Genomic DNA, 57,671 nt, shown 5'->3' on the forward strand with positions numbered 1-57,671 from the left:
CGGCAGCCCGCGCAGCACCGCCTCGGCCTCGGCGGGCACCGCGACCACGACGAGCAGCCCGGCCTGCGAGGGGCCGGGCTGCTCGTCGGTGCCGCGCACGCTCATCGCGGGACCGGTCAGTCCTTGGTGTTCAGGGTGAAGTACCAGACGCCGTAGATGTCGTTGGTCTTCTGGTCGGCCTCGACCACGGTGACCGTGGTGGTGCCGGTGGTGCTCAGCAGGGTGGAGGCGAGCACCGACCCGGAGAAGGTCGAACCCTTGACCTCCTGCGCGATCGGGGCCTGGCCCTGCTGGCCGCCGTCGGTGAAGGCGAACCAGCCGCGGTCGGCGGTGTCGGTGTCGACGCCGACGCCGATCCGGTCGCTGGCGCGCACGTCCGAGGAGGTCAGCTTCTTGTCCTGGCCGGCCTTCCGGCCGTCCGCCTGGCACTTCTCGATCTGGTCCTGGTCCAGCGGCTTGCCGTTGTTGTAGCAGAGCGGGGCGCTGCGGACCGAGGAGGTGCCGACCACGAGGGTCGCCTCGCGCTTCGGGGGCTTGCCCTCGCTGTTGGCGTACGCGATGGACCCGCCGACCGTGCCGGCGCCGATCACGACGACGGCGCCGACGGCGGCGATGACACGGGTGCTGAGGCTCATGGGCAAGAGGCTACCGGGCTTTCGCGATCACGGTGCGCCCGGGTGCCCGAGTCGCGGCGCCCGCCCCACGGGCGGCCGATCCGCACCCGCCGCGCACCCGGCTCAGGCCACCCGCGGGCGGGCCGCGGGCCCGCGCAGGCCGACCCTGGTCAGCGACCAGATGGTCAGCACCAGCGCCAGACAGGTCACCCCCGCGGCCAGCGACAGCCCGAGCACCGCGTTCAGCGGCAGCGAGATGCCGATCACCCCGCCCAGCACCCAGGACAGCTGCAGCAGCGTCTCCGAGCGGGCGAACGCCGAGGTCCGCACCGCCTCCGGGACGTCCCGCTGGATCAGCGCGTCCAGCGCCAGCTTCCCCAGCGAGGCCGACATGCCTGCCGTCGCCGCCACCAGCGCCATGGTCAGCAGCCCGTACCAGAGCGCCGCGCAGGTGGTGGCCGCCGTCGCCAGCAGCAGCACCCCGGTGATGATCACCTCGGAGCCGCGGGTGCGCAGCCAGGACCCGAACACCGAACCCAGCGCGTTGCCCACCCCGGCCGCTGCCGCCACCACGCCCAGGGTCGCGGTCTCCGGCAGCCCGCCCGGCGGGTCGTTGCGGATCAGGAACGCCAGGAACATCACCAGGAAACCCACCAGCCAGCGCAGCGCCGACACCCCGCGCAGCGCCAGGATCACCGACGGCCCGACCGCCCGCAGCACACCCTTGGCCGGCGCTGGACCGTGCTCCTCGGAGTGCAGCACCGCCCGCTGCTCGCCCTTGGCGGAGTCCACCTTGTGCGGCAGGTGGAAGGCCATCAGGGTGCCGATCACGAACACCAGGAACGCCCCGCGCAGCGGCCACCCCGGCCCGATCAGGTGCAGCGCCCCGCCGACCCCGGCCGCCACCATGGTCGCCAGCAGCCCCGCCAGCGTCACCCGCGAGTTCGCCTTCACCAGCGACAACTGCGGCGGCAGCAGCCGCGGCACCACCACGCTGCGCACCACGCCGTACGCCTTCGAGGCGACCAGCACCCCCAGTGCCTCCGGGTACAGCGCCAGCCCGCCGGTGCTGATCGTGCCGGCCATCGTCCAGGCCAGCACCGCCCGCGCCAGCATCGACATCGCCATCGCGGAGCGGCGGCCGTGCGGCAGCCGGTCCAGCAGCGGGCCGATCACCGGCGCCAGCAAGGCGAACGGCGCCATCGTGATCAGCAGGTAGAGCGCGACCCGCCCGCGCGCCTCACCGGTCGGCACCGAGAAGAAGATGGTGGACGCCAGCGCGATGGTGATCAGCATGTCGCCGAACGAGTTCAGCGCGTGCAGCTCGATCAGCTTGGCCAGCCCCGACTCGCCCGCGCCCTCCGCGGACGTCGCCCGGCGGATCCGCCGACCGGTGCCGTGCACCACCCGGCCGGTCCTGGCACCCGCCGCCGACGCGCCCCGGGTCAGGGCGTTCCCGCCGCGCGCGGGCTGCGCCGACCCGTCCTCCGGCCCGGGCGGCGGCTGCGCCGCGCCGGCCGGCGGGACCGTCGGCTGCCGCGGCATGGTGTCCGCCTCCGCGTGGTCCTCGCCCTGCGGGGAGTGCGGCCCGTGCTGCGACGGGGTCTCGTCCGTCACACCGTCATCCTGCCCGAGAACGGCCCGGCCTACGAGTGATTGGGCCTTGCGTACGGATGGCGAGTCGCCGACCGGACGGTGTCCGGTGCCCCGCCCGGGCCGCGCCGGTGCCCCGGGCTGTGCTCCGCGGCCGACCGACGGGTAGCCTGCACTACGGCGCGTGCCGGGCCGTGAGCAGGGGAGGGCCAGGGCGGCGCGGCCCGTCCCGGCGGTCTACCCGGTTCGAGCAGAATGGACACCGTGATCCGGCGGACCGATGCCCGCCGGCAGCACTGCGGGCACCGCTCGGGCGGGGCGGTGAGCCGGATATCGACCGCAGGAACGACAGGACTGGGAGAGAATCGACGCCGTGAGCGCTGCGATGCGAAGCCGTACCCCGGACCGGCTCTGTGCCGAGGCCGTCGAAATCGCCCGTCAGGCCGCCGAGGAGGCGGTCGGCCCCGAGAGCGTGGGCGCCCACCTCGGGGTGCAGGCGGACGGCGACCGTGTCGTCACCCACACCTTCGAGTGCCTGGACGCCGCCTACCGCGGCTGGCACTGGGCCGTGACCGTGGCGCGGGCGCCACGGGCCAAGAACGTCACCCTCGACGAGACCGTCCTGCTGCCCGGCCAGGACGCCGTGCTGGCCCCCGAGTGGGTGCCGTGGAGCGAGCGGCTGCGCCCCGGCGACCTCGGCCCCGGCGACCTGCTGCCGACCGGCGCCGACGACCTGCGCCTGGAGCCCGGCTGGACCGGCGAGGACGAGCCCGCCCCCAACTCCGTGGTGGCCCTGGCCGCCGAGGAGGACGTGGTGGTGGCCGACGCCGACGTCCAGCCCGCCCCCGCCCGGGCCCGGATCGGCGCCATCGCCGAGGAGCTGGGCCTGGCCCGCCCCCGGGTGCTGTCCCGGCTCGGCCTGCACCTGGCCGCCGACCGCTGGGAGTCCGCGTTCGGCCCGCAGACGCCGATGGCCCAGGCGGCCCCGGCGTCCTGCACCAGCTGCGGCTTCCTGGTCCCGATCGGCGGCTCGCTCGGCCAGGCGTTCGGCGTCTGCGGCAACGAGTTCGGCCCGGCCGACGGCCAGGTCGTCTCCCTCGGGTACGGCTGCGGAGCGCACTCCGAGGCCGCCGTGCTGCCCGCCCCGCCGGTCCCCTCCGAGCTGATCCTGGACGAGACCGTCGTCGAGCCGCTGCAGCTGCGCCCGGACCGCACCGGCGGCTCGGTCGAGCCCGACGCCCCCGCCGAGGAGCTCGGCCACTCCTGAGCGCAGGACCGGCCCCCGGGGCCGGCCGGTCGGCCGAACAGGCCCCGCTCCGGCGGGGTCTGCCGGTGGACCGGCTCGGGTGCCGGCCGGGCGCACCCCGCTCCACCACCGGTTCCGCCACGGTCCCGCCCGGCCCGCCCCACGGCCCGCCCCACCCCGGCGACCGTCCGCCGCGGCACGACCACCCGTGGTCCGCGGTGACGGTCCGGCAGGGAAGAATGCGTCCGTACGCACGGCAGCTCGGCGGAAGGCGGCAGGTCGCGGTGGAGTCTCGGATCATCGGCAGTGGTACGGACGGACAGGCGGCGGACGTGTTCGACACGGCCGGACTGCGACGGCGGGTCCTGGACGCCTGGGCGGCCGCGCCCGCCCGGTTCCGCGAGGACGCCAACGCGGAGGAGGAACTGGCCCTCGGCGGCTACCGCGACCGGCTGGTCGTCGAACTCGCCCAGAACGCCGCCGACGCCGCCGCCCGCGCCGGCCACGGCCCCGGCCGCTTCCGGCTGACCCTGCACGAGGGCGTGCTCGCCGCCGCCAACACCGGCGCCCCGCTGGACGCCACCGCCGTCGAGTCGCTGTCCACCCTGCGCGCCTCCGCCAAGCGCGCCGACGGCCAGGACGCGGTCGGACGGTTCGGCGTCGGCTTCTCCGCCGTCCTCGCCGTCAGCGACGAACCCGCCGTGCTCGGCGCCCACGGCGGTGTCCGCTGGTCGCTCACCGAGGCGCACGCGCTCGCCGACGCCCGCCCCGAACTGGCCGGGGAACTGCGCCGCCGCGAGGGCCACGTCCCGCTGCTGCGCCTGCCGCTGCCCGCCGAGGGCGCCGCCCCCGACGGCTACGACACCGTGGTGGTGCTGCCGCTGCGCGACGCCGCCGCCGAGGACCTCACCCGCCGGCTGCTCGCCGAGATCGACGACGCCCTGCTGCTCACCCTGCCCGGCCTCGCCGAGATCGTGGTCGAGACCCCGGACGGCGTGCGCACCCTGACCCGCTCCGCCGCCACCGCACGGCCGGACGGCCTGACCGAGGTCACCATCACCGACGGCGACCGGCAGGCCCGCTGGCAGCTGGTCGCCCGCTCCGGCGGCCTCGACCCCGCGCTGCTCGCCGACCGCACCACCGAGGAGCGCGCCCGCCCGTACTGGTCGGTGACCTGGGCCGTGCCGGTCACCGCCGACGGCACCCCGCAGCCGCCCCGCACCACCCCCGTGGTGCACGCCCCGACCCCCAGCGACGAGCCGCTCGGCGTCCCCGCGCTGCTGATCGCCGGGTACCCGCTGGACTCCACCCGCCGCCACGTCGCCCCCGGGCCGCTCACCGACTTCCTCACCGAACGCGCCGCCGACGCCTACGCCGACCTGCTGCGCGGCCGCGGCGCCGACCTCGGCTCGCTCGGCCTGGTCCCCGGCCCGCTCGGCCAGGGCGCCCTGGACAACGCGCTGCGCACCGCGATCCTGCAGCGGCTGCCCGCCACCCCGTTCCTGCCGCACCCCGGCGCCGTCGAGGAGGGCACCGCGGCGCTGCGCCCGCGCGACGCCACCCTGCTGGAGGGTGCCGACCACCTGGTGGTCGAGGCGCTCGCCCCGATCTTCCCCGGCCTGCTGCCGGCCGGGCTGGAGCGCCGCAGCGAGCTGCGCGCCCTCGCCGTGCGCCGGGTGCCGCTGGCCGAGGTGGTCGACCAGCTCGGCGGCCTGGACCGCGAGCCCGCCTGGTGGCGCAACCTGTACGCGGCGCTCGGCGGCGCCGACCCGGAGTCGCTCGGCGCGCTCCCCGTCCCGCTGGCCGACGGCCGGACCGTCACCGGTCCGCGCCGGGTGCTGCTGCCCTCCGACCCCGCCGAGTGGGCCGGGTACGAGGGCTACCCCGAGGCGCTCGCCGAGGCGCTGGAACTGCTCGACCTCCGCCTCGCCCACCCGGACGCGGCCCACCCGCTGCTGGCCAGGCTCGGCGCCGCCACCGCCACCCCCGCGGGCGTCCTGGACACCCCCGAGGTCCGGGCCGCGGTGGCCCGCTCGATGGAGGTCGGCGAGGACGACTTCGACGCCGCGGTCGACCTCGCCGACGCCGTGCTCGCCCTGGTCAAGGCCGCCGACACGACCCCCGGCGGCCACCCCTGGCTGGCCCGGCTCGCGCTGCCCGACGACGAGGGCGAGCTGACCCGGGCCGGCGAGCTGATCCTCCCCGACAGCCCGCTCGCCGCCCTCGCCCGCGAGGACGACGCCGGCTACGTGGACGACGACCTGCTGGAGCGCTGGGGCCCCGAGGTGCTGGCCGCCGCCGGGGTGCTCGCCACCTTCGCGCTGGTGCGCGCCGAGGACGTCGTGCTCGACCCCGACGACCTGGAGCGCCTGGACCCGACCGCCCCCGCCGGCCACGCCGCCGGCGGCCGCCCGACCGGTCTGCTGGACGAGGCCCCGGACGGGCTCGCCGAGTGGTGCGAGGACGTGCTGGAGGCCCTGCACTCCGACGACGCCGGTCTCGGTGTGCCACCGGTCGCCGCCGAGCTGCTCGCCGTCCGCGACCTCGACCTGGTCGACGACGCCGCCTGGCCCGAGGCGCTCGCCCTGCTGGCCCGCCCGCCCTACCGCGAGGCCGTGGTCAACCCGGTCCGCACCCTGCTGCCCGACGGCAGCTACACCGACCTGCCGCCGTACACCGCCTGGTGGCTGCGCGACCACCCGGTACTGGACGGCCGCGAGCCGGCCGGCCTGCGCGCGGCCGGCGCCGACCCGCTGCTGCGCGGCCTGTACGACGAGGCGCGCACCACCCTGGACGAGCAGTTCCTGCACGCCCTCGGGGTGCGCACCACGCTGGCCGCGCTGCTCGCCGAGCCGCACGGCCCGGACGAGCTGCTCGACCGCCTCACCGACCCCGCCTCCCAGGTCACCCACCGCCAGCTGCACGGCATCTACACCGCGCTGGCCCAGCTGCCGGCCGAGCAGGTGGAGGCGCTGGACGTGGTCCGGGCGCTCACCGCGCTGGACGAGGAGACCGGCCGGCGCGGGGACGCCACGGTGATCGTGGACGCCGCCGATGCGGTCGTCGGCGACGCCCCCGACCTGGTCGAACTCCTGCACGGCCACCCGGTCCTGCCGGTCGACCCCGCGTATGCCGCCGACCTCGCCGAGCGGCTGCACGTCTCGCTGGCCAGCGAGGTGGCCGGCGGCCGGGTGCTCTCCGAGGGCACCCTGCACCGGGTGCCCGCGGTCGTCCGCGAGCTGCTGCCCGGCTGCCCCGCCGGGTACGAGGAGCACGAGGAGCTGCTGGTGGTCGGCCCGGACGGCGAGGAGGCCGCCGTGCACTGGCGCTGGGACACCGCGGCCCCGGCGCCCGAGCTGCCCTACGACCCCGAGGACGCCGAAGCGGCCGACGAGGACGACGAGTTCGACGTGCCGCCGGTCCCCGGGCTGCTGCATGCCGCCACCCCCGAGGGCCTGGCGGCGGGCCTCGCCTGGTCGGTCGGCCAGTGGCACCGCCGGTTCGAGGTCCTCGCCGCGCTCACCGAGCCCGACCGGGCCTACGAGCTGCTGGCCGCCCGCGACTTCGAATCCTGACGCTCCTTCAACTGCCGTAGCGAGGACAGGTCCCTGGCCTGCCTCGCGGCCTCCGGGGCCCGCAGTGCGCGGTACACCAGTACCGCGCACCCGGCCCCGGCGGCCGACAGCACGAGCAGCACCCCGCGGTGCGGCAGGCCGGCCAGCCGGGCCGCGCCGCGCAGGGCGAGCCAGAGCGCCAGTGCGGCCGTCCCGCCCGCCCCGAAGGCGATGAACGCCTCCAACTCCCCGCCCCTGCGTGCCACCCCGGCCCCCGTTCAGGCGTCCGTCCGGCGGACCACCACCCGCCAGACCACTTCCAGCAGCAGGCCCGCCACCACCGCGATACCTACCCCGATCCAGGCGTCACGCGTCCCTTCCAGGGACAGCTGGAAGAAGTCCGAGAGCCACGGCACCACCATTACGAGGGCGAACGCCCCGCCCATCACCCCGATCAGCAGCAACCGCCACCAGGTGTACGGGCGCGCCACGATCGCCAGCACCCACATCGCCACCAGGAACAGCGTCAGCGTCGCCACACTGGTGTCCGCCTTCAGATCACTCGTGTGGTCGGCCCGCGCCAGCATGTACGCCGTGAAGGTCGCGGTACCCGCGATCACCCCGCCCGGCACCGCCAGGCGCAGCACCCGCCGCACGAAGCCGGTCCTGGCCCGCTCGTTGTTCGGCGCCAGCGCCAGGAAGAACGCGGGCACCCCGATGGTCAGCGTGGAGAGCACCGTCGAGTGCCGCGGCAGGAACGGGTACGGCACGTTGGTGAACACCACCAGCAGCGCCAGCAGCACCGAGTACACCGTCTTGACCAGGAACAGGGTGGCCACCCGCTCGATGTTGCCGATCACCCGGCGGCCCTCCGCCACCACCGACGGCAGCGTGGCGAACCGGTCGTCCAGCAGCACGATCTGCGCCACCGCCCGGGTCGCGTCGGAGCCGGTGCCCATCGCCACCCCGATGTCGGCGTCCTTCAGCGCCAGCACGTCGTTGACACCGTCACCGGTCATCGCCACGGTGTGGCCGCGCGACTGCATCGCCCCGACCAGCTCCCGCTTCTGCTGCGGTGTCACCCGCCCGAACACCGAGGTCCGCTCGGCGACCTCGGCCAGCTCCTCCTGCCCCGCGGGCAGGGTCCGGGCGTCCACCGGGTGCTCGGCGCCGGGCAGGCTCAGGTGCGCGGCCACCGCGCCCACCGAGACGGCGCTGTCACCGGAGATCACCTTCGCCCGCACCTGCTGGCCCTCGAAGTAGCGCAGGGTGTCCGCCGCGTCGTCGCGCAGCCGCTGCTGCAGCACCAGCAGCGCCAGCGGTTCCAGGGCGGCCGCCGGATCCGGTCCGTCCAGCGCGGACGGGGTGCGGCCCAGCAGCAGCACCCGCAGGCCCTTGGCGCCCAGCTCGTCCACCTCGGCCAGCACCGGGTCCCCGGCCGGCAGCAGGACGTCCGGCGCGCCCAGCAGCCAGCTCGCCTCGGTCCCCTGCGGTTCCAGCAGCTGCACCCCGCTCCACTTGCGGGCCGAGGAGAACGGCATCGCCTCCAGCACCCGCCAGCCGCCGTCCCCGGGCGGGCCGTACGCGTCGATCACCGCCTGCATGCTGGGGTTCGGCCGGGAGTCGGCCCCGCCCATCGCGCCCAGCGCCTGCTGCAGCACCGCCGGCTCCTCGCCCGGCTCCCCGTCCGCCCGGCGCAGCGCCCGCAGCTCGATCACGTCCATCCCGCCCTCGGTCAGCGTGCCGGTCTTGTCCAGGCAGACCGTGTCCACCCGGGCCAGCCCCTCGATCGCCGGCAGCTCCTGGACCAGGCACTGCCGGCGGCCGAGCCGGATCACCCCGATCGCGAACGCCACCGAGGTCAGCAGCACCAGCCCTTCCGGCACCATCGGGACGATCCCCGCCACCATCCGGCGCACCGCCTCCCGCCAGTCGTTGCCCTCCACCGCCAGCTGGCTGACGACCAGCCCGATCGCGGTCGGGATCAGCAGGTAGGTGATGAACCGCAGGATGTCGTTGATCCCGCTGCGCAGCTCGGAGCGGACCAGCGTGAACCGGCTGGCCTCCTCGGCCAGCTGCGCCGCGTACGCCTCGCGCCCGACCTTGGTGGCGGTGAACGCGCCCGCGCCGGCCACCACGAAGCTGCCGGACATCACCTCGTCGCCGGGGTGCTTGAGCACCGGGTCGGGCTCGCCGGTGAGCAGCGACTCGTCGATCTCCAGACCGTCCGCCTCGGCCACCCGGCCGTCCACCACCACCTTGTCGCCGATGCCGAGCAGCACGGTGTCGTCGATCACGATCCCGGAGGTCGGCACCGTCCGGGCGGCGCCGTCGCGCCGGACCTGCGGCTTGGCCTCGCCGATCAGCGCCAGGCTGTCCAGGGTCTTCTTGGCGCGCAGCTCCTGGACGATGCCGATCGCCGTGTTGGCGACGATGACCAGGCCGAACAGGCCGTCCTGGATCGGTCCGACCACCAGGATGATCCCGAACATCACGCCGATGATCGCGTTGAACCGGGTGAAGATATTGGCCCGGACGATCTCCCGGGTGGAGCGGCTGGAGCGGACCGGGACGTCGTTCACCTGGCCGCGGGCCACCCGCTCGGCGACCTCGGCCTCCGTCAGCCCCGGGGCCCGGGCCGGCCGCGGCCCGGTCGCGTGCGCGCCGGGCAGCTGCGGACCGGACGCCTGCGGACCGGACGCCGGGGAGTCCGGCAGGCCGGGGCCGTCGGGGTCGGGCAGGTCCGCGCCGGGCGTGGCCATCGCGGCCGACCGGGCGGCCGGTGAGGCGCTCCCGGCAGCGGACCCGGGGTCGGACCCGGCATCGGAGTGGTCTTCCCCGGGGTGCGTCATGGCACCGACTCTAGGGGGGTGATTTGCCCGTTGCGCCCCACTGTGGGGCGATTCGGGCCAACCGGGTGGCGGCCCGGCTCAGCCGTGGTTGTCCCCGGGGGCGGCCGCGCTCGTCCCGGCCGGGCCGGCCCCTTCCGTCCCCTCGGCCGCCGCGCGGCTGCGCCGGATGGCGTTGCGCCGCGAGATGCAGTACCAGAGGCCGATCAGGCCCAGCAGGCCGCCGGACAGGCAGATCCAGGGCCACGAGCCGTGGCCGTGGTCGGAGAGCGTGCCCTGGAACGGCAGCAGCACCACGAAGCCGAGGAACCACAACACCGTGCCGCCGCCGACGATCGCGACGTCGTTGGCCTCCAGCGGCGGAGGGGAGGGGTGCAGCGGGGTCTTCGGCATGCGCCCTAGCGTACGGGTGAGGCGTGGGGGCACGGCAGAGGCGGGGGGTGCCGTGGCGACCGGGTGCGACCGTAAGGGGTCTCTTCTACGCGCGAAGATGGCGCGTGCACGATCCGGGAACTCATACTTGGGACTCCGGGTCGGCTCCCGGCGGGTCGCCTTCCAGGCGCGAGCGCCAAGGCCCCCGGCCCACCCGGCCGACGTCGCTCGGGTGCCCCCTCCTCCTCCGCCCCCACCCGACGAGGACACCCGAATGCCTCCGCTGGCCGACTCGACCGAAGCGTCGGACGCCACGCCCGCCCCGAAGGCGCCGCACCACCAGACCGGCCCCCTCGACCGTTTCTTCAAGATCTCCGACCGTGGCTCCAGCCTGTCGCGCGAGATCCGCGGCGGCGTCGCCACCTTCTTCACCATGGCCTACATCCTGGTGCTGAACCCGATCATCCTGGCCAACGCCGTGGACATGAACGGGACCCACCTGGACAGCGCCCAGCTGGTCACCGCGACCGCGCTCACCGCCGGACTCACCACCCTGCTGATGGGCGTGATCGGCAACGTCCCGATCGGCCTGGCCGCCGGCCTCGGCGTCAACACCATCGTGGCGCTGCAGCTCGCCCCCCGGATGACCTGGCCCGACGCCATGGGCATGGTCGTCCTGGCCGGCTTCGCGATCATGATCCTGGTCGCCACCGGGCTGCGCGAACGGGTCATGAACGCCGTACCGCTCGGGCTGCGCAAGGCCATCGCCATCGGCATCGGCCTGTTCATCTGCCTGGTCGGCCTGGTCGACTCCGGCTTCGTCAGCCGCATCCCGGACGCCGCCCACACCACCGTCCCGCTGCAGCTCGGCAGCAACGGCCACCTGCTGGGCTGGCCGGTCCTGGTCTTCGTGCTCGGGCTGCTGCTCACCCTCGTCCTGCTGATCCGCAAGGTGCCCGGCGCGATCCTGATCAGCATCGTCGTGATGACCGGCGTCGCGGTGGTCATCCAGCAGCTCGCCGACCTGCCCGGCGCCGCCTGGGGCCTCACCGTCCCGGCCTGGCCCGGCAACCCGGTGGCCGCGCCCGACTTCGGCCTGGTCGGCCAGGTCAGCCTGCTCGGCGGCTTCTCCCACGTCGGTGCGCTGACCGGGGTGCTGTTCGTCTTCACCGTGCTGATGTCGTGCTTCTTCGACGCGATGGGCACCATCCTCGGCGTCGCCGACGAGGCCCACCTGCTGGACGAGAAGGGCGACCTGCCCGGCATCAACCGGATCCTGATGGTCGACGGTATCGCCACCGCGGCCGGCGGCGTCACCTCCTCCTCCGCCAACACCTGCTTCGTCGAGTCCACGGCCGGCGTCGGCGAGGGCGCCCGCACCGGCTTCGCCTCGATCGTCACGGGCGCGCTCTTCCTGGTCGCGCTCTTCCTCACCCCGCTCGCCACCATGGTCCCCGCCCAGGCGGCCACCCCGGCGCTGGTCACGGTCGGCTTCCTGATCCTGGCCAACTCCATCACGGAGATCGACTGGACGGACTACACGATCGCCGTCCCGGCCTTCCTGACCATGGTGATGATGCCCTTCTCGTACTCCATCACCAACGGAATCGGCATCGGCTTCATCACCTTCTGCATCCTGCGGGCCGCCGCCGGCCGCTGGCGCAGCGTCCCGGTCGCGATGTACGTGGTCGCGGCGGTCTTCGCCTTCTACTACATGCTCCCGGCCCTCGGCCTGGACTGACCGCCCGGCCGCCCGGCCGCACGGTACGGGCCCGCCCCCGCCTGCCGGGGGCGGGCCCGCCGCGTCGCGGGCCCGCCGGTCAGGCCGGTCGGCCCGGGGCCAGCAGCTCGGCGGCCGTGGCGCGGTTGCCGGAGCCGGCGGCGCGGGACATGGCGGTGGCGGCCAGCAGCGGGTCGGTGTCCGGGGGGACGACCAGCAGGACGAACTGGTCCTGCAGCCCGCGGGTGAGGCTCATGGTGTCGCCGCTGGCGGAGAAACGGGCGATCCGGACCTCCAGGCCGTGGACCTGGACCGAGCGGGGGACGGTGTCCCAGGCCGAGGTGTCCAGACCGACCCTCAGGATGTGGCCGTAGTGCGCGGACAGGGCCGTGATCAGGTCCGGCAGTTCGTCCTCGATGTGCAGGGTGCGGGGCCACCAGGCGCCGTCGAACATGCCGTCCCGGGAGAGCGTGGTCTCCAGGGCCAGGCGGGGGAGGAGCATCGGGAACGTCGGGGGCTGCTTCGGCAACACGGGTGCCGCCCGTCCCGGCCCGCGCGCGGGCCGACTGTCCGACCAGGGTGACACCGGCGTGGTCGCCGGAGGGGATACGTCCTTGGTAGCTCCCAACGGTACTCCGCGTGCGTGCACCCGCGGAGTACCGTTGACGGTGTCCAGGGCACTTCGCCATCCGGTCACCCATCTCCGGGGCGTTCTGGGTGAGTGACAACGCCGGGCAGGTGTACGGCCGGCCCGGGGGCAGGTTCGGTGCCTCATGACCACCCTGACCACCCTGACCGCTCCGCCGGTACCCGGCAGCCCGGCTGCCACCGTCCGCGACGCGATGACCGACCCCGAGTTCCAGATCGCCGACGACACGGCCGTCGACCGGGTCGGCGAGATCCTGCGCGGGGCGCACGTCCCGTACCTGGTGCTGCGTGACCACGACGGCCGCTGCTCGGGCGTGGTGACCAGGGCCCAGCTCGCGCCCTTCCTCGCGGTCGCCCGGTCCGCGCGGACCGTCCCGGTCCGGGAGGTCGCCCATGACATCGGGCCGTACGCCTGGCCGGAGTTGGGGATCGGGCTGGCCGCCGTGGCGATGGAGGTGAGGTCGCTGCAGGTGTGGCCGGTGGTCGACGACGACGGGTACCTGCTCGGGGTGCTCACCCCGGACGGGCTCCGGCGCGGTCCGTACCCGCGGTAGCCGCCGGGACGGAATCTGGACAGGGCCAGGTCGGCGCGCCGACAATCTGTCCATGACCTCTCTCGAGTTCCGCACCCAGGTGGCCCGGCCGTCGCAGGCCGACCGCGACCGGGCGCTGGACGTGCTGCGGGAGGGGGTCGGCAGCGGGCAGCTCTCCCACGACACCTTCATCCGCCGGATGGAGCTGGTGCTCACCGCCAAGAGCCGGGCCGAACTGGCCACCGTGGTGGCCGATCTGCGAACCTACGGCCGGGTGTCCAGGGCGCTGCTGCGCGCGGTCGCCGGGGTGTCGGCGTTCAAGGTCCGGCTGCGGCGCAGCTGGGAGACCGAGCAGCTGCCGGGGCTGTGCCTGCCGGGACCGGGCGCCGGTGTGCTGCGGATCGGCCGGCAGACCGGCTCCGACCTGCGGCTCGGGGACGCCTCGGTGTCCCGGGTCCACGCCGAACTTCGGCTGGAGCCGCAGGGCTGGGTGCTGCAGGACCTGGGGTCCAGCAACGGCACGTACGTCAACGGCCTGCGGGTGGCCGGCGCGGTGCTCGTCCGGGCGGGGGACCAGGTGAGGTTCGGGCGGCTCGCCTTCCAGTTGATCGGCCAGTGACGCGCTACGGTCCTGTTCCGGCCACCCCGGGCCGGAGTTCGTGACGACCCGTCACGGCCGGGTACCTCCGGCGGGGTCCGGTCCGCTCCGGCGCCGGGCGCGCCCGGTCCGGCCGCCGTGCCGCCGGAGGGCGCCGTGCGCATCCTGCTCCTCGCCAGCGCGTTCAACAGCCTGACCCAGCGCATCCACTGCGACCTGCGCGAGCGGGGCCACACCGTCGCCGTGGAGCTGATGCCCGGCGGGGAACCGCCGTCGGCGGCCGTCGAGCGCTTCGCCCCCGACCTGCTGGTGGCGCCGATGCTGACCTGCGCGGTGCCCGAGGACGTCTGGCGCCGCCACCCGGTGCTGATCGTCCACCCCGGGCCGCCCGGCGACCGCGGGCCCTCCTCGCTGGACTGGGCGATCGCCGACGGCGCCGCCGAGTGGGGCGTCACCGTGCTCCGGGCCACCGCCGAGCTGGACGGCGGCCCGGTCTGGGCCACCGTCCCGTTCACCGTACGGCCGTGCGGCAAGAGCGAGTTGTACCGCACCGAGGTCGCCGACGCGGCGTCCGGGGCCGTCGCGCTGGCGGTCGAACGCTGGGCCGGCGGCAGCTTCGTCCCCGCTCCGGGCGCGAGGGGGCCGATGCGTCCGTACCACGCGCAGGAGTTCCGGCGGATCGACTGGGCGGTGGACGGCACCGACGCGGTGCTGCGCAGGCTGCGCGCCGCGGACTCGCAACCCGGCGTGCTGGACACCCTGTTCGGCCGCGAGTACTACCTGCACGGCGGCCACCGGGAGGACCGGCTGCGCGGCGAGCCGGGCGCAGTCCTGGCGACCAGGGACGGCGCGGTGTGCCGGGCCACCGCCGACGGCGCGGTGTGGATCCCGCAGCTGCGCCCGCGGCGGGCACCGGGCGGCCCGGTGACGTACAAGCTGCCCGCGGCCCTGGTGCTGGGCGAAGCGCTGGCGGGGGTGCCCGAGGTGCCGGTGACCCCGGCCGCGGCGGCCTGCCGGGACACCTGGTCCGAGCTGCGCTACCGGGAGAAGGACGACGTCGGGTACCTCGAATTCGCCTTCCCCGGCGGGGCGATGAGCACCGGGCAGTGCGAGCGGCTGCTGGCGGCCCACCGGGCGGCCTGCGAGCGGCCGACCGCCGTCCTGGTGCTCGGACCGGTCCGGGACTTCTTCTCCAACGGCATCCACCTGAACGTGATCGAGGCCGCCGCGGATCCCGGTGAGGAGTCCTGGCGGAACATCAACGCGATGGACGACCTGGTCGAGGCGGTGCTGACCACCGAGAAGCCGACCGTCTCGGTGCTGGCCGGCAACGCGGCGGCCGGCGGCCTGATGCTCGCCATCGCCGCCGACGAGGTGTGGTGCCGGGCCTCGGCGGTGCTCAATCCGCACTACCGGCTGATGGGCCTGTACGGCTCCGAGTACTGGACCTGCACGCTGCCCCGCCGGGTCGGCGAGGAGCAGGCCCGGCGGCTGACCGGGGACGCGCTGCCGCTCGGCGCACCCGAGGCGGCCCGGCTGGGGCTGGTCGACCGGGTGCGGGACGACACCACCGCGGGGTTCCGGGCCTGGGTCGAACGCGAGGCGGCGGCGCTCGCCGCCTCGCCGGAGCTCACCGAGCGGCTGCTGGCGAAGAAGCAGCGGCGGGCGGCGCAGGAGCGGGAGCGTCCGCTGGCGGCGTACCGGGCGCACGAGCTGGACCGGATGCGGCGAGCCTTCTTCGAGCCGGGCGAGCCGTACCACGCGCTGCGGCGGGCGTTCGTGCACCGCACCCGCGGGGCCGGGACGCCGGAGCACCTGCGCGGACCGGTGCCCCGGGCGGGCGGGGCACCGGGGACCGGCGCGGCGGGGCTCAGCGGCGGCAGAGGCAGAACGGATGGCCGGCCGGGTCCAGCATGACGGTCCAGCTCTCGCTCGGCTGGTGGTCCGGCCGGACGGCGCCGAGTTCCTGGGCGCGGGCGACGGCCTGCTCCACGTCGTCGACGTAGAAGTCCAGGTGGAACTGCTTGCTGCCGTCCGGGTCCGGCCACGCGGCCGGGCGGTGGCCGTCGACCCGGCCGAAGCCGATCGGGGCGCCGCCCCGGGCCGGGTTGGCGAGCATCGTGTACTCGGGCTGGCTGTGGGCGAGCTCCCAGCCGAGCAGGGCGCCGTAGAACTCGGCGAGTTCGACCGGGTCGGCGCAGTCGATGTTGACCATGGCGAGGTCGGCGAATCCGGGCATGGCGCGTTCTCCCTAGCTGATCGATCAGGTGTTCGATAATCATGCCGCATCCGGGCCGTTCCGGGGGAGGGATGGGCGATGCCGCGGCGCGGGCGTGCCGACCGGCCGGCGCGCCGGCTGGGGCGGGTGGGAAACGGATTTTCCTTAGCGAGGGTAATGACATAGTCTAAGGACATGCCCGAGATGTCCGAGGACGACCTGGCGGCGATCAGCCAGCTGCGTTCGTCCGCGATGCGCCTTGCCCGCCGGCTGAGAAACCAGCGGGTCGAGGAGTCGTTGAGTCCCACCGAGATCGGGGTGCTGGGCACCCTCGGCCGGTGCGGCAGCGCCACCCCTGGCGAGCTCGCCAGGAAGGAGCACGTCCAGCCGCCGTCCATGACCAGGATCATCGCGATGCTGGAGGAGAAGGGACTGGTGCGGCGCGAACCGCACCCGGACGACCGCCGCCAGGTGGTCGTCAGCAGTACCGAGGAGGCCGAGGCGATGCTCGCCGAGAGCCGTCGGCGGCGCAACGCCTGGCTGGCCGAACTGGCCGGCGGGCTGACCGAGGAGGAGTGGGCGCAGCTGCGTGCGGCGGCGCCCGTGCTCTACAAGCTCGCCCACCTCTGAGCTGCCCGCTCCGGGCCCGCGGGCCCGGGACGGCACCGGACGACATCAGGCACGGCAACACGAAGGAGTACCGCATCACCGCAGGACCGATCAGGAAGACCAGTAGCGCGGCGGCGCACCTGCCCGCCGCCGCGCACCGAGGGGAGCACCACGTGACACCGCCGGCCGCAGCCAGCGCCGCCAGTCGTACCCACCACCGAGCCACCGACCCCGTGACGGCCACCGCCGCCACCGCCGAGAGCCAGGCGCCCGCCCCCGTGGGCCTGCCGGGCACCGGCGACGACGACCCCTGCGAACGCACCGCGGCGGCCTCCACCGCCGCGTCCGCCCCCGCGGGGGACAGCACCACCCGTACCACCGACGGCCCCACGGGGGCCCGCTTCACCCGGCCCGGCGGGATGTTCTCCTCGCTGCGGGTCCGTAACTACCGCTACTTCTTCGCCGGCCAGATCGTCTCCAACTCGGGGACCTGGATGCAGCGGATCGCCCAGGACTGGCTGGTGCTGAGCCTCACCGGCAGCCCGTTCGCGGTCGGTGTGACCACCGCGATGCAGTTCCTCCCGATGCTGCTGCTGGGCCTGTGGGGCGGCGTGCTCGCCGACCGGCTGCCCAAGCGGCGGCTGCTGATCCTGACCCAGGGCGTGATGGGCCTGCTGGCCGCCGGCCTCGCGGTGATGACCGTCACCGGCGCCGTGACCGAGTACTGGGTCTACCTGTTCGCGCTGCTGCTCGGCCTGGTCACCGTGGTCGACAACCCGACCCGGCAGGCCTTCGTCAGCGAGATGGTCGGACCCCGGGACCTGGCCAACGCGGTCAGCCTGAACGCCGCCAACTTCCAGTGCGCGCGCCTGGTCGGCCCGGCCGTCGCCGGTCTGCTGATCGCCGCCGTGGGCAGCGGCTGGGCGTTCGCGGTCAACGCGCTGTCCTTCGCCGCCGTGATCGGCGGACTGCTCGCGATGCGCACGGCCGAACTGCGGCCGACCGCGCCGATCGCCCGTGAGAAGGGCCAGCTGCGCGAGGGGCTGCGCTACGTGCGCGAGCGGCCCGAGCTGCTCTGGCCGATGGTGCTGGCCGGGTTCATCGGGACCTTCGGGTTCAACTTCCCGACCCTGCTGTCCGGCTTCGCCTACGGCACCTTCAAGGTCGGCCCCGGCGAGTACGGGCTGCTGAACACCGCGATGGCGGTCGGTTCGCTGGTCGGCGCGCTGCTGGCGGCCCGCCGCGGCTCGCCGCGGCTGCGCAGGCTGGTGGCGGCCGCGCTGGCGTTCGGCGTGCTGGAGGTGGCTGCCGCGTTCGCGCCCGGGTACTGGACCTTCGCCGCCCTGCTGACCCTGATCGGCGTGTTCGGGCTGACCTTCAACACCGCGGTCAACTCGGCCCTGCAGCTGGCCACCGACCCCGCGATGCGCGGCCGGGTGATGGGCCTGCTGGTGCTGGTCTTCACCGGCGGCACCCCGATCGGCGCACCGCTGGTCGGCTGGGTCACCTCCGCCTACGGGCCGCGGCTCGGCCTGCTCGCCTGCGGCGCGGTCTCCGCGCTGGCGGCGGCCGTGGTCGGCCTGGTGCTGGCCCGGGCCGCGGACCTGAAGGTGCGGGTCGACCTGCACCGGGGCAGCCGGGTGGTGGCCTTCGTGCCCCGCTCGGTGTCCAGGGACCAGCTGGCCACCGCGAGTTGAGCTCCGGCCGGGCCCCCGTCCGACCGGCGGGGGCCCGGCCGTCTCCCGGCCGTCAGACCCTGATCTCCAGGATCTGGCCCGGCCACGGCCCGCTGCTCTGCTCGACCTCGAAGGCGTCCGTGGCGGTGAAGCCGAGCCGCTCGTACTGGGCGACCAGCCGGCGGTCGTCCCCGGCGTAGCAGTCCACCCGCAGCAGGCCGAGGCCGCGGCGCCGGGTCTCCTCGACCGCGTCGGCGATCAGCGCGGCGCCGACGCCGGTGCCCTTGCGGCTCCGGTCGGTCACCAGCAGCCGGACGTACAGCTCGGGTCGGTCCACCGGGGTGGCGTACGAGGGGATCTCCTCGGCCAGCACGCAGACCCCGACCGTCCGGCCCTCGGTGTCCTCGGCGACCCGCAGCAGGTAGTCGCGCGCGTACCGCTCGGTGCGTTCGACGGCGGTCGGATGGCTGGTCCACGGCTGCTCGCCCCACTGGCCGGTGCGGCCGAGCGAGACCAGCCAGGCGACGGCGGAGTCGAGCAGGGCGAGGGTGTCGGCGGTGTCCTCGGGTCCTCCGGTTCTGATGTTCATGGGACAGTTCTAACCGCCACGGCCGGCCGCGCGCCGGGAAATCGGCAGGAGAGCGCCGTGCCCGGACGGCAGGATGGCGCCATGAGACTCTTCGTGGCGGTCAACCCGCCGGCGGCGGCGCTCCAGGAACTGGTGGACGCGGCCGCACCGTTGCACGAGCTGCCGGGCGCCGACCGGCTGCGCTGGAGCGAGGTGGCCGGCTGGCACCTCACGCTCGCCTTCCTGGGCGAGGTGCCGGCCGCCGAGGTGCCCCGGCTGGAGCCGCTGCTCGCCCGGGTCGCCGAGGAGCACGGCGCGCACCGGCTCCGGCTGGCCGGCGGCGGCACCTTCGGCGACCGGGTGCTGTGGGCCGGGGTGGCGGGCGAGGTGTGGGCGCTGCGGCGGCTGGCCGAGGGCGTGCGCGCCGTGCTGCCCGAGCTCGGGATCGAGTCGGACCAGCACGGCTTCCACCCGCACCTCACGCTGGCCCGGGCCGGCTCCTCGCACGGGCAGCGGCGGGCCGAACGGCGCTCGGCGGTGGGCGACCTGCACGCGATGGCCGGCGCGCTGGAGGAGTTCCGGGGCGCCGAGTGGGAGGCCGCCGAGCTGCACCTGATGCTCAGCGAGACCGGCTTCGGGCCCTCCCGCTACCGGAGCCTGTCCAGCTGGCCGCTGGCCCGCTGGGAGGCCGGCTGAGCGGCGCCGCGGCGCTCCCCCGGGGTGTCACCCCAGCTCGGGCGCCGTGCGCAGCTCCACCGCCGCCGGGGCGGCGTCGCCGAGCTCCAGCACCACCAGCTCGTTGGCGCCCTCGCGCAGCAGCGGCTGCGGACAGAAGAGCGTGACCTGCGGGCCGCCCGCGTCGTACCGGCCGAGCAGGAAGCCGTTCACCCACAGGTACCCGTGCAGGCCGCCGGGGACGGCGAGGAAGGCGTCCCCGGTGGTCTCCAGGGTCAGGGCGCCCCGGGCGAGCACCTCCGAGCCGGGCTCGCCGGGGCCGAACTCCGCCGCCGGCAGCGGCTCCAGGGCCAGCGGCTCGGCCCGGCAGCCGTGCAGGTACTGCCGCTCGAAGCGGACCCCGCCCGTGATGCCCTTGGTCTCGCCCAGCTGCGGGCCGTAGTTGACCCGGCCCAGCGACTCCACCAGCAGCTCCACCTCGCTGCCGCCCGCCACCTGCACCGGCTCCGCCGCGACGCCCCGGTACAGCTCCGCCACCCGCTTGCCGTCCACCCGCAGCGTCGCCCGGTCCCGCAGCCCCTCGACGCGCAGCCCGGCGGCCGACCCCGCGTCCGGTACCCGGAAGGTGTAGCGGACCAGGCCCTGCTCCAGGCCCAGCTCCTCCAGGGTCGGCGGCACCGGGTCCGGCACGGCCGGTCCGAACGGCAGCGCGGCGAACCCGGTCAGCGGCACCCGGCCCGGTGCCAGCACCGGCGGGAGCTCGGGGAAGGCGGGCGTCCGGTCGTCCAGGAAGCGTGCCTGGTCCGGGTGCTCGGCGGCGAACTCGGCCAGTACCGCCTGGAACAGCCGGTACTTCTCGGTCGGCGCACCCCGCTCGTCCAGCGGCGCGTCGTAGTCGTAGGAGGTGGTCACCGGCTGGAACGGCGAGCGGGTCCACTCGGTCGAGTTGAACGGCGCGTCCTGGTGGTTGGCCCCGGCGGTGGTGCCGAAGTTGGTCCCGCCGTGCGCCATGTAGAGGTTGACCGAGCCGCCGGCCGCCAGGATCCGGCGCAGCGTGTCGGCCGCGTCGGCGGCGTCCCGGGTGTGGTGCGGCTTGTCCCAGTGGTCGAACCAGCCGTTCCAGTACTCCATGCAGAACAGCGGGTCCTCGGGCCGGTGACGGCGCAGCGCCTCGAAACCGGCCTCCGGCTCGGAGCCGAAGTTGACGGTGGCCAGCACTCCGGGGAGCGTCCCGGCGGCCAGCATGTGGTCCTCCGGTCCGTCCGAGGTGAACAGCGGCACCGTGACGCCCCGGCGCAGCAGCCCGTCCGCCAGGTGCCGCAGGTAGCCGCGGTCGCTGCCGAAGGAGCCGTACTCGTTCTCCACCTGGACCAGCAGCACGTTGCCGCCCCGGTCCGCCTGGCGCTCCACCACGGCCGGCAGCAGCACGTCGAAGAAGGCGTCGACGGCGGCCAGGTAGCCCGGGTCGGCGGTCCTGGCCCGGCGGCCCACCCGGGCCGTCAGCCAGGCCGGCAGCCCGCCGTTGTCCCACTCCGCGCAGATGTACGGACCGGGCCGGACGATCGCCCACAGCCCCTGCCGGGCCGCCTCGTCCAGGAAGGCGGCCAGCTCCGGCAGCCGCTCGAAGCGGCCCTCGGCCGGCTCGTGCAGGTTCCACGGGACGTAGGTCTCGACGGTGTTCAGACCCATCGCGCGCAGCGCGGCCAGCCGGGCGGGCCACTGCTCGGGCCGGGTGCGGAAGTAGTGCACCGCCCCGGAGAGGATCCGCAGCGGGCGCCCGTCGAGGAGGAAGCCGGTGGAGTCGTAGGTGAGCATGCCCCCAGCCTGCGGCAACGACCCGGCCGGGACCATGGACAAAGCCCGGCGGCGTGTTGGATTGTCGGACGCACCCGGGCACTCCGGTGAGGGAGGGACGACAGGTGGAACGCTGGTGGCAGTACCTCACCCCGGGCCCGGCCCAGCTGCGCACCGGGCTGGCCTGCCTGGGCGTCGGCATGCAGCGCGGCCGGCTGCCCACGGTCGGGCCCCGCACCCTGGACCACTGGGTGGCGGTGGTGGTGACCCGCGGCCGCGGCTGGTTCGAGGAGCCGGACGGCACCCGCCGGCCGGTGACCGGGCCCGCGGTGCTGTGGCTGCGCCCCGGCGTCGCGCACCACTACGCGCCGGACGAGAGCGGCTGGTCCGAGTCGTTCGTGGACTTCACCGGGCCGGCCACCGCGGCCTACGCCGAGCTGGGTCTGCTGCCCGACGCCGCGGTGGTGCAGCTGGACGCCGCCGAGCCCGCCCAGCGGGTGCTGGCCAAGATCGCCGCGGCCTGCCGCCGCGACGGCCCGCCGGCCGGGGCGGAGGCCGCCGCCGGGGTGCACGAGCTGCTGGTGGAGCTGCACCGGCACCGGGCCGGCCTGGACCCGCAGGGCGCGCCGGTCCTGGAGGCGCTGCGCCGGGACGCCTGCCTGCCGCTGTCGGTGGCCGACCACGCCCGCCGGGCCCGGATGACGGTGGCGGAGCTGCGCCGGGCGGTGCGGGCGGTCGGCGCGGCCGGGCCGAAGGAGTACCTGCTGACCGTCCGGCTGAACCAGGCCAAGGAGCTGCTGGCGGCCGGCGGGCTGCCGGTGGCGGCGGTGGCCCGCCGGGTCGGCTACGCGGACCCGGCGTACTTCACCCGGCTGTTCACCCGGCGGGTGGGGGTGGCGCCGTCCGTCTTCCGGGCCCAGCAGTACCGCGGGGAGGAGCAGCTGCGGCCGGTCCCCGCGCAGGACCCGCAGCCCCGGCCAGCCGGTCCGTACGGCCCGGAGCGGGGTCGGGCCCGGGCGGCGCGGGCCACCGGGTAACCTCGATGACCGTGGACCCCAAGACTCGTATGCGGATCGTGACCGGCGCCCTGGTACTGCTGCTGGCCGTCGTGCTGGTCAGCTCGCTGGCCGGACGCTAGCCGCCGCACCCCCGACGCGGCGAGGGCCGCCACCCGTGTTCCGGGTGGCGGCCCTCGCGCTGTCCGGCCGGGGCCGGAGGTGGGTCAGAGCTGCCCGACCACGTGGTCGATGCAGGCGGTGAGGGCCTGGACGTCCGCCGGGTCGACGGCCGGGAACATCGCGATCCGCAGCTGGTTGCGGCCGAGCTTGCGGTAAGGCTCGGTGTCCACGATGCCGTTGGCGCGCAGCACCTTGGCGACGGCGGCCGCGTCGACGGAGTCGTCGAAGTCGATGGTGCCGACCACCTGCGAGCGCTCCTCGGCCTTGGCCACGAACGGCTGCGCGAAGGAGGACTTCTCGGCCCAGGTGTAGAGGATCGAGGAGGACTCCGCGGTGCGCGCCACCGCCCAGTCCAGGCCGCCGTTGCCGTTCAGCCACTCCAGCTGCTCGGCGAGCAGGAAGAGGGTGGAGATCGACGGGGTGTTGTACGTCTGGTCCTTCGAGGAGTTGTCGATCGCGGTCGGCAGGTCGAAGAACGGCGGGATGTACCGGCCGGAGGCGGCGATCTCGGCGGCGCGCTCCAGGGCGGCCGGGGAGAAGGTCGCCAGCCACAGGCCGCCCTCGGAGGCGAAGGACTTCTGCGGGGCGAAGTAGTAGACGTCGGTCTCGGTGAGGTCGACGGGCAGGCCGCCGGCGCCGGAGGTGGCGTCGACCAGGACCAGGGAGCCCTCGTCGGCGCCGGCCGGGCGGCGGATCGGCATCGCCACACCGGTCGAGGTCTCGTTGTGGGTGAGCGCGTAGACGTCCACCCCGGCCTCGGCGACCGGCAGCGGGTGGGTGCCCGGCTCGGACTTGATCACCGAGGGGTCGCCCAGCCAGGGGGCGGCCTTCACCGAGGAGGCGAACTTGGAGGAGAACTCGCCGAAGTTGAGGTGCTGGGACTTCTCGCGCACGAGCCCGAAGGCCGCGATGTCCCAGAACGCGGTGGAGCCGCCGTTGCCCAGTACCACCTGGTAGCCCTCGGGCAGCGAGAACAGGTCGGCGACGCCCTCACGGACGCGCTTGACCACGTTCTTGACCGGGGCCTGCCGGTGCGAGGTGCCCAGCAGAGAGGTACCGGTGGCCGCGAGGGCGCTCAGCGCCTCCGGGCGGACCTTGGAGGGGCCACAGCCGAAACGGCCGTCGGCGGGCTTGATGTCAGCGGGGATCTGGATCTGAGCCACAGCGGCAGCCTACTGCTCCGCGCAACGCCTGTGTGGCCTTCGTCCGCACGCTGAGATGTCGTCCTGCGTGTTCGAGCGGGCCCGGAGGGTGATTCCAGGCCCGCTCGATCGGGTGACGAGGCTTCAGCGGGTCGACGGCCCGGTGGGCCGCGGACTCAGGACGTCAGCGCGTCCCAGCCCTCGACCTCCTGCGGGCCGCGCGAGGCGGGGCCGATGTAGCGGGCGGCCGGGCGCACCAGGCGGCCGGTGCGCTTCTGCTCCAGGATGTGGGCGGACCAGCCGGCCGTCCGGGCGCAGGTGAACATCGAGGTGAACATGTGCGCCGGGACCTCGGCGAAGTCCAGCATGATCGCGGCCCAGAACTCCACGTTGGTGGCGAGCACGCGGTCGGGGCGGCGGTTGTGCAGCTCCTCCAGCGCGGCCTTCTCCAGCGCCTCGGCGATCTCGTAGCGCGGGGCGCCGAGCTCCTTGGCGGTGCGGCGAAGCACCCGGGCGCGGGGGTCCTCGGCGCGGTAGACGCGGTGGCCGAAGCCCATCAGGCGCTCGCCCTTGTCGAGGGCCTTCTTCACGTAGCCGGCCGCGTCGCCGGTGCGCTCGATCTCCTCGATCATGCCGAGCACCCGGGACGGGGCGCCGCCGTGCAGCGGGCCCGACATCGCGCCGACCGCGCCGGAGAGCGCGGCCGCCACGTCGGCGCCGGTGGAGGCGATGACGCGGGCGGTGAAGGTGGAGGCGTTCATGCCGTGCTCGGCGGCCGAGGTCCAGTACGCGTCGACGGCCTTGACGTGCTTGGGGTCGGGCTCGCCCCGCCAGCGGATCATGAACCGCTCGACGATGGTCTCGGCCTTGTCGATCTCGCTCTGCGGGACCATCGGCCGGCCCTGGCCGCGGGCCGACTGGGCCACGTACGACAGCGCCATCACGGCGGCCCGGGCGAGGTCGTCGCGGGCCTGCTCGGCGGAGATGTCGAGCAGCGGCTTGAGGCCCCAGACCGGGGCGAGCATCGCGAGGGCGGACTGCACGTCCACCCGGATGTCGCCGGAGTGGACCGGGATCGGGAACGGCTCGGCGGCCGGCAGACCGGGAGCGAACTTCCCGTCGACCAGCAGACCCCACACGTGCCCGAAGGAGACGTGACCCACGAGGTCCTCGATGTCCACACCGCGGTAGCGCAGGGCGCCGCCTTCACGGTCGGGTTCGGCGATCTCGCTCTCGAAGGCGACTACCCCTTCGAGCCCGGGTACGAAATCGGACATCAGACGGCTCCTTCAGTGATCCGATACGGCGCGTCGCCATGGTGGTGCGGCGCGCCGGTGACCGATGGTGGTTGGCACTCGGTGTCAGACTGTCAGGCACCCAGTGCATTGCGCCATACACCACCACGGTGATGTTTCCCCCACGGGCCGCGCCGACCCGGTCTCGCGGGTCCGACGTCATCGGCGGACAATCCGGGGATCGCCGGACATTCCCGGACAATCATCCCGTGCGGCGGGCGGTGGAGCGGTGGCGAGACACCTTATCTCCCACCCGGGTTTGCACAGACGTAGCGGTACCCGACGCTTGTCGTACGGGATGATGTTGGGGTGCCTACCGCGGAACGCCACCCGACAGCCCTGACCAAGTGCACCGAGACCCGGTCCGGTCCGGACCTGGCCGCGATGCGCCGGCAGTACCAGCACGACGGCCTGCTCGAGGACCGGATCGCCGCCGACCCGCTCACCCAGTTCACCGACTGGTTCCACGACGCGGCCGACGCCGGGGTGGACGAGCCCAACGCGATGGTGCTGTCCACCGCCGACGCCGCCGGGCGCCCCGGCTCGCGCACCGTCCTGCTCAAGGGCTTCGACCGGCGCGGCTTCGTCTTCTACACCAACTACGGCTCGCGCAAGGGCACGGACCTCGCCGCCAACCCGTACGCCTCGCTGCTCTTCCCGTGGATCACGCTGGCCCGCCAGGTGATCGTCGGCGGCCGGGTGGAGAAGGTCGGCCGGGACGAGACCGCCGCCTACTTCCGGACCCGGCCGCACGGCTCCCAGCTCGGCGCCTGGGCCAGCGAGCAGTCCAGCCCGGTGGCCGGCCGGGAGGTCCTGGAGCGCCGGTACGCCGATCTGGAGGCCCGCTACCCGGAGGGCGAGGGCGTGCCGGTGCCGCCGTTCTGGGGCGGCTACCGGGTGGTCCCGGAGACGGTGGAGTTCTGGCAGGGCCGGGAGAACCGGCTGCACGACCGGCTGCGCTACGTCGCCGACGGCGGCGGCTGGCGGGTGGAGCGCCTCTGCCCCTGAGGGGCCGGGGCCCTTGACCGGGGCCCTGTGAGGGGGCGGGCCGGCCCGTTCCGGGATCGCGGAGAGGCCGCCGAGGGGCCGCGGAGGGGCTGTCGGGGGGTCGCCGGGGGCGCTGTTCCTCCGGACGGGTGATTGTGTCCGCGGGCGGGAACCGGGGCGTTGCGGGTGGCGGTCCATGGCGGGGGCCTGGCGTTCTGACGCTGCGTCAATCCATGGTGACGCGAAGGCCGTCGGGGCGTCGGCCCGGGGTGGCGATCGGGGCCGGTCAGGGCGCCTGCCGGCCGGCCCGGCGGGCGCGCTTCGGCTGAACGAGTGGTCGCCGCGGGCTCCCCGGGAGATCCGGCGGGTGCGTTGACCTCTGGGCGCGCTCGCAGCGGCGGCGGTGTCCTAGCATGGTCTTCTTGGACTCGTGTCGCAGTGGCCCGCCACCGTCGACGGCCTCCGTCATCGGCATCTGAGTGCAAGTCACCTAACTGGTCTCCATCGCGCAAGCCTAAAAGAGGGGCATCGCCATGACCATCACACTTGCCGCCAAGCCCGCCGAGAACCTGACGGACGATCATTTCGACGCGACCCGGCTCTCCCTGGCCGACCTCGCCGCCCTGGGTGTCGAGGAGCTCGCCGCCCAGCTCTCCCGGGCGCTCCCGGGCGGGGCCCGCGGCCAGGTCCCGGTCGCCGCCTTCCAGTCCTCCATCTGAGAGGGAAGAATCGGTTCCCCGGACTCCTGTGCGTCCCTGACGACGGCCCCCCACCTCGATGACCCTCACCCCGGTCCCCTTCAGGCAGTTCGTGCTGAAGGTGCACAGTCGCTGTGACCTTGCCTGCGACCACTGCTATGTCTACGAACATGCGGACACCAGTTGGCGCGGGCGCCCCAGGCACGCGAGTGACGAGGTGCTGGCCAAGGCCGCCGAGCGGATCGGGGAGCACGCCCGTGCGCACCGGTTGCCGGCCGTCCACGTGGTCCTGCACGGCGGGGAACCCCTGCTGGCCGGCCCGGCGCGACTGCGTCGGGCCGCCGAACTCCTGCGCGCCGCCCTGCCCGTGGGATGCACCCTGGACCTGCGGATCCACACCAACGGGGTGCTGCTCGACCGCGAGTTCTGCCGCCTCTTCGACCAGGTCGGGATCAAGGTCGGCATCTCGCTGGACGGCGACCGCGCCGCCAACGACCGGCACCGCCGGTTCGCCGACGGCCGCAGCAGCCACGCCAAGGTGCTGGCGGCGGTCGCACTGCTGCGCGAGAGCGAGTTCCGGCACCTGTACGCCGGACTGCTGTGCACCATCGACGTCGAGAACGACCCGGCCGCCGTGCTGGATGCGCTGATCGAGCTCGAGCCGCCCCGGATCGACTTCCTGCTGCCCCACGCGACCTGGGACACTCCGCCGAAACGCCCCCCCGGGATGGGCCGAACGCCCTACGCGGACTGGCTGATCGCCGTCTACGACCGCTGGACGGCGGCCGGCCGCCCGGTACCGGTCCGGATCTTCGAGTCGGTCCACCGCACGCTGCGCGGAAGGACCAGCCTGACCGAGTCCCTGGGCCTCGACCCGGCCGATCTGGTGGTGATCGAGACCGACGGCGAACTCGAGCAGGCCGACAGCCTGAAGACGGCGTACGACGGCGCACCCGCGACCGGTTTCGACATCTTCGCCCACTCCCTGGATGAAGTCGCGCGCCACCCGGGCATGATGGAGCGGCAGTCCGGTCTCGCCGGGCTGAGCACCGACTGCCGTGCCTGCCCCGTCGTCCGCTCCTGCGGAGGTGGCCTGTATGCGCACCGCTACCGGGGCGACGGCAGTGGCTTCGCCAATCCGTCCGTCTTCTGCGGGGACCTCATGAAGCTGATCACCACGATTCGCGACCTGGCCCCCGGCCCGGCGGGCATCCCGGAGCAGAGCGTCCCCGTCGAACCGGTGCTCACCGAGGCCCAGTTGGACGAACTGGCGCACGGCTACGGCAGCGCACCGACCGTCACCGCCCTCGCCGCCGCCCAACTCGGCCTGACCCGGCGGCTGCTGGCGGCCGTCGCGGCCGGCCGGGCGGAGACCGCCGAGGCCTGGGAACTGCTGACCGCGCTGGACGCGAAGGCCCCCCGGGCGCTGGACGCGGCGCTCGCCCACCCGTACGTCCGCGCCTGGGCGGTGCGCTGCCTGAACGGTGAGCCGGGCGCGGACCTCGGCGCGCTCGCCGGGACCGCCGCGGTGGCCGCGCTGCGGGCCGGGGTGGACTTCGAGCTGGAGCTGCCGGTCCACGAGGGCGCGCTCCGGCTGCCCGGCCTCGGCCGGGTCCTGCTGGACCGGGCCGGCGCCACCGCGCGGGTGACCGGTGACGCCGGGGGCTTCACCGTCCGCACGGCCGCCGCGCCGCTGCGGATCGACTGGGACACCCCGAACACCCCGAACACCCCGGACACCGCGGAGGGCGGCCCCTGGCAGCCGGTGCGCCGGCTCGTCCTGGCGGGCGGCTGGACGGTCGCCCTGGAGGACACCGACCCGCAGCGCGACAGCCACCAGTGGCCGGTCGCCGGGCGGCTGACCGGGGCCGAGGTGCTCGACTGGGCCGGCCCGCTGCAGGAGGCCTGGGAGCTGATCCGCCGGGACCTGCCCGGCTACGCGCCGGGCATCCGGGCCGGGCTCGGCACCGTCACCCCGCTCACCGCAGGCCCGGAAGGGCGCGACATCAGCGCCGCCTCCCGGCAGGCGTTCGGCGCGGTCGGGATCGCCCGGCCGGCCACCGCGCCGATCCTCGCGCTGCTGGTCGCGCACGAGTTCCAGCACGTCAAGCTGGGCGCGGTACTGGACTTCCACGACCTGTACGACCCGGCCGACGACCGGCTGTTCCACGCCCCCTGGCGGCCGGACCCGCGCCCGCTGGAGGGCCTGCTCCAGGGCACCTACGCACACCTCGCGGTGACCGAGTTCTGGGCCACCCGGGTCCGGGCGTACGACGGCCTGCGCAGTGACGCCGCCGACGCCGCCCGGCTGCAGCTGGCCACCTGGCGGGCGCACACGGTGGACTCGGTGGCGGTGCTGGCCGGCTCCGGCTCGCTGACCGCGCTCGGTGAGCGGTTCGCGGCCGGGATGCGGGCGACCGCGGAGCCCTGGCTGGCCGTGCCGGTCGGGGAGCAGGCCGAGCGGCGGGCCCGCGAGGCGGCGGCCGAGAACCTGGCGCGGTGGCGGGCCCGCAGCGGACGGACGGCCCCGGCCGGTACCTGACCGGACCCCGGCGCCCCCTCGCCCCTCCCCGGCCCCCGGCCTGCCCCGGCCGGACCGCGGCGGGGGCCCGCGCCCGGGCCGCGGCCCGCCACGCGGTCCACCGCGGTACGACCGCGGCCCACCACGATCCACCGACCGACCATGACGGCTGCCGGGGAGGCCCCGTTGTACTCCGTAGAGACGCTGGCCGCCGATCTGCGCACGCTGGGCGTCCGGGCCGGCGAGACCCTGCTGGTGCAGTCCTCCACCCGGGCGATCGGCGCGGTCCGCGGCGGCTCGGCGGCGGTGGTCGCGGCGCTGCGGGAGGTGCTCGGCCCGCAGGGCACCCTGGTGGTGTACACCGCGACGCCGGAGAACTCCGACACCTCACCGCTGGACGCCGCCCGGACCGGCGGTCTGGACCCGGAGCGGCTGCGGGCGTTCCGGGCCGCGATGCCGCCGTTCGACCGGGACACCACGCCCGCCTCGCCGAGCATGGGCCGGATCGCGGAGGAGGTCCGCACCACGCCGGGCGCGGTGCGCAGCGCCCATCCGCAGACCTCGTTCACGGCGCTGGGGCCCAAGGCCGGGCTGCTGACGGCCGGGCACGAGCTGCGCTGCCACCTCGGCGAGGACTCGCCGACCCACCGGCTGTACCAGGACGGCGCCCGGGCCCTGCTGGTGGGCGTGCCGCTGTGGTGCTGCACGCCGTTCCACCTCGCCGAGTACTGGCAGCCCGAGCAGGTGACGCAGCGCTACGGCTGCGTGGTCAGGGACGAGCGGCAGCGGCGGCAGTGGGTGCACTTCGACGCGCTGCGCCTGGAGGTGCGGCACTTCGAGGCGCTCGGCGAGGTCCTGGCCGAGGAGCTGCCGGGGGTGGTGCGGGGCCGGTTCGGCGACGCGGCGAGTTTTCTGCTGCCGATCCCCGATGCGGTCGACCACGTGAACAAATGGCTGCGTAACCGCTGGAGTTGACCCTCAGTCACGGATTGTGCGGCGCGGCCCTATTCCATTCGGGAACCTGACCTTCCTACACTGAAGTCCCTTTGTGGGGTGGCGAAGCAGCCCGGGGGCTACTGGGAGCGGGGGTGGGGCGGGGCGGCCGGCCGAGTACGCCGGTACGGTCGCGGATGCGGCCGGGCAGTCAACAGGCCGGAAGTCTCGGGGGAGGCGCGTCTTGAACAGCCAGGGGGACGGCGGCAGGGACCAGCGACCCTATTTTTTTCTCAGCTACGCGCACATTCCGCGGGCCGGGAACAGGAGTTCGGGCGACCCGAACATCTGGGTGGCCCAGCTCTACAACGACCTCTGCGAAGCCATCTTCCAGCTCACCGACGCGCCCTCCGGGCACCCGGTGGGCTTCATGGACCGCTCGATGCACCAGGGGCAGAAGTGGGCCGAGCGGCTCTCCGCCGAACTGGCCAACTGCCGGGTGTTCGTCCCGCTCTACTCGCCGCGCTACTTCGCCAGCCAGGCCTGCGGCAAGGAGTGGCAGCTGTTCAGCCAGCGCCCGGTGTACCAGCGCCGGGCCGGCGGCGAGCGGCACACCGGGATCGTCCCGGTGCTCTGGGTCGCGATGAACCACTACCCGCTGCCCCGGGTCGCCAGCGAGCTCCAGTTCAGCCACGAGAGCTTCGGCGGCGACTACGCGGCCGAGGGCCTGTACGCGCTGATGAAGATCGCCTCGTACCGGGCCCAGTACCAGAACGCGGTGTACCGGCTGGCCGAGCGGATCGTCCACGTCGCCCGGCACACCGTGATCCCGCTCGGCGAGCAGGCCGACTTCGAGTCCCAGCCCAGCGCCTTCGAGCCGCCGACGCCCACCGACCGGGTGCGGATCTCGGTCTACTCGCTGCGCCGCCGGGAACTGCCCGCCGGGCGCAGCGCCGACTGCTACGGCGCCCGCCGGCTCGACTGGCAGCCGTACCAGCCGCACTCCGCCCGTCCGCTGGCCGAGGACGCGGCCGAGGTGGCGCGCCGGATGGGCTTCGACCCGACGGTGGCCGAGTTCGAGGACGACGCGGAGCGGCTGCTGGCCGAGGAGCCGACCGGCCCGAGCGTGCTACTGGTCGACCGCTGGGCCCTGACGGATCGTCAACGAATCGGTAAGATCCGTCAGTTGGACCGCAAGAACCTGCCCTGGGTGAGCGTGCTGGAGCCGTGGAACCCGGAGGACCCGGAGTGCCGAAGAGACGAGGAGATGCTCAACGGACTGAGCGAGGAAGTGCTGCGGCTCAGCCGCGGCGCCCACCGGCCGACGCTGCGCAGCCCGGCCGGCGGCACACCCGGCAGCCTGGAGGAGTTCCGCGGCGAACTCGAACGGGCGGTCATGCAGGCCACCAACGGCTTCGAACAGCGCGGCGAGACGCGGACCCCCGGGACCGGGCCGCGCAGGCCCAGCCTCCGGCTGGGGATCCACGGCGGTGAGCCGCCGACCGGGCCGGACACCGAGGGACACGGCAGCGATGAGGACGGCGGCCTCGGGCGGGCTGCCCGTGGGGGAGGAGAGCCATGACCGAGACACCGGCCAGGGGCCTGCGGGCCACCGGTCACCGCACCGAGCGGGACTTCGACGCCAGGACAGATGACGACCGGCACGGCCGGATCGTCACCTTCTACTCGTACAAGGGCGGCACCGGGCGCACCATGGCGCTCGCCAACACGGCCTGGATCCTGGCCTCCAACGGCCACCGGGTGCTCACCGTCGACTGGGACCTCGAAGCCCCCGGCCTCGACCAGTTCTTCCGGCCGTTCCTCGACCCGGACGTGGTGGCCGGCACCACCGGCATCATGGACCTGTTCGCCGACTACCTGGAGGAGGCCCGCCGCCCGCTCGACCGAGACCCGAACTGGCACGAGGACTTCGCCCGGATCCACCCGCACGCCGTCTCGCTGGCCTGGCCGCACTTCCCCGGCGACGGCGGCCTGGACTTCGTCCCGGCCGGCCAGCTCAACCGGGACTACTCCGGCACCGGCAACCGGATCGACTGGGACCTGCTCTACGAGGCCCACAACGGCTCGGCCTTCATCGAGGCGCTGCGCCGCGACATGAAGCGCCGCTACGACTACGTCCTGATCGACAGCCGAACCGGCCTCACCGACACCGCCGACATCTGCACCGTCGAGATGCCCGACGACCTGGTGGTCTGCTTCACCCTCAGCGACCAGTCGATCGACGGCGCCTCCCGGGTCGCCCACACCATCGACAGCCTCTACGAGGCCCGCGGGATCCGGATCTTCCCGGTGCCGATGCGGATCGACGAGGGGGAGAAGGAGAAGGCGGACGCCGGCCGGGCGCTCGCCAGGATCAAGTTCGGCGGCCTGCCGGCCGGCCTCGGCCAGTCCGAACTGCTGCGCTACTGGGCCTCGGTGGAGATCCCGTACCGGCCGTTCTACGCCTACGAGGAGATCCTCGCCCCGTTCGGCGACCTGCCGCAGCAGCCCGCCTCGATCCTCGCCGCCTGCGAGCGGCTGACCGCCGAACTCACCTCCGGACAGGTCACCGGGCTGCCGCCGATGGACGAGGACCTGCGGCTGCGCAACCTCGCCGCCTTCGTCCGCCGCCGGCCGACCGCCCCCGCCGACCTCTACCTCAGCTACGTCCCGCAGGACCGGGCCTGGGCCGACTGGATCTCCGAGGTGCTCACCCGGGCCGGCTTCCGGGTGCTGTCGATGGACCTCGGCGTCGGCGCCAACCCGCGGGCCGCCGCCGAACGCGGCATCGACTCCGCCTACCGCACCGTCGCACTGCTCTCCTCCGCCTACCTCTCCTCCCCGCAGGCCCAGGCGCTGTGGGGCCGGACCGTCAACGCCGACCCGGCCGGCGCCCGCCGCCAGATGATCCCGGTCCGGGTCGGGGACGTGCGCATCACCGCGCCGTACAACAACCGCAACCCGGTCGACCTGGTCGGCCGCGACGAGGGCGAGGCCGTGCTGGCGCTGCTGCGCGCCCTCGGCCGGGCCGAGGCCGACCTCGGCGAACGCGGCAGCGACGCCCCCCGCTTCCCCGGCGCCAAGCCCGCCTACTGGTCGGTGCCGCAGCGCAACCACTCCTTCACCGGCCGCACCAAGGTGCTGGACGACCTGCGCGAACAGCTGGTCGGCGGCCCGACCGCGGTCCTGCCCACCCCGCAGACGCTCTACGGCCTCGGCGGCATCGGCAAGACCCAGGTCGCGCTGGAGTACGCGCACCGCTACATGTCGCACTACGACCTGGTCTGGTGGATCAACGCCGAGCAGACCGAGTCCGCCGCCCAGTCCTTCGCCGAACTCGCCGGCCGGCTCGGCCTGCGCACCGGCGAGAGCGTCACCGAGGCCGCCGACACCGCCCGCGACGCGCTGCGCCGCGGCTCGCCCACCTCCCGCTGGCTGCTGGTCTTCGACAACGCGGACGAGCCGGCCCGGATCCGCCCCTACTTCCCGGACGGGCCCGGCCACATCCTGGTCACCTCCCGCAACCAGGGCTGGTCCGGGCAGGCCGGGGTGCTCGGCGTCGACGTCTTCACCCGGGCCGAGAGCGTCGACCACATCACCCGGCGGGTGCGCGGCCTGACCCGGCAGGAGGCCGACCGGGTCGCCGAGGCGCTCGGCGACCTGCCGCTCGCGGTGGAGGTCGCCGCCGCCTGGCTGGAGACCACCCGCACCCCGGTCGACACCTACGTCGCCCAGCTCCAGGCCGAGGCGACCAAGGTGCTGGCGGCCGGCGAGACCCCCGCCGACTACCCGACCCCGGTCGGCCTGACCTGGAACGTCTCGATCGCCCGGCTGCGCGAGCAGTCCCCGGCCGCGGTCCGGCTGCTGGAGCTGTCCGCGTTCTTCGCACCCGAACCGATCTCGCTCAAGCACTTCTTCTACAGCGAGCGGATGCGCCGGGCCCTGGAACCCTTCGACCCCGAGCTCACCGACAGCTTCATGCTCGGCAAGGTGATCCGCGCGGTCAGCCGCTACGCCCTCGCCAAGACCGACGCCGGCAGCTTCCAGGTCCACCGGCTGGTCCAGGCGGTGGTCCGCAGCGGCATGTCGCAGGCCGAGCAGAACAGCGCCATGCACGAGGTGCACCGCATCCTGGCCGCCGCCCGCCCGCAGCTCGGCGACACCGACAACCCGGAGAACTGGCCCACCCTGGAGAAGATCTGGCCGCACCTCGGCCCCTCCCGGGCCCAGGACTGCGACGAGCGCGAGGTCCGCGAGCTGCTCATCGACCGCGTCCGCTACCTGTGGAAGACCGTCGACCTCGACCAGGCCCTGCAGCTCGCCCGCCAGCTCGACCAGGCCTGGGCCGAACGCTACGAGGACGAGGCCGACCCCGGCGAGCGCCGCTTCCTGCTCCGCCAGATCCTCAGCCTGCGCTTCAACCTGGCCAACGTGCTGCGCTCCAAGGGCTCGTACAACGCCGCCCTGGAACTCGACCAGGCCACCCTGGAGGGGCAGCGCGAACTGCTCGGCGAGCACAACGCGTTCACCCTGATGACCGCCAACTCGATGGGCGCCGACCTGCGGTACCTCAACCGCTTCCAGGACGCGCTCACCCTCGACCTGGAGACCTACAACCAGTTCGTCGAGCTGTTCGGCGAGGACGACGGCCGCACCCTGTCGGTCGCCAACAACCTCGCCATCGACCACCGCATGGTCGGCAACAGCCGGGCCGCCCGCGACCTCGACCAGGACACCTTCGAACGCCGCTCCGCCGTGCTCGGCCCCACCCACCCGTACACCCTCACCACCAAGGCCAACCTGGCCCGCGACCTGCGCGAGATGGGCGACTACAAGGGCTCCGCCGAACTGCTGCGCGAGGTCACCGACGTGTTCACCGAGATCCTCGGCCCCGACCTGCCGGAGACCCTGCGCAACGCCAAGTCGCTGGCCGTCTCGATGCGCCGGGCCGGGGAGACCGCCAAGGCCCGCGAACTCACCGAACAGACCTACCAGCGCTACGTCGAGCGGTACGGCACCGACAACCCCGAGGCACTCGCCTGCCAGCTCAACCTGGCCGCCGACCACAGCGCCGCCGGCGACAAGGAGACCGCCCGCGACATCGCCACCGCCGCCTACGAGGGGCACCGCCGGCTGCTCGGCGACGACCACCCGTTCACCCTGGCCTGCGAGAACAACCTGGCCATCTACCTGCGCGGCAGCGACGACGTGGCCGGTGCCGTCCGGCACGGCGAACAGGCCGTGACCGGACTGTCCCGGGTGCTCGACCCCGACCACCCCTACACCCTCAACGCCATGATCAACCTGGCCAACGCCTACGCCGACAGCGGCCAGCTCCAGCGCGCCGAGGAACTCGGCCGCACCGCCCACGCCGGCCTGGTCAACCGCTACGGCCCCACCCACCCCGACGCCGTGGTCTGCCAGGTCAACCTGGCCACCACGCTCGCCGAGGCGGGCCGCCAACGGGAGGCGGACGCCCTGCGCAAGCAGGCGCTGACGGTGCTGCTGGACCTCTTCGACGAGAACCACCCCACCGTGTTCGCCGCCCGCGAGGGACACCGGATCAACCGCGACCTGGAACCCCAGCCGCTGTGATCCGCCGCCGGGTCGGACCCCGGGCGTGACCGGCCGTCAGGCCCGCGGGCGGTGTAGCCTGCGGGCCTGATGACCGACACCACCGTGCCCCCCGTCCTCGTCACCCGGCGGCTCGCCGACGGCGTGCTGGAGCGGCTGGCGCCGTCCGCCGCGTACACCCTGCACGACAGCGAGCAGCCGATGACCCGGGCCGGGCTGCTGGCCGCGCTGCCCGGCCGGCGGGCCGTGATCACCACCCTGGACGACCGGGTGGACGAGGAGTTCCTGGACGCCGCCGGGCCCTGCCTGCGGATCGTCGCCAACCACGCAGTCGGCACCCACAACATCGACCTGGCCGCCTGCGCCGCGCGCGGCGTCCCGGTCAGCAACACCCCCGGCGTCCTCACCGACGCCACCGCCGACCTCGCCTGGGCCCTGCTGCTGGCCGCCACCCGCCGCCTCGGCGAGGGCGAACGCCTGCTGCGCTCCGGCCGGCCGTGGGCCTGGGCCCCCACCTTCATGCTCGGCCTGGAGCTGACCGGCACCCCGCTCGGCATCCTCGGGATGGGCCGGATCGGCCGCGCGGTGGCCCGCCGCGCGGCCGGCTTCGGCATGCCGGTCGGCTACCACAACCGCACCCCGCTGCCGCCCGGCGAGGCCGAGGGCGCCGACTGGCGGCCGCTGGACGACCTGCTCGCCGCCTCCCCGGTGCTGGTGGTCACCTGCCCGCTCACCACGGCCACCCGGCACCTGCTGGACGCCGAGCGGATCGCCCGGATGCCGGCCGGCTCGGTCCTGGTCAGCATGACCGCCGGGGTGGTCGACGAGGCCGCGCTGGCCGCCGCCCTGGACTCCGGCCACCTGTTCGCCGCCGCCGTCGACAACTTCGAGCACGAGCCCGCCGTCCACCCCGCGCTGCTCGCCCAGGAACGGGCCGTCCTGGTCCCGCACCTGGGCAGCGCGACCGTCCGCACCCGGCAGGCCATGGGCGGCCTCGCCGTCGACAACGTGCTCGCCGTCCTGGCCGGCGCGGAGCCGCTCACCCCGGCCCGCTGAGCCCCGGGTGCCGGACCGGTCTCCCCGCGCTCAGTCGGCCAGCCACTTCAGCGTCGAGGTGATCTCCTCGAACGCGCCGAAGTGCGCGGCGCCCGGCTCCAGGTACAGCTCGGCGCCGGGGATGTTGTCGGCCAGCCAGTGCGAGTGGTCCACCGGCGAGAACTGGTCGTCCGCGCCGTGCCACAGCCGCACCGGCACCCGGATGTCCTCCACCCGGAAACCCCAGTCCGTGGTGAACGCCAGCACGTCGTCGATCCAGCCGAAGGCGCCGTACCGGAACGCCTGCCGGTAGGTGCTCAGCAGCATCCGGCGGATCCCCGGATCCGTCACCACCGAGCGGTCGGTGGGCGGCAGCTCCGGCACCAGATCCTTGATCAACTGGACCGGGTCCCGCCGGATCACCCGCGACCGCAGCTGGAACGTGTCCGCGATCCGCAGCAACCCGCGCTCCGCCTGCCGGTACTCCCGCACATTGGACGCGGTCATCCCGCCGTACCAGTCCAGCCCCTCCGCGTTGCGCGGTGCCAGGCTCACCAGCGCCGCCACCCGGGTCACCCGGTCCGGCAGCAGCGCCGCGCAGGCCAGCGCGTGCGGCCCGCCGCCGGAACGCCCGGCGACCGCGAACCGGCCCAGGCCCAGGTCCTCCGCGATGGCCAACACGTCCTCCGCCGCCGCCGCCACCCGCCGCCCCGGCAGCCGGTCCGAGTAGCCGTACCCCGGGCGGTCGAACGAGATCAGCCGCACCCCCATCCGGGACAGCACACTGCTGCGCGGGGCGGGCCCCACCCGGCTGCCCGGCGTCCCGTGAAGCAGGAACACCGGACACCCCTGCTGGTCCCCGGAGACCTCCACCGCCAGCGCACGCCCGCCCGGTGCCTCGACCGTCCGTGCCACCACCGGTTGCCTCCAGATCCTTCGCCGAACAGGTCGCCCGACGGGCAGGCCGCCCGCCGAACAGTCGTCCCGAACAGTCGTCCCGAACGGTCGTCGTCCCGAACAGGTCGCCCGCGCAGCAGGCCGGGGGCCGGGCCCCCGGTCAGCCGCCGGCGTCCAGACCCCGCACCTCGCGCCGCGCCTGCCAGGTGGTGTGCTCCCGCGAGATGGCGTCCTCCGCGTCCCGGGCCAGCCGCGCCCAGTAGTCCTCGGCCTGGTCGGAGTCCAGCTTCAGCTGGGTGAGCTGGGCCTCCACCTTGGCCAGCTCGTCCGCGGCCAGCCCGTACGCCGCCGCCTGCGGCCGGTACTGCCGCAGCTGCGCCCACGCGGACACCGAGGCGGCGACCGCCGACACCGTGCCCAGCGCGTCGTAGCTGAACCAGCCCAGCGCCCGCAGCACCGCCAGCGCCAGCCCCAGCAGCGGCAGCACGATCGCCAGCCGCCCGGCCCGCCGGGCCGCGTTGCGGCAGCGCTGCGCCTTGGCCCGGTACCACTCGCGCTGCGCGTGCACCCGCTCCCGCAGGTAGATCTCGCGGCGCACCTCCAGCGGCTGGCCGCGCAGCCTGGTCATCATCTCGGTGATCTGAGGGTGCCGGGCCGGCTCCCGCCAGGTCTGCAGGTCGGCCTCCATCCGGGACATGTCCGGGATCACCTGCTGGGTCTCGAACTCACCCAGGATCGCCTTGAGCTGCACGTCGTACAGCCGCTCGGCGTCCGGCAGCTTCTTGGGCGGCGGCTGGTAGGCGTCGGCCTGCACCGCGTACTTCCAGCAGAGCGTCTTCACCGACTCGGCGATGGCCCGGCCGTCGTACCAGAGCCGCTGCGGGTTCTGCCGGGCCGCCACCGTCGCCATCGCCAGCGTCAGCAGGTAGGCGAAGGCGGCCGTCCAGGCCCACAGCCGGCCGTCGGCCGAGCCGGTGGCCGCCGCGACCACCAGCAGCACCAGCTCCCAGCGGGACAGTGCCACCGAGCGCCGCTGCCCCTGCAGCGAGGCGGAGTCCGAGGCCCAGAACATCTCCGGCAGCAGTTCGTCCTCGCGCACCCAGCCGATCGATCGCGCCGCCCCCGTTGCCATCCCGCCCCCCGGCCGCAGTGTCGCCCGTCGGTCCCTCGACCCGAACAGCTGGATACTGCCCGGGCCCGGGCCCCGGTACGCCTCGGTAACCGGACATCGGGGTCAACGGCTGGTGCAGGAGCGGGGGTTGGGGTCAGTACGCGTACAGGATCCGGTCCGCGTTGTCCGCCATCACCTTGGCGTTCCACTCGGTGCCGCCGTCCACGTTGCCCGAGCGGAACAGCGGCGGGGTGATCCCGGCCTCGGCCAGCCGCCCCACCGCCGAGGCCACCACGGCCTGCATCAGCGCGCTGGTGACGATGGTGGAGACCGAGCCGAACGGCACCCCGGCCGCGGGGTGCGCCAGCTCGCCGTCCCCGACCGCGATCTTGCTGTCCAGCACCACGTCGCAGTTGTCCTTCAGGAACGTCCCCGAGGGGTGGTTGGAGGAGACCTCGCCCGGATACGCCAGCGAGGTGACCCCGACCACCCGCATCCCCCGGGACCGGGCGTGCCGGGCCAGCTCCACCGGCATCACCTGGCGGCCGGAGAGCGAGATCAGGAAGAGCAGGTCCCCCTCGGCCGCCGGGGTCAGGTCCAAGGTGGCGGTGGCCAGCCCCGAGACCCGCTCCAGGGCGCTGCCCAGCGGTGCGGGCATCACGTTGACGCCGGTCATCCCTGGCACGTTCAACAGGTTGATCACCACCAGGCCGCCGGCCCGGTACACCACGTCCTGGGCGGCCAGCGAGGAGTGGCCGGCGCCGAAGGTGAAGATTCGGCGACCATCCGCCACCGCGTCGGCCAACAGCCCGGCGGCGGCCTCGATCGCCCCGGCCTCCTCCGCCCGGACCCGCTGGAGGTGGGCCACGGCGGCATCGAAATACTGTCCGACCAGGTCGGTCATCGGAACTCCAGCGGGGGCGGGGCGGCCCGGTGGTCCAGACCGCGGATGGAGAAAGATCTGGCGAGCACCGTCCTGCCTGGGGCCGCCGGCTGTCAACAGCTACCAAAAGCAGGGGGCATAGCCGCCCGGCGACATCGGTTGTCTCTCCGGTACGTCAGAATTGGCGGTGAGGACACCGAGGATTGGGAGCCAGGGGCGATGTCTGGTCTGATCGACACCACTGAGATGTACCTCCGCACCATTCTGGAGCTGGAGGAAGAAGGCATCACCCCGATGCGCGCCCGGATCGCCGAGCGGCTGGAACAGAGCGGCCCGACCGTGAGCCAGACCGTCGGCCGGATGGAGCGCGACGGCCTGCTGCAGGTCGCGGGCGACCGCCACCTGGAGCTCACCGACGAGGGCCGCCGCCTGGCCGTCCGGGTCATGCGCAAGCACCGGATCGCCGAGTGCCTGCTGGTCGACGTGATCGGCCTGGAGTGGGAGCAGGTGCACGAGGAGGCCTGTCGCTGGGAGCACGTGATGAGCGAGACGGTCGAGCGCAAGGTGCTCGCCATGCTCGGCCACCCCACCCAGTCCCCGTACGGGAACCCGATCCCGGGCCTGGACGAGCTCGGCGACACCAAGGCGGAGGGCGAGGGCTTCGACGCCGCGCTGACCACCCTGGAGGCGCTCTCGGTGGGCGACCGGACCACCCCCGTGGTGGTCCGCCGGATCGGTGAGCCGATCCAGACCGACGGCGCCCTGATGCTCACGCTGCGCCGGGCCGGAGTGCGCCCCGGGGCGACGGTGCAGGTGACGGCCGGCGTCGGCGGCGTGCTGGTCGGGGACGGGGACAACGCGGTCGAGCTGCCGAAGGAGATCGCGGGCCACGTCTTCGTGGCGGTGATCTGAGCCGGCCCCGGGCGGACGGCGGACCCCGGGCGGACGGCAGGACCTGAGCGGACGGCGGCCGCGGCGCCGGGCGCCGGTCCCGGCGGCCGGGCAGGCCGGTGGGCCCGGCGCATCCCCGTGCACCGGGCCCCTCCGCCCCGCCCCCGGTCACTCCCTGTCTTCGCGGTGCCCGACCACCCCGAGCTCGGCGGGCACCGCGAACCCTCCCGGCCTCCGGTGCCGCGTTCGGCTTCCCCGACCGAACGCCCCTTCGACACCATCGGCCCGACACTCCCCCGGTCGGACACCCCCTGACCCCCCTGCCGTGCTCTCCCGCACCGCCTGCTGCCCTGATCTCCTCTCCGGTTCGGCCGCTCCCCTCTCGGAGCAATTCCTCCCACTCGGCAGATCTCCGCAATCCTTGAGCGCTGTCACTCGTCCGAGGGGCTTTCGGAGTCGATCACCGGGTACACCGGTCTCTTATCCCGTGCACGCGTCCGACGGACCCCGCCCCCGGTGGGGGGCAGGGCCCGTCGTGAGGCGCGCGGGATCCCGCGCGTGGCCCGCCCTCACCCGGTCGGGTGCAGGGCGGCCGTCAGGGGCGGGCCGGGCCGGGCCGGCCGTCAGCGCACCGCCGCGGCGCGCTGCTGCCCGGCCTGCCGGGACGCCGGGGCCTCCCGCCCGCACGCGTACGCCAGCGGGTTGATCAGCTCGGCGGCGTCGGGCAGCCAGCGGTTCAGCGCGGACGGCGGCCGGGCCCACTGGGCGAAGCTGTACGGACCGATCCGGGACGGCGGCGCGACGATCCAGTCCCCGTCGCCGCGGGCGGTCAGATCGAGCCGCCCCGACCCCCAGCCGAGCTGGCGGAGCATCTCCGGGAGCTTGGCCTGCACCCCGGGCAGCACCAGGAAGTGCAGCCGGCGCCCGGCCTGCCCCGGCGAGGCCGGCACCGCCACCACCGGACCGAGCTGCAGCCCCATCCGCTCCATCCGGGCCAGCGCCAGGCAGCCCGCCACCTCCGGCACGTCCAGCACGTCGAACGCGCGGCCGGTCGGCAGCAGGATCGAGGCCGTCGGGTTCTCGGTCCACCAGCGGCGCACCACCCCGGGACCGGCGCTCGCCCGGCGCTGCCAGTCCTCGCCGGCCGGGTGCGCGCCGGGGAGCTCGCACCGTTCGCCGCACGAGCACCGGGCCGGGCCGTCACCGTCGATCAGCCACGTCCCCGGGACGACCTCCCAGTGGCGGTCCTCGGCGTAACTGACGGCTTCGATGAGGAGCGGGGGCAGGCCCTGCTCGGGGGCTCCTGGGGTGTCTTCCACGTGCTGCTCAACTACCGGCGGTTGGCAGGGTTACGGGCGCACGGGGGGCGGTCGGCGCGGTACCGGAGATGTCACCCGTACCGGTGAGCCGGGCGATTTCCGGCCACCCCGGGCGGTCCTCGTAACGGGCGCAGGAGGGGCGCACTGGTGCATTCACCAGGGCGCAGGGGGAGTGGATCCGTCACCGTGGGTATTGCGCTGGTGTCGCCGTACCCGGGCAGGGCCCATGCCGCTGCCGGGCGGCGCATCGGCAAGGTAGCACCAGAGTCGTACGTCCTCCGGCCCGCGGCCGGGGTGGCGCAGGGGAGGCGAAGCCCAATGGCCGCGAGACCACTCGTCGCACGAGAGCCCAACGAGCGGCTGCAGCAGCTCATCCAGGAGGCGGGCTGCTCCAACGCGGGCCTCGCCCGCCGGGTGAACCTGTGCGGCGCCGAGCACGGACTCGACCTGCGCTACGACAAGACCTCGGTCGCCCGCTGGCTGCGCGGCCAGCAGCCGCGCGGCCAGGCGCCGGCGGTGATCGCCGAGGCGCTCGGCCGCAAACTCGGCCGCGGCGTGACGGTCGAGGAGATCGGCATGGCCGACGGCAAGAACCTCAGCTCCGCCGTGGGCCTGCAGTTCGCCGCCAACCTGCCGGCCGCCCTCGAGCAGGTCTGCGAGCTGTGGCGCAGCGACGTCGGCCGGCGGGACTTCCTGGCCGGGGCCGCGGTCGCCGCCTCGGCGCTGGTCGAGCCCAGCCGGGACTGGCTGATCACCCCGCCCGACCCGGTGGTGGCCAGGACCGGCGGCACCCGGGTGGGGCTGGCCGACGTGGCCGCGATCCGGGCGACCACCCAGATGCTGGTCGACCTGGACCACCGGTTCGGCAGCGGCCACGTGCGCCCGGTGGTGGTGCACTACCTCAACAGCGTGGTCTCCGGCTTCCTCGGCGGCGCCTACCGGGAGGAGACCGGCCGTCAGCTCTTCGGCGCGGTCGCCCGGCTGACCGAGCTGGCCGGCTACATGGCGGTCGACACCGCCCAGCCGGGCCTCGCCCAGCGGTACTACATCCAGGCGCTGCGGCTGGCCCAGGCCGCCGACGACCGCGGCTACGGCGGGTACGTGCTGGCGGCCTCGATGAGCCACCTCGCCGCCACCCTCGGCAACCCGCGCGAGATCGCCCAACTCGCCCGCGCCGCCCAGGAGGGCGCCCGCTCGGTGGCCACCCCGACCGCGATGGCGATGTTCTACGCCGCCGAGGCGCGCGGCCACGCGCTGCTCGGCGACACCGCGGCCTGCGAGGCGGTGGCGGCCAAGGCGCTGTCCGCGATGGAGCGGCGCAACCCCGAGGACGACCCGGACTGGATCGCGCACTTCGACGAGGCCTACCTGGCGGACGAGCTGGCGCACTGTCACCGCGACCTCCAGCAGGGCGAGAAGGCCGAGCACTACGCCCGTACGGCGCTCGAACTGCACCCCGCGCACCGGGTGCGCCGGCGCGCCGTCGACCTGGTGCTGCTGGCCACCGCCCAGCTCCAGCAGCGGGACCTGGAGCGGGCCTGCCAGACCGGGGCGGAGGCGGTCCGGCTGCTGAGCGGCCTGCGTTCCAACCGGGGCGTGGAGTACCTGGACGACTTCCGCAGCCGGCTGGAGCCGTACCGGGCGCACCGGGCGGTCCGGGAGTTCCACGCCAGGACGGAGGGCGAGGCGGCCTGAGGACGGGGCCCGGGGGTCGGCGGCCGGGCGGTTGCGGGTGCGCCGGCCGCCGGCTCCGGCCCGGTTCGTCCACGGCCGGGCCCGGTCGGCGGCGGCGGCGCCGGGCGGGCGGACCGGGCAGGTGCACGGGAACGCCTGCCCGCGTAGTCACCGGTTGCGGTGAACCGGTAGCGTGGCCCAGAAGTTGTGGTCCGCCGTCAGCGAGCGCGCGGAGGAACCGAGAGGCCCGGGCCGACCCAGGGCCGTGCACAGGTGAGGAACCGCGTTGAGCCAGCGCCGCTCGTACTCCAGCTCGAACGATTTCAACATGGACGACCTGTTCCGGCCGGAGCCGGCCGGGCAGCCCGGGGACCCGCAGGGCGGGCAGCCCCAGCAGCAGGCCGTCCCGCCCCAGCAGCAGGCGCCCGGCGGCGCCCCCGAGTACTGGGGCGCACCGCCGCAGCCCGGCCAGCAGGGCGGCCCGCAGGCCGGTCCGGCGGCCGGGGCCGCGCCCGAGACCCAGCACCTGCCGCCGTACCCGGCCGGCGAGCCCAGCATCGGCGGTGGACTGCCGATGCAGCAGCAGGGCCTCCAGGGCGGCCAGGGCGGCTACGGCGCCCCGCAGGCGTACCCGGCCGCGCCGCCCCAGCAGCCGGGGTACGGCGCCCAGCCGTCCTACGGCGGCCAGCAGGGCTTCGGCGGTGCCCAGGGCGCCGTCCCGCCGCCCGCCGCCCCGCAGACCTTCGGCGGCCAGACCTTCGGTGGCCAGCAGGGCTTCGGCAGTCAGCAGACCTTCGGCGGCCACGAGCCGGGCGCGCAGACCTACGGCGGCCAGCAGACGGGCGGCTACCAGCCGGTCGGCGCCGCGCCGGCCGGCGGCGGCAAGCGCCCCTCGCAGAAGCTGGTGATCGGCGGTGTGGTGGCCGGCTGTGCGGCGGCCGGCATCCTGGTCGCGGTGCTGATGAGCGGCGGCGGTGAGGACAAGACGCCCGGGACGCCGGTCGCCAAGCCGGTCACCAGCAACTCGGCCGGCGCCGGCCCGGCGGCGGTCACCCCGGAGATGCAGGCCCAGGCCAAGGCCATGTCCGACCTGCTCGGCAAGGCCAGCTCCAGCCGCCAGGCGGTGATCGGTGCGGTCAGCTCGGTGCAGAAGTGCGACAAGCTGCCGGACGCGCAGACCAGCCTGACCGCGGCGGCCGCCCAGCGCGACCAGCTGGTCTCCGACCTGGCCGCCCTGAAGGTCGACAAGCTGCCGAGCGGCCCGCAGCTGGTGGAGCAGCTGCAGAAGGCCTGGACGGCCTCGTCCACGGCCGACAAGGAGTACGCGGCCTGGGCGGGCGACTCCATCGCCGCCTGCGACCCCGCCAAGCAGGCGGAGAACCAGCACGCCAAGAACGGCAACGCGGCCAGCGGGACGGCCACCACCGCGAAGACCCAGGCCTCCGACCTGTGGAACGCCATCGCCACCCAGACCAGCCTGCCGACCCGGGAGAAGGGCGACCTGTAGTCCCCCCGGTCCCGCGAGGCGTCCGAGTCACGGCACGACCCGAAGGGGCGGCCCGGCCACCGCGGCCGGACCGCCCCTTCGGGGTTCTGCGCGAGGCGTCGTGCCGGGCGTCACGCGGGCGGCTTGCCGCCCGCCAGCACCCAGCGGACGTCCACGAAGCCCTGGCGCTGCTCGACCAGCCGGCCGCCCTGGACCTGCTGGAAGGTGACCGAGGTGTTCACCAGCCGCGGCGAGTCGGCGCTCGGGAGCATGTTGGTCAGGCCCCAGCTGAGCGGCGGGGTGGCGCCGCCGGTGTCGATCGGTTCGCCGCTGTCGAGCACGTTGGCCAGCGCGCGGGCGGTCAGCGGCTTGCTCCGGTCGGCCCGGGCGGCGGCCTGGCGGAAGACCTCGTACGCGACCCAGGTGGTCTGCACCCCGGGGTCGGAGACGTCGATCATGGCGTCGCCGGTGCCGTAGCCGTGGGCGGTGGCCCGCAGCGCGTCCCAGACCGGGGAGGCCTCGGCCGGGTACCAGCCGGTCGCGTAGGCGCCGTGCAGCGGGCCGGAGTCGCCGCCGGTGGAGTCCACCACGGACTGCTGGAAGCTGCCGATCACCGAGGCCAGCTGGGTGTGCTTGGGGGCGAGCCGGCGGTACGGGTCGAGCAGGTTGGAGGTGGGCTCGGAGCCGAGCGCGCTGATCACGCAGTTGCCCGGGCGGTCGTCGCCGATCGCCCGGCGGGCGTAGTCGGTGTAGTTGTTGGACTTCTCCGGCGCGGGCACGTCGGTCAGCTTCACGTTGGCGGGCTTCAGCGCGCCGCTGAGGTAGTTGACCAGGGTGTCGCCGGCCCGGGTGTCGGGACGGATCAGCGCGACCGTCTTGCAGCCCGCCTCGACCAGCTGGCGGCCGCTGCCCGCGACCAGCGCCGGGCTGCCGCCGGCCACCGGGTAGGAGAGCGGGCTGGTGAACTCGGGCGAGGAGAGCCCGTAGCCGCCCAGGTACGGGATCCCGGCCCGCTCCAGCGCGGGCATGAAGTCGCTGCCGTACTGGCTGTAGGAGCCGATCACGGCCACCACGTGGGCGTCGATCGCCTGCTGGGCGCAGGCGGCGGCGCCGTCGGCGGTGTTCTGCTCGTTGCAGGTGAGGACCCGCAGCTTGCGGCCGTCGAGGCCGCCCTTGGCGTTGAGCTCGCGGCCGATCGCCTCGGCCAGCGCGGTCATGCCGGGCCGGTCGGTGGAGCCGGTGCCGGACGGCGCCCAGGTCATCACGGTCGGCTCGGAGTGGCCGGCGGTGGCGGCGGCGTCCGCCGGTCCGCCGCAGGCGGAGGTCGCCAGCAGCGCGGGCAGCAGCGTCGCGGTCGCGGCCAGCACGCCGGCCGTACGGCGGCGCCGGGCGCCCGCCGGTGCGGTGGCGGCCCTCCGGTGGGCGGTCGGATGTGGGCGGTCGGCCGATGCGGTCCGCGTCATGTCGGTGTGCCCTTCCCGGGGTTCTTGGCCTCCGTACGCCGGTGTGGCCTGGACCAGCCTTGTCCGGGGCGGGCAAGCGGAGGGGGCCTGGAAAAGAACGCCGGGTCAACGCGGGTGGAACAGCGAGGGGTGACGCGTGTAGAAGTCATGACAGGTGGGAACGTACGATCGATTCTCATGTCCGACAGCATGGATTCTCGGTATCGGTCCACCCGACCCTCTTCTCGAACGGGGCACCGGTCGAGCACGATGGGCGGCATGCCCTTGAACGACCTGCCCTGGTGGCGCTGGCGAGCCCGGCTGCGGTCGGCCCTGCACATGCTGTCCGACCCCGCCTTCCAGCAGGAGACCTGGCTGGCCGGCCGGCCGGGGTACGGCGACGTCACCGACGCCGTCTACCGCCTGGTCGAGGACACCTGGCTGGACCGCTGGCCCGCCGGGAAGTACGTCGGCACCGTCCTGCGGGACCAGACCGAGGCCGCCCTGGTGGACGCCGCCGTCCTGCCGGTGCTGCGGATCCTGCACGAGGTAGGCGCTGACGCGCCCGCCGCCGCCTACCTCGCCCACCCCGGCTGGCCCGAGGCGGTCGCCGCGGCCCGGGCCGCCCACGCCCACCTGGCGTCCGCCGACGGGGAGGACCCCGACACCGCGCCGCGCTCGCTCGAGGTGCTGCGGATCCTCACCCGGGCCGCGTAGGGCGGCGCCGGGCCGCGTACGGCCGCGGCCCGGCCGGATCTCGCGGTGCGGGCGGTGGCGGCGGGCGTCCGTCGATCTGTGACACGCTTGACCGTCCGCCGCCCGGACGGTCAGGCCGTGCCCGAACCGGTCCGGACCCGTCCTCGCACCGAAGAACCAGGGGAACCGCAACCGTGGAAGAGCAGTCCGCCCCCGTCCAGTACGTCCTCACGCTGTCCTGCCCGGACAAGCAGGGGATCGTCCACGCGGTCTCCAGCTACCTGTTCATGACCGGCTGCAACATCATCGACAGCCAGCAGTTCGGGGACGGCGACAGCGGGCTGTTCTTCATGCGGGTGCACTTCGCGGCCGAGCAGCCGGTCAGCCCCGAGAAGCTGCGGGCCAGCTTCGCCGCGATCGGCGCCTCGTTCCGGATGGACTGGCAGATCCACCCGACCGCCGAGCGGATGCGGGTGGTGCTGATGGTGTCGAAGTTCGGCCACTGCCTGAACGACCTGCTGTTCCGCACCCGGATCGGCGCACTGCCGGTGGAGATCGCGGCCGTGGTCTCCAACCACACCGACTTCCGCGAGCTCACCGAGTCCTACGGCATCCCGTTCCACCACCTGCCGGTCACCAAGGAGACCAAGGCCGAGGCCGAGCAGCAGCTGCTCGACCTGGTCGCCGACCAGCGGGTCGACCTGGTGGTGCTGGCCCGGTACATGCAGGTGCTGTCCGACCGGCTGTGCAAGGAGCTCTCCGGCCGGGTGATCAACATCCACCACTCCTTCCTGCCGAGCTTCAAGGGCGCCAAGCCGTACCACCAGGCGCACGCCCGGGGCGTGAAGCTGATCGGCGCCACTGCGCACTACGTCACCGCCGACCTGGACGAGGGCCCGATCATCGAGCAGGAGGTGGCGCGGGTGACCCACGACGTCACCCCGGACCAGCTGGTCGCCCTCGGCCGCGACGTCGAGTGCCAGGCGCTGGCGCGCGCGGTCAAGTGGCACAGCGAACGCCGGGTACTGCTGAACGGCGCCCGCACCGTCGTCTTCGCCTGACCCCGTCCGCCTTCACCCGAGCCGCAGGATTTCTTTTTCCGCGGTCCGCGGGACGTTGTTCGTGCGCGCGGCCGAGCGGTATTCCGGAAGTGCTCCGCCCGGATACCCGGGCCGCCGAAGAATCCCCCTCCGGCGGCTCCTGCCGGCGTCAACTCCGGTTTCCCGCCGGTCCGTCGGCGGAGGTAACGTGGCCGCCGCCGAACGGGGGAAAGCGCCGCGCCACGGGGGTGCCGCCGGTCCCCGTCCATCGAGCCGGAATTCGGCGAGCCACCGAATTCGACGGCGGCGGTGCGCTCGGTCCAGTTGACGATCCGTGCGGAGGACTGCCTGCCATGACGACCTCACCAGCGACCCCGGACGGCGAATTCCCCGGCGGCCTCGACGGCCCCCGGATCGCCCGGATCGCCGAGGAGTTCGGCACCCCGGTCTGGCTGTACGGGGCCGCGCCGATCCGCGCGCAGATCGAGCGGCTGCGGCAGTTCGACGTGATCCGGTTCGCGCAGAAGGCCTGCTCCAACATCCACATCCTGCGGCTGATGCGCGAACAGGGCGTCCTGGTGGACTCGGTGTCGGCCGGCGAGGTCGAACGCGCGCTCGCCGCCGGGTACCTGCCCGGCGGACCGGACGACCCGATCGTCTTCACCGCGGACCTGCTGGACCGCCCGACCCTCGACCGGGTGGTCGAGCTGGGCATCCCGGTCAACGCGGGCTCCCCGCAGATGCTGGAACAGCTCGGCCGGGCCAACCCGGGCCACCCGGTCTGGATCCGGATCAACCCGGGCTTCGGGCACGGCCACAGCCGCAAGACCAACACCGGCGGCGAGCAGAGCAAGCACGGCATCTGGCACGAGCACCTGGCCGACAGCCTCGACCTGCTCGACCGCCACCGGCTGGACCTGGTCGGCTTCCACATGCACATCGGCTCCGGGGTGGACTACGGCCACCTGGAGGCGGTCTGCGAGACCATGGTCAAGCAGGTCAGGCTCAGCGGACGCGACGTCCGCGCGATCTCGGCCGGCGGCGGCCTGTCCGTCCCGTACGCCGCCGGGCAGCCCGAGGTCGACACCGACCGGTACTTCCGGCTCTGGGACTCCGCGCGCGCCGAGATCGCCGCCGAACTCGGCCACCCGGTGCGGCTGGAGATCGAGCCCGGCCGCTTCCTGGTGGCCGGCGCAGGGCTGCTCGCGGCCGAGGTGCGGGCCCACAAGCCGGTCGGCAGCAACCACTTCGTGCTGGTCGACGCCGGCTTCAACGACCTGATGCGGCCCGCCATGTACGGCAGCAGCCACCGCGCCTCGGTGCTGGCCCCCGACGGCGAGGTCCGCCGCGCCGACCTGCGGGACACCGTGCTGGCCGGCCCGCTGTGCGAGTCCGGCGACGTGTTCACCCAGGCCGCGGGCGGGGACGTGGAACCGGTCCCGCTGCCCCGCGCGGACATCGGCGACCTGGTGGTCTTCCACGACACCGGCGCGTACGGCGCCAGCATGTCCTCGCTCTACAACTCGCGGCCGCTGGCGCCGGAGGTGCTGGTGGACGGCGGCCGGGCCAGGCTGATCCGACGCCGCCAGTCGGTCGCCGAACTGCTGGCGGCGGAGACCGGCCTGCCGGAGTAGGCGCCGCGGCGGGCCGGTGGCGCGGTCCGGTCCGGGCCTGTTCCGGGCGTCGGCCGGCCGCTCAGGGCCGGGAGAGCAGGGGCACCGCGTGCAGGACCTCCCGGATCGCCGCCAGGTCGCCGTGCCGGCCGACCGGGAGCAGGTCCGGGTCGCGGTGGGCGGCGGCGAGGTAGCAGAACTCCAGGCCGTCCAGCACCATCTCGGCGACCGGCGGCCCGCCGTCGTCCTGCAGCCCGTCGAGCGGGATCCGCCACTCGCCGGCCGCCGGTCCGTCGATCACCAGCCGCAGCAGCCGGCGATCACCGGCCGGCCGGTCCGGACCGCGCAGGGCGGCCAGCAGGTACGGCAGCATCCGGGCGGCCAGGTCGACCAGCAGCCGCAGGTGCTGCGGCGCGGGCGGGGCGTACGGATAGTCGACCGCCCGGGCGAGGTCGTCCCCGTGGACCCAGCACTCGAACGCCCGGTCCAGGAAGGCGTCGGACAGCGGCAGCACGGCCGAACCGTAGTCGACCGGGGCCGTGCCGTCCGCACCGAGACCGGCCGCGCGGAGCAGCTCGTGACTCTGCCGCCGCCACATCCCGCGCACCTCGGCGGGCGCGCTGCCGCGCCGCGCCTCGATCAGGCTCCGGGTCCGGCCGAGGACGTCGTCGGGCCGGCCCTGCTCGGGTACCCGGGGCGGTCCCGCCGGCCGCGGCCCGGGCGGCGTCGGTGTCCGGACCGGGTCGGGCAGGCCGAGGGCGGGCGTCAGATAGCCGTCCACGGCGGCCAGATGGCAGACCACCTCCGCGGGCCGCCAGCGCTGCACCCCGCCGTGCCAGGGCAGTTCGGCCACCTCCTGCCACTCGCCGGGGCCGAGGTCCCGCAGCAGGGCGTCCAGCTTGGCCGTCTCGGCCGCGTACGGCGCCGCCCACGGCGGGACGGGACAGCGGGCGGGCCGCTGCGCCAGGCACCAGTCCAGCACCTGGCGGCGCAGCGCTTCGTCGGGCCCGAGCGAGTCGTCGGGATCGGGCGCGCCGTCCGGGGCCGGAGTGCCGGGGTCCGGGGCGCCGAGGTCCGATTCGCCGAGGGAGCCGAGGCAGTCGAGGGAGCCGGGACGGCCGGACGCGGCCGGGGCGTGCGGGTGCGTCGGGGCGGGCAGCGGCCGCGGGAGGGCGGCCACCAGTTCGCGCACCCGGACGGCGGTGGCGCGGGCCGCGGCCGCCCGGCCGTCGTCCTGGCGGGCCGCCAGCAGTTCGGCGGCCCGGTGCCGGGTGAGCCTGGCCAGCCGGTCGCGCAGCGGGCCGTGGGCCGGGTCGAGGCACTCCGGCGCCCGCCAGACCCCGGCGAACACCTCGCGGGTCAGCTGCTCGGCGTCGTCCTGGTCGTCCAGCAGCCGCCAGGCGAGGCCGTGCACCAGCGGCGCGTGGTGGTCGTAGAGCTCGCCGAGTGCGGACTCCTCGCCGCGCAGCAGCCGCCGGGGGACCTGCGCGTCCCGGTGGGCGGTGCGATCGGACATGGCCCCTGCCCCCTCCGTGCTCCGGGCGGCCTACTCAACGGTAGCCCGTCCGGGCCGGGGCGGGGTGCATTCGTACGAAGAAGGAAAAACCAGGTTCTGGATCGTGGGACGCTCGGTCCGTCCTCCGGGAGGGGGGCGTTCGACCGGATGCGGACAGATGTGGGAAGGGTTGTTCGCTCGTGGCTACCCGGAGGTTGCCCCCGCGTGGCGGTACCGTCGTATCGCTCGCGCCGTAGTGCGCAGGAGGGTGTGGCGCGGGTGGACGATCAGCGGTGCGATGCTCGCCAGGGTGAGCGGGACAGTATGCACCGAGCCGTCCCCCGATCGCTGGAATATGCCTGAAGCGCTTGCTGCGGGCGAGCTGCGGAATCATCCTGAGGCGTATTCGTGCCGAAGCCATGGGCAGCCCGGCAGGCATTCCCGGGGTGCGCGGCCGGCCGGACCGGCGTGACCAGGGCCTCGGCCCCGCCCGGTCCGGGCAGCAGGGAGAACGGCCGACGACCGGGCCGAATACCGAGTGCGGGTGGTGGAGCGGTGCAGGTATTTCAGGTGCAGCTGGCGGTGCAGGCGGACCCGTCGGAGGTCGGCCGGGCCAGGCGCTGGGTGCGGGCCCGGCTGAAGGGCCACGGGCTCGACCCGGATGCGCCGGTCGCCGAGACGCTGGTGCTGGTGGTCTCCGAGCTGGTCACCAACGCGGTGGTGCACACCGGCTGTCCGGCGGTGCTGCGGCTGTCCATGCCGCTGCCCGGCCGCTCGTGTCCGATCGGCTCGGGCGCCGACGGCGACCGCGACCCGCTCGTGCCGGTCCGGGTGGAGGTGGCCGACGCCAGCGTGGTCGCCCCGGCACCCCGGCACGCGGGCGGCGACGCCACCAACGGGCGCGGACTGGAGCTGGTCGAGCTGCTCTGCGACCGCTGGGGCTGGTACCCGGACGGCTCCGGCAAGCGGGTCTGGTGCGAGATCGACCCCAAGGTCCCCGAGCACCTGCCGGCCGTCCAGACGCCCGTGGAGCAGCCGTTGGTGGACCAGGTGCCGGGAGCCCACCCGCCGCTGCGTGCCGCCGACCCGGCCGCCGCCTCCCGGGCGTACGCGCTCTGACGCGCGGTCCGCGCTCCCGTACCCCCGCGGCTCCGGGCTCCCGCCCACGCCGTTCTCACGCTGTCCGCACTCCCGCGCCCCGGCTCCTGCCGACCTCGCCCCCGCTCCTGCCGGTCCGCGCACACCGCGTGGTGCGCCGTCGCGCCGTCCGCGCGCCGGGCCGCCATCGCCTCTGACGTCCCGTCCGCCCCGTCCGCCCCTGGGGCGCGTCCGGAGGCCGCTCGTCCGCCGCCGTGCGCCACCCGATGCCAAATGCGCCGCAACCATTCCGAATTTCGGACAACCCATTGACGTGACGTATCCGACTGATCACTCTTGGGTGCAGCTCTCCGTTGCGAGGGGACGTCGAGGCGACTCCGGGCCGGTGCGGGGCACAGGGGGACATCCGCTGCCTGCCGCCCGGGACCACCACCTCGACGAGTGCAGAGGGCCGGCGCGCGGCTTCAGGGCTCGGGCGCCAGGTCGGATGGCGGAGCCGCCGCGCCGTGCTCGGGGCGCGCGTGGCGGCCCGCCGTCCGGGCCGGCGCGGGAATCCGGCCGCAGACCGCTGCCGCATCGTGACCCCAAAACCACTGGAATTCGCAGTGGTCTACACCAAAACTCTCTCCTGTGACCGCACCCGAACTGCAGCACGCCCGCACACCGGCCCCCACGCCCGCCGCAGCCCCCGCCCCCGCCGCAGCCCCCGCCATCTGGTCCGCCGGCTTCCGGCTCTACTTCACCGCCCGCAGCTCCGGCCTGCTCGGCGACGCGATGCTCCCGGTCGCCGTCTCGGCCGGCCTGCTCGGCGCGGGCCACCCGCTCGGCTCGGTCGGCTACGCGATGGCCTTCCTGATGGCACCCTTCGCGGGCCTGGTCCTGGTCGGCGGGGTCCTCGCCGACCGGTTCACCGCCCGCCGGCTGATGATCGCCGCAGACCTGCTCAACCTGGTCACCCGGGTCCTGCTCGCGCTGCTGTTCTTCCGTGGCATCGACCAGCTCTGGCAGCTGTACGCGCTGCTCGCGCTGGCCGGTACGGCCGCCGCGATGTTCCAGCCCGGCGCGGCCTCCACCGTTCCGCTGGTCGCCCGCGACGTCCAGGGCGCCAACGGCGTGCTGCGGATCTCCGAGGCCGTCACCGCGCTGCTCGGCCCGGCCCTCGCGGGCGTCCTGGTCGGCGCCGCCGCCACGGGCTGGGTGATGGTCATCGCCGCCGCCACGTACGGCGTCAGCGCGCTGTGCCTGCTCGCGCTGCGGCTCGGCGCGGTGCCCGCCCCGCCCGCCGGCGACAGCCTGTGGCGCAACCTGGTCGTCGGCTGGCACGAGTTCAGATCCCGCAGCTGGATGTGGGGCGTGATCGTGATCTGGCTCTTCTTCAGCGTGCTCTCCTTCGGACCGATGCTGCCGGTGGCCGCCGGTGTGGTGGTGCCGCAGCACGGCTCGACCGTCTACGGCCTGCTCAGCTGCGCGTTCGGGGTGGGCACCGTGCTGGGCGGGGTGGTCGCCATCCGGGTCAAGCCGGCCCGGCCGCTGACCGGCGGCGCGCTCGCCCTGATCGCCTTCCCCGCGTACCAGTTCGCCCTCGCACTGGACCTCCCGGTCCCCCTGCTCGCCGCCGCCCAGCTGCTCACCGGCGCCGGCGTCACCTTCTGGGGCGTCATGTGGGCGACCAGCGTCCAGACCCAGGTGCCGGGCGAGGTGCTGAACCGGATCCACGCCTACGAGGTGGCCGGCTCGGTCTGCATGGTCCCGCTCGGCGCCGCCCTGGCCGGCCCCGCCGCCGACGCCTTCGGCGAACGCCAGGTGCTGGCGGCGGGCGGTGTGGTCGCCCTGCTGGTGGTCGCGGCCCTGCTGCTCAGCCCGCCGATCCGCGGCCTGCGCCGGGCGGTGGCCCGATCCTGACGAAAGGTGGCAGTCAGGCCCCTCGTCCGTACCCGCCCCCGGCCCGGACACTCGGTCCGTGACCGACCTGAACACCCCACCGCTGAACACCCCACCGCGGACCGACCCCACCCTCCCCGCCCCCGATGCCGGACGGACCCCCCGCCCACCCCGCCTGCACTACGCCTGGGTGGTGGCGGGCGTCGCGCTGGTCGTCCTCGTCGGCGCGGCCGGCTTCCGCTCCACCCCCGGCCTGATGATGGACGCGCTGAACAGCGAGTTCGGCTGGTCGCACGCCACCGTCTCCAGCGCGGTCTCGGTCAACCTCACCCTGTACGGGCTGACCGCGCCGTTCGCCGCCGCGCTGATGGACCGCTTCGGCGTGCGGCTGGTCACGGTCTGCGCGCTGCTGCTGATCGCCACCGGCTCGGGGCTCACCGTGCTGATGACCCAGCCGTGGCAACTGGTGCTCTGCTGGGGCGTGCTGGTGGGCCTCGGCAGCGGCTCGATGGCCGGCGCCTTCGCCACCACCATCACCGGCCGCTGGTTCCAGGCCCACCAAGGCCTGGTCACCGGCGTCCTCACCGCCGCCGGAGCGGCCGGGAACCTGGTCTTCATGCCGGTCCTGGCCGCCCTGGTCACCCACCACGGCTGGCGCACCGCCGTGGTCGTGGTCTCGCTGGCGGCCACCGCCGTCGCCGTACCGGTCCTGCTGCTGATGCGCGAACGGCCCGCCGACCTCGGCCTGCTGCCACTGGGCGCCACCGAGCCGCCCGCCCCGCCGGCCGTCACCGGCAGCGCGCTGGCCCGCTCGCTGCGGGTGCTCCGGGAGGCCGCCCGCACCCGGGCGTTCTGGCTGCTGGCCGGTTCGTTCGCGATCTGCGGCGCCACCACCGCGGGCCTGGTCGGCACCCACTTCATCCCCGCCGCACACGACCACGGCATGCCCGTCACCACCGGCGCGAGCCTGCTCGCCCTGGTCGGCGTCTTCGACGTGGCCGGTACCGTCGCCAGCGGCTGGTTCACCGACCGCTTCGACTCCCGCGCCCTGCTGATCACCTACTACGCGCTGCGCGGCGTCTCGCTGCTCCTGCTGCCGCAGCTGTTCGCCGATTCGCTGCGCCCGCCGATCCTGGCGTTCGTGATCTTCTACGGCCTGGACTGGGTCGCCACCGTCCCGCCGACCATCGCGCTCTGCCGCCGCCACTTCGGCGCGGACGCCCCGGTGGTGTTCGGCTGGGTACTGGCGGCCCACCAGATCGGCGCCGCCGCGGTCGCCTCACTCGCGGGCCTCGCCCGGGACCACTTCGGCGACTACGACCTGGCCTGGTACGCGGCGGGCGGCCTGTGCGCGGTCGCGGTGCTTTGCTGCCTCGGCCTCGCCCGGCGGCCCGCGCCGGCGGCGTAGCCGGGGCGCTCGGGCGGTCGGGTGCCCGGGCGCTCGGGCCCGGGCTTCGGGGCGGGGTTTCAGGCGCCCGGCGAGGCCAGTTCGATCATGCGGTGCATGACGGCCACCGGGATCGCGGGATTCCTGGCGGCGTCCCCGGCAGCATGGTCATCGAGCAGTGACCCCACCAGGACGTCCGCCGGCAGGGCCGGATGCTGCCGGGCCTGCCGGCGGACCGCCGGATCGGCGTCGCCGGTCAGCCTCGCCGCGGAACCGGGCGAGAGCCGTTCATCACCGGCCGCGTGGCGGCGCACCTCGGCGTCGGGGTCGTGGCCGAGCCGCTCGACCAGGGCACCCGTCGAGGCGGGGTCGTCGAGCGCGAGGAGGCGCAGCCGCGGATGCGGGCTGTCCGCGAGACGCAGCAGTCCGCCGCGCGGGAAGTTCGGATGGTTGCGGGGCCGGCCCGGGAAGGAGAAGCTGCCCGACCACCAGCTCCAGACGTCGAGGAGCAGGTGCGCCGGGGCGTCGTCGCAGGACTCGGCGAGGAACAGCCGTACGGCGCGGTCCTGGTCGGCGGCGAGGAGTTCCACGACGTCCGCGGGGAGCCGCGTCGCGCGGGCCACACTGCGGCGGATCCACAGGTTCGGGGACGAGGCCAGCTGCCGCATTGCCGCGGGGTCGTCGTGGAGCGCGGCGACCCACCACAGGGCGACGCTCCGGTGGTCGGCGGTGATCTCGGGGACGGTGCCGGCCATCGCGGCGATCTCGGCCGGTGTTTCGGGCGGCCGGGCTCCGGCGTGCGGAGCCCGCTCCACGCCCCTGCGGACGGGTGGGTTCGCGCCGGAGCGCTGTCGCCCGGCGTGCTCCGCGGCCAACTCCGCGACCAGGCCGTGGACCGGCAGTCCCGCGGTGGCGGCGAGCAGCCGGTCCCACTGGAGGGAAGTGAGTCTCCCGCTGTCGGCGGCCGCCCCCCAGACGCGCCTGGCGGGATGGGCGACCGCCGCGTCCAGGACACCGGGCGGCAGGTCGTCGCGGAGCAGGAACCCCGCCCTTCCGGCACCGAAGAGCCCGATCAGTACCGCGGCGGGGGCGGCACGGTTGAAGCCCAGGCCGTCCAGCCACGCCCGGGCGAGGTTCCCGGAGGGCCGTGGGCCCTCGGCGAGTGCGGCCCAGACCCCGTCGCACTCTTCGACGCCCCGCGAGATCTCCACCGCGGCAGGCTAGCGGGGACGGTCGTACTCGTCGTACTCGTCGCACTTGTACTCGCGGTACCCGTCCTCGTCGCTGCGTCCGCCCGCCGACCGGGGGGCGTGGCGTCGCCGACCGGGCTGCCACCGCGGGCGCGGGGGAACGGGGGTGGCGCGGGGCGTGGGAGGCGTTGCGGGCCCGGTACCGGCGGCGGTCCGAGGGCGGTGACGAGCCTGTCTGCCGCTGCGGTCGGTCGGCATGCTTCACTGGGAGCCGTGCCCTGTGGGCCAGCTCCGCCCGCCGTACCCCTGCAGTGAGGACCTCCTTCCGTGAGCAGCAAGACGCACGCCACGCTCCGCTACACGTCCCTGCGGGTCAGCATCTTCCTCGGCTGCCTGCTGATCTTCCTGCTGCTGGGCCACTTCGGTGTGATCCCGGTGGCCGGTGACGCGGGTGCGGTCTTCCTGGTGCTGCTCGCCGGACTGGTGTCCGCGCCGATCAGCTACGTGGTGCTGAGCAAGCAGCGGGACGCGATGTCGGCGCAGATCAGCGAGAAGGTCGAGACGATCCGCTCGCGCACCGCGGCGCAGAACGCGGAGGAGGACGCGGCCGACGACGCCGCCCGCGCCGCCGCCGCGGCAGCCGTACAGAACTGATCCCCGGTGCCGCAGTCCGCGGGCGGTCCGGCTGCCGCCCCCACCCCTCCGAAGCGGCCGACCGGCCGTGACGTGGCCCGGCTGGCGGGCGTCTCCCAGGCCACCGTGTCGCTGGTGTTCTCGGGTTCGGACGCCGGGCACCGGGTGTCCGAAGCCACCCGGGAACGGATCCGCGAGGCGGCCCGCAGCCTCGGCTACCGCCCTCAGGCGGCCGGCCGGCAACTGCGGCTCGGCCGCAGCGGCATGATCCTGCTGGCGGTGCCCAACCTGCTCGGCCCCTTCTT

General features: G+C 74.5%; 46 protein-coding genes (1 of these 46 running past the window's edge). 28 read left to right on the forward strand and 18 right to left on the reverse strand.

All coding sequences use genetic code 11. From position 1 onward, the window contains the following. Positions 1–116: 116 nt before the first annotated feature. Together AB0D08_RS09280 and AB0D08_RS09285 are read right to left on the reverse strand one after the other, a co-directional pair. Positions 117–635, reverse strand: coding sequence for a hypothetical protein (locus tag AB0D08_RS09280; protein WP_051812398.1), 519 nt, complete (start codon positions 633–635; stop codon positions 117–119). Positions 636–737: 102 nt separating this feature from the next. Beyond that, positions 738–2,231 (reverse strand): MFS transporter, encoded by a 1,494-nt coding sequence (locus AB0D08_RS09285; protein WP_233289026.1) that lies wholly within the window; start codon positions 2,229–2,231, stop codon positions 738–740. A gap of 361 nt (positions 2,232–2,592) precedes the next feature. Between AB0D08_RS09285 and AB0D08_RS09290 the strand changes: the two genes are divergently transcribed. Next, positions 2,593–3,474, forward strand: coding sequence for a DUF3027 domain-containing protein (locus tag AB0D08_RS09290; RefSeq protein ID WP_033820443.1), 882 nt, complete (start codon positions 2,593–2,595; stop codon positions 3,472–3,474). A 263-nt stretch (positions 3,475–3,737) separates the two neighbouring features. Beyond that, entirely contained in the window at positions 3,738–7,028 is a 3,291-nt protein-coding gene (locus tag AB0D08_RS09295) for a molecular chaperone Hsp90 (protein ID WP_359887253.1), read from the forward strand. Here the strand turns inward: AB0D08_RS09295 and AB0D08_RS09300 are convergent. The 3 genes from AB0D08_RS09300 to AB0D08_RS09310 all read right to left on the reverse strand — a co-directional run bounded on the left by AB0D08_RS09300 (position 6,992) and on the right by AB0D08_RS09310 (position 10,249). Beyond that, positions 6,992–7,273: a hypothetical protein gene (locus AB0D08_RS09300; RefSeq protein ID WP_033820444.1), complete on the reverse strand. Its 282-nt coding sequence runs from the start codon at positions 7,271–7,273 to the stop codon at positions 6,992–6,994. The genes AB0D08_RS09295 and AB0D08_RS09300 overlap by 37 nt on opposite strands. Positions 7,274–7,285: 12 nt before the next feature. Next, complete coding sequence (locus AB0D08_RS09305; protein ID WP_359887256.1) at positions 7,286–9,859, reverse strand: HAD-IC family P-type ATPase; 2,574 nt, start codon at positions 9,857–9,859, stop codon at positions 7,286–7,288. A 78-nt stretch (positions 9,860–9,937) separates the two neighbouring features. Beyond that, on the reverse strand, positions 9,938–10,249 hold the full coding sequence (locus AB0D08_RS09310) for a DUF2530 domain-containing protein (protein WP_359887259.1): 312 nt from the start codon (positions 10,247–10,249) through the stop codon (positions 9,938–9,940). 253 nt (positions 10,250–10,502) lie between these two features. On the opposite strand from AB0D08_RS09310, the gene AB0D08_RS09315 reads away from it, so the two are divergent. After that, on the forward strand, positions 10,503–11,969 hold the full coding sequence (locus AB0D08_RS09315; protein WP_359887262.1) for an NCS2 family permease: 1,467 nt from the start codon (positions 10,503–10,505) through the stop codon (positions 11,967–11,969). A gap of 79 nt (positions 11,970–12,048) precedes the next feature. On the opposite strand, the gene AB0D08_RS09320 is transcribed toward AB0D08_RS09315, so the two are convergent. After that, on the reverse strand, positions 12,049–12,450 hold the full coding sequence (locus tag AB0D08_RS09320; protein WP_051811571.1) for a DUF5994 family protein: 402 nt from the start codon (positions 12,448–12,450) through the stop codon (positions 12,049–12,051). A gap of 271 nt (positions 12,451–12,721) precedes the next feature. Here AB0D08_RS09320 and AB0D08_RS09325 point away from each other — a divergent pair, with 271 nt between their 5' ends. The 3 genes from AB0D08_RS09325 to AB0D08_RS09335 all read left to right on the forward strand — a co-directional run bounded on the left by AB0D08_RS09325 (position 12,722) and on the right by AB0D08_RS09335 (position 15,644). After that, positions 12,722–13,150: a CBS domain-containing protein gene (locus AB0D08_RS09325; protein ID WP_033817866.1), complete on the forward strand. Its 429-nt coding sequence runs from the start codon at positions 12,722–12,724 to the stop codon at positions 13,148–13,150. Between the two features lie 52 nt (positions 13,151–13,202). Beyond that, a complete protein-coding gene (locus tag AB0D08_RS09330; protein WP_033817865.1) occupies positions 13,203–13,748 on the forward strand; it encodes a DUF1707 and FHA domain-containing protein in 546 nt (181 codons plus the stop codon). 135 nt (positions 13,749–13,883) lie between these two features. Continuing rightward, positions 13,884–15,644: a hydrogenase maturation protein gene (locus tag AB0D08_RS09335; RefSeq protein WP_051811569.1), complete on the forward strand. Its 1,761-nt coding sequence runs from the start codon at positions 13,884–13,886 to the stop codon at positions 15,642–15,644. On the opposite strand, the gene AB0D08_RS09340 is transcribed toward AB0D08_RS09335, so the two are convergent. Next, positions 15,598–15,966, reverse strand: a complete 369-nt coding sequence (locus AB0D08_RS09340; RefSeq protein ID WP_359887267.1) for a VOC family protein — start codon at positions 15,964–15,966, stop codon at positions 15,598–15,600. The genes AB0D08_RS09335 and AB0D08_RS09340 overlap by 47 nt on opposite strands. 174 nt (positions 15,967–16,140) lie before the next feature. On the opposite strand from AB0D08_RS09340, the gene AB0D08_RS09345 reads away from it, so the two are divergent. Together AB0D08_RS09345 and AB0D08_RS09350 are read left to right on the forward strand one after the other, a co-directional pair. Next, positions 16,141–16,575 carry a MarR family transcriptional regulator gene (locus AB0D08_RS09345; RefSeq protein WP_033817863.1) on the forward strand — a complete coding sequence of 145 codons (435 nt, stop codon included), beginning with the start codon at positions 16,141–16,143 and terminating at the stop codon, positions 16,573–16,575. Positions 16,576–16,973: 398 nt separating this feature from the next. Further along, on the forward strand, positions 16,974–18,251 hold the full coding sequence (locus AB0D08_RS09350) for an MFS transporter (RefSeq protein ID WP_033817870.1): 1,278 nt from the start codon (positions 16,974–16,976) through the stop codon (positions 18,249–18,251). Between the two features lie 52 nt (positions 18,252–18,303). Here the strand turns inward: AB0D08_RS09350 and AB0D08_RS09355 are convergent, their stop codons facing one another. Beyond that, positions 18,304–18,819 (reverse strand): GNAT family N-acetyltransferase, encoded by a 516-nt coding sequence (locus tag AB0D08_RS09355; RefSeq protein ID WP_082526168.1) that lies wholly within the window; start codon positions 18,817–18,819, stop codon positions 18,304–18,306. Positions 18,820–18,900: 81 nt separating this feature from the next. On the opposite strand from AB0D08_RS09355, the gene thpR reads away from it, so the two are divergent. Continuing rightward, complete coding sequence (thpR, locus tag AB0D08_RS09360; RefSeq protein WP_033817862.1) at positions 18,901–19,494, forward strand: RNA 2',3'-cyclic phosphodiesterase; 594 nt, start codon at positions 18,901–18,903, stop codon at positions 19,492–19,494. Between the two features lie 27 nt (positions 19,495–19,521). On the opposite strand, the gene AB0D08_RS09365 is transcribed toward thpR, so the two are convergent. Then, positions 19,522–21,288 (reverse strand): beta-galactosidase family protein, encoded by a 1,767-nt coding sequence (locus AB0D08_RS09365; RefSeq protein ID WP_359887270.1) that lies wholly within the window; start codon positions 21,286–21,288, stop codon positions 19,522–19,524. Between the two features lie 104 nt (positions 21,289–21,392). On the opposite strand from AB0D08_RS09365, the gene AB0D08_RS09370 reads away from it, so the two are divergent. Then, positions 21,393–22,304, forward strand: coding sequence for an AraC family transcriptional regulator (locus AB0D08_RS09370; protein ID WP_063794259.1), 912 nt, complete (start codon positions 21,393–21,395; stop codon positions 22,302–22,304). A 185-nt stretch (positions 22,305–22,489) separates the two neighbouring features. Here AB0D08_RS09370 and serC read toward each other — a convergent pair whose 3' ends face one another. Together serC and AB0D08_RS09380 are read right to left on the reverse strand one after the other, a co-directional pair. Next, complete coding sequence (gene serC, locus AB0D08_RS09375; RefSeq protein WP_033817860.1) at positions 22,490–23,608, reverse strand: phosphoserine transaminase; 1,119 nt, start codon at positions 23,606–23,608, stop codon at positions 22,490–22,492. 155 nt (positions 23,609–23,763) lie between these two features. After that, entirely contained in the window at positions 23,764–24,864 is a 1,101-nt protein-coding gene (locus AB0D08_RS09380; RefSeq protein ID WP_033817859.1) for a citrate synthase 2, read from the reverse strand. 402 nt (positions 24,865–25,266) lie between these two features. Between AB0D08_RS09380 and pdxH the strand changes: the two genes are divergently transcribed. The 7 genes from pdxH to AB0D08_RS09415 all read left to right on the forward strand — a co-directional run bounded on the left by pdxH (position 25,267) and on the right by AB0D08_RS09415 (position 36,651). Further along, complete coding sequence (pdxH, locus tag AB0D08_RS09385; protein ID WP_149037886.1) at positions 25,267–25,890, forward strand: pyridoxamine 5'-phosphate oxidase; 624 nt, start codon at positions 25,267–25,269, stop codon at positions 25,888–25,890. A 512-nt stretch (positions 25,891–26,402) separates the two neighbouring features. Beyond that, complete coding sequence (fxsA, locus tag AB0D08_RS09390) at positions 26,403–26,588, forward strand: FxSxx-COOH cyclophane-containing RiPP peptide (RefSeq protein WP_033817858.1); 186 nt, start codon at positions 26,403–26,405, stop codon at positions 26,586–26,588. Positions 26,589–26,646: 58 nt separating this feature from the next. After that, positions 26,647–29,109 carry an FxsB family cyclophane-forming radical SAM/SPASM peptide maturase gene (locus tag AB0D08_RS09395; RefSeq protein ID WP_359887274.1) on the forward strand — a complete coding sequence of 821 codons (2,463 nt, stop codon included), beginning with the start codon at positions 26,647–26,649 and terminating at the stop codon, positions 29,107–29,109. 165 nt (positions 29,110–29,274) lie between these two features. Further along, the gene (locus AB0D08_RS09400; protein WP_359887277.1) at positions 29,275–30,063 is read left to right on the forward strand and encodes an AAC(3) family N-acetyltransferase; all 789 of its coding nucleotides are present in this window, start codon (positions 29,275–29,277) and stop codon (positions 30,061–30,063) included. A gap of 202 nt (positions 30,064–30,265) precedes the next feature. Then, positions 30,266–31,603, forward strand: coding sequence for a TIR-like protein FxsC (locus AB0D08_RS09405; protein ID WP_149038153.1), 1,338 nt, complete (start codon positions 30,266–30,268; stop codon positions 31,601–31,603). After that, positions 31,600–35,616 (forward strand): FxSxx-COOH system tetratricopeptide repeat protein, encoded by a 4,017-nt coding sequence (gene fxsT, locus AB0D08_RS09410; protein WP_359887280.1) that lies wholly within the window; start codon positions 31,600–31,602, stop codon positions 35,614–35,616. Before AB0D08_RS09405 ends, fxsT begins: the two co-directional genes overlap by 4 nt. A gap of 69 nt (positions 35,617–35,685) precedes the next feature. After that, the gene (locus AB0D08_RS09415; protein WP_033820547.1) at positions 35,686–36,651 is read left to right on the forward strand and encodes a D-glycerate dehydrogenase; all 966 of its coding nucleotides are present in this window, start codon (positions 35,686–35,688) and stop codon (positions 36,649–36,651) included. Positions 36,652–36,681: 30 nt separating this feature from the next. On the opposite strand, the gene AB0D08_RS09420 is transcribed toward AB0D08_RS09415, so the two are convergent. The 3 genes from AB0D08_RS09420 to AB0D08_RS09430 all read right to left on the reverse strand — a co-directional run bounded on the left by AB0D08_RS09420 (position 36,682) and on the right by AB0D08_RS09430 (position 39,542). Then, complete coding sequence (locus AB0D08_RS09420; protein ID WP_033820553.1) at positions 36,682–37,545, reverse strand: alpha/beta hydrolase; 864 nt, start codon at positions 37,543–37,545, stop codon at positions 36,682–36,684. 142 nt (positions 37,546–37,687) lie between these two features. After that, positions 37,688–38,626: a DUF4231 domain-containing protein gene (locus tag AB0D08_RS09425; RefSeq protein ID WP_033820548.1), complete on the reverse strand. Its 939-nt coding sequence runs from the start codon at positions 38,624–38,626 to the stop codon at positions 37,688–37,690. 166 nt (positions 38,627–38,792) lie between these two features. After that, positions 38,793–39,542, reverse strand: coding sequence for an SIS domain-containing protein (locus AB0D08_RS09430; protein ID WP_359887283.1), 750 nt, complete (start codon positions 39,540–39,542; stop codon positions 38,793–38,795). Between the two features lie 198 nt (positions 39,543–39,740). Here AB0D08_RS09430 and AB0D08_RS09435 point away from each other — a divergent pair, with 198 nt between their 5' ends. Beyond that, positions 39,741–40,433 (forward strand): metal-dependent transcriptional regulator, encoded by a 693-nt coding sequence (locus AB0D08_RS09435; protein ID WP_033820550.1) that lies wholly within the window; start codon positions 39,741–39,743, stop codon positions 40,431–40,433. A 602-nt stretch (positions 40,434–41,035) separates the two neighbouring features. Here the strand turns inward: AB0D08_RS09435 and AB0D08_RS09440 are convergent. After that, positions 41,036–41,731, reverse strand: a complete 696-nt coding sequence (locus AB0D08_RS09440) for a bifunctional DNA primase/polymerase (protein WP_033821705.1) — start codon at positions 41,729–41,731, stop codon at positions 41,036–41,038. 318 nt (positions 41,732–42,049) lie between these two features. On the opposite strand from AB0D08_RS09440, the gene AB0D08_RS09445 reads away from it, so the two are divergent. Continuing rightward, entirely contained in the window at positions 42,050–43,426 is a 1,377-nt protein-coding gene (locus AB0D08_RS09445; RefSeq protein WP_033821704.1) for a hypothetical protein, read from the forward strand. A 265-nt stretch (positions 43,427–43,691) separates the two neighbouring features. Beyond that, a complete protein-coding gene (locus tag AB0D08_RS09450; RefSeq protein ID WP_359887286.1) occupies positions 43,692–44,912 on the forward strand; it encodes a hypothetical protein in 1,221 nt (406 codons plus the stop codon). Between the two features lie 110 nt (positions 44,913–45,022). Here the strand turns inward: AB0D08_RS09450 and AB0D08_RS09455 are convergent, their stop codons facing one another. After that, positions 45,023–46,354 carry an ABC transporter substrate-binding protein gene (locus tag AB0D08_RS09455; RefSeq protein ID WP_082526698.1) on the reverse strand — a complete coding sequence of 444 codons (1,332 nt, stop codon included), beginning with the start codon at positions 46,352–46,354 and terminating at the stop codon, positions 45,023–45,025. A gap of 249 nt (positions 46,355–46,603) precedes the next feature. Between AB0D08_RS09455 and AB0D08_RS09460 the strand changes: the two genes are divergently transcribed. The 3 genes from AB0D08_RS09460 (at position 46,604) to lysA (ending at position 49,703) form a co-directional block, all read left to right on the forward strand. Further along, complete coding sequence (locus tag AB0D08_RS09460) at positions 46,604–47,050, forward strand: hypothetical protein (RefSeq protein ID WP_033821703.1); 447 nt, start codon at positions 46,604–46,606, stop codon at positions 47,048–47,050. Positions 47,051–47,223: 173 nt separating this feature from the next. Beyond that, positions 47,224–48,090: a formyltetrahydrofolate deformylase gene (gene purU, locus AB0D08_RS09465; protein ID WP_033821702.1), complete on the forward strand. Its 867-nt coding sequence runs from the start codon at positions 47,224–47,226 to the stop codon at positions 48,088–48,090. Positions 48,091–48,422: 332 nt separating this feature from the next. After that, positions 48,423–49,703, forward strand: coding sequence for a diaminopimelate decarboxylase (lysA, locus tag AB0D08_RS09470; RefSeq protein WP_359887289.1), 1,281 nt, complete (start codon positions 48,423–48,425; stop codon positions 49,701–49,703). 61 nt (positions 49,704–49,764) lie between these two features. Here lysA and AB0D08_RS09475 read toward each other — a convergent pair whose 3' ends face one another. Continuing rightward, entirely contained in the window at positions 49,765–51,198 is a 1,434-nt protein-coding gene (locus AB0D08_RS09475; RefSeq protein ID WP_359887291.1) for a sigma factor, read from the reverse strand. 534 nt (positions 51,199–51,732) lie between these two features. Here AB0D08_RS09475 and AB0D08_RS09480 point away from each other — a divergent pair. The 3 genes from AB0D08_RS09480 (at position 51,733) to AB0D08_RS09490 (ending at position 55,564) form a co-directional block, all read left to right on the forward strand. Then, positions 51,733–52,296 carry an ATP-binding protein gene (locus tag AB0D08_RS09480; protein WP_051812944.1) on the forward strand — a complete coding sequence of 188 codons (564 nt, stop codon included), beginning with the start codon at positions 51,733–51,735 and terminating at the stop codon, positions 52,294–52,296. 609 nt (positions 52,297–52,905) lie between these two features. Further along, entirely contained in the window at positions 52,906–54,177 is a 1,272-nt protein-coding gene (locus AB0D08_RS09485; RefSeq protein ID WP_359887294.1) for an MFS transporter, read from the forward strand. A 169-nt stretch (positions 54,178–54,346) separates the two neighbouring features. After that, positions 54,347–55,564, forward strand: coding sequence for an MFS transporter (locus AB0D08_RS09490; RefSeq protein ID WP_359887336.1), 1,218 nt, complete (start codon positions 54,347–54,349; stop codon positions 55,562–55,564). A 59-nt stretch (positions 55,565–55,623) separates the two neighbouring features. On the opposite strand, the gene AB0D08_RS09495 is transcribed toward AB0D08_RS09490, so the two are convergent. Further along, positions 55,624–56,754 carry a hypothetical protein gene (locus AB0D08_RS09495; RefSeq protein ID WP_359887296.1) on the reverse strand — a complete coding sequence of 377 codons (1,131 nt, stop codon included), beginning with the start codon at positions 56,752–56,754 and terminating at the stop codon, positions 55,624–55,626. Between the two features lie 306 nt (positions 56,755–57,060). On the opposite strand from AB0D08_RS09495, the gene AB0D08_RS09500 reads away from it, so the two are divergent. Continuing rightward, positions 57,061–57,387: a DUF4229 domain-containing protein gene (locus tag AB0D08_RS09500; protein ID WP_033823890.1), complete on the forward strand. Its 327-nt coding sequence runs from the start codon at positions 57,061–57,063 to the stop codon at positions 57,385–57,387. Positions 57,388–57,393: 6 nt separating this feature from the next. Further along, positions 57,394–57,671: the 5' end (the start) of a LacI family DNA-binding transcriptional regulator gene (locus AB0D08_RS09505; protein WP_033823891.1), read on the forward strand. It continues 757 nt past the right edge of the window; the window shows 278 of its 1,035 coding nt (coding positions 1–278); it begins with the start codon at positions 57,394–57,396; the stop codon falls past the right edge of the window.

Origin of the sequence: Kitasatospora sp. NPDC048540, from assembly GCF_040651175.1 — a bacterium.
Classification (GTDB): Bacteria; Actinomycetota; Actinomycetes; order Streptomycetales; family Streptomycetaceae; genus Kitasatospora.

What these genes read in the sequence shown, in the direction of transcription:
- AB0D08_RS09280 (WP_051812398.1), bottom strand. Translation starts at nt 635, where the DNA reads ATGAGCCTCAGCACCCGTGTCATCGCCGCCGTCGGCGCCGTCGTCGTG.
- AB0D08_RS09290 (WP_033820443.1), top strand. Translation starts at nt 2,593, where the DNA reads ATGCGAAGCCGTACCCCGGACCGGCTCTGTGCCGAGGCCGTCGAAATC.
- AB0D08_RS09305 (WP_359887256.1), bottom strand. Translation starts at nt 9,859, where the DNA reads ATGACGCACCCCGGGGAAGACCACTCCGATGCCGGGTCCGACCCCGGG.
- AB0D08_RS09310 (WP_359887259.1), bottom strand. Translation starts at nt 10,249, where the DNA reads ATGCCGAAGACCCCGCTGCACCCCTCCCCTCCGCCGCTGGAGGCCAAC.
- AB0D08_RS09315 (WP_359887262.1), top strand. Translation starts at nt 10,503, where the DNA reads ATGCCTCCGCTGGCCGACTCGACCGAAGCGTCGGACGCCACGCCCGCC.
- AB0D08_RS09320 (WP_051811571.1), bottom strand. Translation starts at nt 12,450, where the DNA reads ATGCTCCTCCCCCGCCTGGCCCTGGAGACCACGCTCTCCCGGGACGGC.
- AB0D08_RS09325 (WP_033817866.1), top strand. Translation starts at nt 12,722, where the DNA reads ATGACCACCCTGACCACCCTGACCGCTCCGCCGGTACCCGGCAGCCCG.
- AB0D08_RS09330 (WP_033817865.1), top strand. Translation starts at nt 13,203, where the DNA reads ATGACCTCTCTCGAGTTCCGCACCCAGGTGGCCCGGCCGTCGCAGGCC.
- AB0D08_RS09340 (WP_359887267.1), bottom strand. Translation starts at nt 15,966, where the DNA reads ATGCCCGGATTCGCCGACCTCGCCATGGTCAACATCGACTGCGCCGAC.
- AB0D08_RS09345 (WP_033817863.1), top strand. Translation starts at nt 16,141, where the DNA reads ATGCCCGAGATGTCCGAGGACGACCTGGCGGCGATCAGCCAGCTGCGT.
- AB0D08_RS09350 (WP_033817870.1), top strand. Translation starts at nt 16,974, where the DNA reads ATGTTCTCCTCGCTGCGGGTCCGTAACTACCGCTACTTCTTCGCCGGC.
- AB0D08_RS09355 (WP_082526168.1), bottom strand. Translation starts at nt 18,819, where the DNA reads ATGAACATCAGAACCGGAGGACCCGAGGACACCGCCGACACCCTCGCC.
- thpR (WP_033817862.1), top strand. Translation starts at nt 18,901, where the DNA reads ATGAGACTCTTCGTGGCGGTCAACCCGCCGGCGGCGGCGCTCCAGGAA.
- AB0D08_RS09365 (WP_359887270.1), bottom strand. Translation starts at nt 21,288, where the DNA reads ATGCTCACCTACGACTCCACCGGCTTCCTCCTCGACGGGCGCCCGCTG.
- AB0D08_RS09380 (WP_033817859.1), bottom strand. Translation starts at nt 24,864, where the DNA reads ATGTCCGATTTCGTACCCGGGCTCGAAGGGGTAGTCGCCTTCGAGAGC.
- pdxH (WP_149037886.1), top strand. Translation starts at nt 25,267, where the DNA reads ATGCGCCGGCAGTACCAGCACGACGGCCTGCTCGAGGACCGGATCGCC.
- fxsA (WP_033817858.1), top strand. Translation starts at nt 26,403, where the DNA reads ATGACCATCACACTTGCCGCCAAGCCCGCCGAGAACCTGACGGACGAT.
- AB0D08_RS09395 (WP_359887274.1), top strand. Translation starts at nt 26,647, where the DNA reads ATGACCCTCACCCCGGTCCCCTTCAGGCAGTTCGTGCTGAAGGTGCAC.
- fxsT (WP_359887280.1), top strand. Translation starts at nt 31,600, where the DNA reads ATGACCGAGACACCGGCCAGGGGCCTGCGGGCCACCGGTCACCGCACC.
- AB0D08_RS09415 (WP_033820547.1), top strand. Translation starts at nt 35,686, where the DNA reads ATGACCGACACCACCGTGCCCCCCGTCCTCGTCACCCGGCGGCTCGCC.
- AB0D08_RS09430 (WP_359887283.1), bottom strand. Translation starts at nt 39,542, where the DNA reads ATGACCGACCTGGTCGGACAGTATTTCGATGCCGCCGTGGCCCACCTC.
- AB0D08_RS09435 (WP_033820550.1), top strand. Translation starts at nt 39,741, where the DNA reads ATGTCTGGTCTGATCGACACCACTGAGATGTACCTCCGCACCATTCTG.
- AB0D08_RS09445 (WP_033821704.1), top strand. Translation starts at nt 42,050, where the DNA reads ATGGCCGCGAGACCACTCGTCGCACGAGAGCCCAACGAGCGGCTGCAG.
- AB0D08_RS09455 (WP_082526698.1), bottom strand. Translation starts at nt 46,354, where the DNA reads ATGACGCGGACCGCATCGGCCGACCGCCCACATCCGACCGCCCACCGG.
- AB0D08_RS09460 (WP_033821703.1), top strand. Translation starts at nt 46,604, where the DNA reads ATGGGCGGCATGCCCTTGAACGACCTGCCCTGGTGGCGCTGGCGAGCC.
- lysA (WP_359887289.1), top strand. Translation starts at nt 48,423, where the DNA reads ATGACGACCTCACCAGCGACCCCGGACGGCGAATTCCCCGGCGGCCTC.
- AB0D08_RS09475 (WP_359887291.1), bottom strand. Translation starts at nt 51,198, where the DNA reads ATGTCCGATCGCACCGCCCACCGGGACGCGCAGGTCCCCCGGCGGCTG.